Genomic DNA, 54348 nt, shown 5'->3' with positions numbered 1-54348 from the left:
GCGCCACGCTTGCGCATGCGCAAGTGATCCGCAACGTCGTCGACGAGGCGGTGCTGGCCGACGAGCTCGGCCTCGATTTCATCGGGCTCGGCGAGCACCACCGATCTGATTTCGCGATCTCCTCGCCCGAGACCGTGCTCGCGGCAATCGCGGCGCGCACAAAACGCATTCATCTCGGCTCGGCCGTGACGGTGCTCTCCTCGGACGACCCTATCCGCGTGTTCCAGCGCTTTGCGACGCTGGATGCACTCTCCAACGGCCGCGCCGAAGTGATCCTCGGCCGCGGCTCGTTCACGGAATCCTTTCCGCTGTTCGGATTCGATCTGCGCAAGTACGAAGAGCTGTTCGAGGAGAAGCTCGATCTGTTCGCCACCCTGCTGCCGCAGAAGCCGGTGAGCTGGGAAGGCAAGCTGCGTCCGCCGCTGAAGGATCAGCTGGTCTATCCCCTTGTCGAGAACGGCACGCTGAAGACCTGGATCGGCGTCGGCGGCAGCCCGAAATCGGTGGTGCGCGCGGCGCATTACGATCTGCCCCTGATGCTCGCTATCATCGGCGGCGATCCCGCGCGCTTTACGCCCTTCGTCGAGCTCTATCACCGCGCCTTCAAGGAGTTCGGCCGCGCCGCGCAGCCGATCGGCGTGCATTCGCCCGGCTATGTCGCCGAGACCGACGCGCAGGCACGCGAAGAGCTGTGGCCCCACTACAAGGCGATGCGCGACCGCATCGGCAAGGAGCGCGGCTGGCCGCCGATGGGCCGCGACGAGTTCGTCAGCGAGGCCGAGCACGGCTCGCTCTATGTCGGCTCGCCGGAAACGGTCGCGCGCAAGATCGCCAAGACTGCAAAGACGCTCGGCATTTCGCGCTTCCAGCTGAAATACTCGGCCGGGCCGTTGCCGCACGAGAAGCTGATGACGAGCATCGAGCTCTACGGGCGCAAGGTGGTGCCGATGGTGCGGGAGATGATGGGGTAGCTCGTTGAGCCGGTCCCGCCTACGGCCTGCAGGCTACGGCGTGACAGCCTTCGCTAGCTTCGCGTGACGATGATTTTGGCTGGCTTGCCGAGACGTAGCTCGCGAAGCGAGCGAAGGATGGTGGGGGAAGAAGGACTCGAACCTTCGAAGTCATAAGACGGCTGATTTACAGTCAGCTCCCTTTGCCACTCGGGACACTCCCCCGCTCGACGGCAGCACATCGGGCCGGACTTTCCGGCGACCGAAGACGGCCATGGAACTTGAAGCCGCAACAGCCCTGATGGGGACGCGACCGGGCGCGGTTATGGGCGAAACGGGTGGGCAAAGTCAACCAAGACGACCAGCTAAATCACCCCGGATAGGCCCAAATTGCCATATTCGGGGACCCATGACACAAGCAAGCCCATGAACGATCGAAAATTCGGCCCGAAAGGTCGCCGCGGCGGCGGTAAGCCCTTCAAAAAACCCGGGAAATCGGCCGGCCGGCCGACTTGGCGCGAGCGCGATTCGGACCCCGACGGGCCGGTCATCCTCTATGGCTGGCACACCGTCACGATGGCGCTCGCCAATCCTGCGCGGCAGATCCGCAAGCTGACGCTGACCGAGAACGCCGCGAGGCGGCTGGCGGACGAAAACATCGAAACCCGCGTCCCCCCCGAGATCGTCCGGCCCCAGGAGATCGACCGGCTGCTGTCGCCCGACGCGGTGCACCAGGGCCTGCTCGCCGAGGCCGATCCCCTGCCCTCGCCTGATATCGAGGACCTACAGCTCGATGGCATGGTGCTGGTGCTCGACCAGATCACCGATCCGCACAATGTCGGCGCCATCCTGCGCTCCGCCGCGGCATTCGCGGTGAAGGCGGTCGTGACCACCGCGCGCCACAGTCCGGAGGCCACCGGCGTGCTGGCCAAGGCCGCCTCGGGCGCGCTCGAGCTGGTGCCGATGGTCACCGTGCCGAACCTCGCGCGCGCGCTGACCGAACTGAACGAGCGCGGCTTCCTCACCGTCGGCCTCGACAGCGAAGGCGGCGAAGATCTCAGCGAGGTCACGCTGCGCGAACCGCTCGCGCTGGTGCTGGGGGCTGAAGGCAAAGGCCTGCGGCAATTGACCCGCGAGACCTGCAGCATCGTGGCGCGGCTCGACATGCCCGGCGAGATCAAGAGCCTCAACGTCTCGAATGCCGCCGTGCTCTCGCTCTATGTCGGCGCGAGCCGGCTCGGGCTGATGAAGCGGTAGAGCGTTTTCGAGCGAAGTGGATACCGATTCGCGTCAAGAAAACGCGAAAAAATAAGATCCAAAAAGCAAAACGCCCGCCCGCATGATGCGGACGGGCGCTTCGTTGGCTCAACCGATCAGGCGATCAGTAATAGCGGCGCAGCACGCGGTGACCGCCGTAGTACGGCGCGGGCGCGTGGCGATGGGCGTAGCCGTAGCGCGGGCCGTAGCCGTAATGCGTGCGCGGCAGATAGCCGGCGCGCGGGCCGTAGCCGTAGCGATACGGACGGTAGTACGGGCGGCGATAGGGATAGGCGGCAGCGCGATAGCCGTAACCGTGGCCATAGCCACGGCCGTAGCCATATTCGGCGGGCGCAACGACCGCGTCCTCACGGTAGGTCGGATACGGCGCGAAGGCGCCCGGGCCGGTATAGGTCGGGCCCTGGTTGACGTAATAATACTGCGTGGTCAGCTCGGCGAGACGCTCATAGGCGCCGTAACCGTAGCCACCGCAACCGGTGTTGCAGCCGGAATAGACCGGCGCGACCGGCTGGCACGGATTGAAGCCGCAGGCAGCAGCCGGCGCGGCCCCGACGAACATCACGGCAGCCGCCGCGACCAGTCCCGAAATCATCTGACGCATTACTCTCTCCTGTTGATTTCCGTTTGTTGGATTTTGACGTTTCTTGACCCGGCGACCGCCGGGCACTTCAGCGCGGCCGACGGTACCGCGGAGTGTCGTTGATCTCAGGCGCAAGGATCACCGCCGGCGGATTGACGGGGACGTCCATCTGCGCCGGCAGCGGCGCGGATCGCGCGCTCCAGCTCTCGCGATAAGTCTCGGCCGGCTTCGGCAATTTGCGGTTCGCGGGCGGCTCGACCTCGAGCCGGCCATAGCCCGGCCGCAAGCCCAGCGTCGGATAATAATGGCCGACGTCCTCGGGCTGACGCTCGGCGACATAGCGCCCGCCATAGATGGTGGGCTGCACCTGGACGTTCTTGCCGAGGCCCCAGACACCCTCGACGACGCTATAGGACGCGTCGATATTGTTGATGATGATCGGCACGCCGGGACGGCCGGGCACGACGATATCGAAGCCGCCGCCGGCAAACGCCGTCGCGGGCAGTCCGATCAGAAAGGCAGCGAGCGCAAATGCGCGCATGACGGGATCTCGTTTATCCGGCCCGCAACGTAACCGATCACGACGCACAGAGGGTTAAGGCCCCTTCACCAAATGCCGGTAAGCCTAACACAGCAGGATCGCATGCCGCTCAAATGCGGCAACGCGCGCTAGTGAAGCGTTAACGTGCCCCGCGCGCACTGGAACACGCGCTCACATCCGTTTGACCCGCGGCAGGAAAATAATCGAGCTGTGTCACCGGAACATCCGCCGCCGCCGGCATTTAGCCCCCATCAATCAAATGGGAGACAACAATGACGAAGATGAAGCTTCTCGGCGCCGTCGCGGTCGCATCGACCATGCTGGCAGGCTCGGCCATGGCGCAGGCCGTGATCACCAATCCGGCCCGCTGCTCGGCCCAATTCCCCAACGCCAATTGCCAGAATCTCGGCCCGGGCAATCCCTACACCGACAGCGGCACCCGCCAGCGCCGCGCGGCCTATCGCCAGAGCAATGGCGACTGGAATAACGACTGGAACAGGAGCCGCACCGGCTTCTGGCCGACCGACGTCGCGGCCGGCGTCGCCGGAGCGGCGGTCGGCACCGCGGCTGCGATCGCAACTGCGCCTGCCCGCGCCTGGGACAACAGCTACGCCTATGACGATAGCTGGGACAATCGCGGTTGGAACAACCGCGGCTGGGACAACCGCACCTACGGCCAGCGCAACGGCTTCGTCTGCACGCCCGGCACCTACTTCAAGGGCGAGGACGGCCGTCCGCATCTCTGCCAGTAAGCAGACATCATCTGAGCGAGACCGGACAGGCGGCCCTCGGGCCGCCTGTTTCATGCCCGTGATCCATCGCCGGGTTCTGGCACTTTCCAGCCAAGTCTGATATTGCGACGCGCACGGGCGGACAGCCCCGGCGGATGCCGGCTCCTGCCCGCATTCAAGCGTCGCCGGCTTAGCTCAGCGGTAGAGCAGCGGTTTTGTAAACCGAAGGTCGGGGGTTCAATCCCCTCAGCCGGCACCAGCGTTCGACGCGCAGCCTTCGCGCGCAACGGCGCCGCAACTGCATCTGGCCTCGATCAGCGCCGGCACGATGTCGATGCCGGTGTAGTCGCAGCCGAGCGCGACGCGGCCGATCCAGCCGGCATCGCCGCAGGGCGCATCCAGCAGCGAGCGCGCGCCGAGCCGTTGCAGCAGGGAAGGAAGCTCCTCCCGGATCGCTTCTGTCGCCGGGTCCTCCGAGCCGAGGCCTGAGACCGAACTGGCCGCGCCCCAGAGGTTCGTCTTCTCGATCCGCTCGAACCGCGCCGCAAGATCGAGGCCGGCAAAATTCTCGCGATCGGCGACGAAGCGGTCGTGGGCGAGCACGGGTGGACGTTTCGCGATCATCGGGCGGACCTCAAATCAGGATTCCGTCGTGACCACACTAACACGTCGTGCATCCGGAATCTCCATCCCGTCATGCTCACGCCGGCTTCTGCCACTCCATGATGTGGAAGTAGGGCACGCGGCGATGGCGCGCATTTCTGTCGGGATCGCCCCCTGTCGGCTCCGGCTCGACGAACAGACGCAACTGGAGGCCGTGATCGAGCAGCAGCGTCATGTAGGTGCTGAGCGGACGGTGCCAGTTCTGGACGCGGATGCCGCGCCAGCTCAGCCAGTTGCAGCGTTCCTCCATGTAGTGATCGATGGCAAATCGCAAGACGCCGTCGCCGTCACGCGTCCAACCCTCGGGCGGCCCCGCGGTATTGAAGCTGGTCAGGTTGGCGATCAGCAGCGTTCCGCCTGGCCGCAGCGCCGCCACCATCTTCGCGATCGCCGCGGCGAGATCCGGCATGTCGATCAGGCTGAGATAGCTGACGACGAGATCGAATTCCGCATCGAAATCCATCGCCTCGGCGCGGCCGAGCCGATAGTCGCCACTTGGGTCCAGCTCCCTGGCGCGCGCCAGCAGCGCTTCGGTCGGATCGATGCCGGTCGTGCGGATGCCGGCACGCTGCATGAGACGGCAGAAACGCCCTTCCCCGCAGCCGACATCGAGCGCAGTGCGGAAGCCTCGCCCTTCGACCCGCGCTCGCATCGGCGCATCCAGCACGAAGCGGCGACCGTAGTCGCCCTCCTCACCCTGCTCGACGATCCAGGCGGCCGCGGACGCGGCCCAGCCGTCGCTGACATCCTCGTTCATGGGCAACCTTCGGACATGGATGTTGGCCGCGCGCGTCGCGGGCGCGGCTACAGACCACAGATTGGATCAGAGTTCAACATCAGGTAGATTGCAACACCGATGCACTCCACCACTCCCAGAGAGAAGGCCAAGATCATTGCCGGCGCGGCAACGGCCGTCATCATGACGGCCGTGCTGTTGATGTTCGCTCCTGGTGTCCTGCTCGCGCGTTAGATCGCGGGTTCGCGGCGGACGGATACCCACCGCGAATGCTTACGCCGCGCGCACCGTCCGCAGGAATTTCCCGACTTCGTCCTTCAGCCGGTTGCTGTCGGATGCCAGCATCTTCGCGGTCGAGAGCACCTGCGAAGAGGCCGAGCCGGTCTCGGCCGCGCCGCGCTGTACGTCGGTGATGTTCGACGAGACCTGCTGGGTGCCGTGAGCAGCCTGCTGTACGTTGCGCGAAATCTCCTGGGTCGCGGCGCCCTGCTCCTCGACGGCCGCGGCAATGGTCGACGACACTTCGGACAGACGCTCGATCGTCGCGGAGATGTCGCGGATCGCGTTGACGGAGTCCTGCGTCGCGGACTGGATGCCGGAAATCTGCTGGCTGATCTCGCCGGTCGCCTTCGCGGTCTGCTCGGCCAGCGTCTTCACCTCGGCGGCGACGACGGCGAAGCCGCGGCCGGCCTCGCCGGCACGCGCCGCTTCGATCGTGGCGTTCAGCGCCAGCAAATTGGTCTGGCCGGCGATGGTGTTGATCAGTTCGACGACGTCGCCGATGCGCGTGGCCGCGATCGAGAGCTCGCTGACCCGTTCGGTCGTGGTGCGGGCCTGGGTGACGGCCTCGCCCGCCATCCGCGCGGATTCCTGTACCTGCCGGCTGATCTCGTTGACCGAGGAGGACAGCTCTTCCGTGGCGGTCGCAACCGACTGCACGTTACCGGTGGCTTCGCCCGACGCGGTCACGACGACCGAGGTCAGTTCCTGCGCGCGCTGTGCGGTGGTGGCGAGCGTCGAGGACGACGCCTCGAGCTCGGTAGAGGCCGAGCCCACCGTCTCGATGATCTCGCCGACCGCGCGTTCGAAGCCGTCGGCAAGGTTGACCATGTCGCGGCGGCGCTGCTCGGCAGCCTGCTTCTCCGCTTCGACCTGGGCTGCCTTGAGGCGTTCGACCTCGAGCGCGTTGGTCTTGAACACTTCGACGGTCTTGGCCATGTCGCCGATCTCGTCGCGGCGGTCCTTCTCGGGCACCTCGGTCTTGAGATCGTTGCGGGCAAGGCCCTCCATCGCGAGCTTGAGCCGGGCAATCGGCCGGGACATCGCGTTGAGGCCGATGAAGAGTGCGATCGCGATGCCGATCAGAAGGCCGCCGGCGCTGACGCCGAGCACGGCCCAGGTCGCGGATTTGGCGTCGCGGTTAATCGCTTCCTTGCGCTGTGCAACAACCTTCGAGACTTCAGCCGTGAATTTCGCCACGCGATCCAGCGACGCGTCGATCAACGGATCGCATTCCTTGTGCGCGCGTTCCGCAGCCCGCGAATTCTCCTCCGGGCTGGTCGCCTGCGAGCCGGCCTGAAGCACGGGATCGCACCCGCCGAAGACGGCCTTCAACTGGCTGCTGATGCTCTTGATCTCGGTCGCGCGGGAGGGATCATCCTTTTCCGCCGCATCGAGATATTGGGTGATCTCGTTACGGTTCTGGTTTGCGGTCTTGAGACGATTGGCGTTGCCTGCTTCGGTCGCTTCGGTGAACACCGCATAGAGCGCGGCATGATAGGTCTCGATGCGGCGCTGGGCCCGCGTGATGTTGAGCGCGGCCGACTGTGCGGCATCGAGCTCTCCAAATCCGTCGACGGTCGCGGAGAGCTCGCGGGTGCCGAAAGCGGCAACTCCGACCATCGCGCAGCCCATCACGGCCACGATCAGCGCTACCTTCCACACGATCTTCAGATTGTTCAAAAAGCTCATTCCAGCCGTCCAATGATTTTATCCGGTCCCCAGCGACCGAAGCAGTCCCAGCGACGCCATTGGAACCGGCGGGCGTTAAAATTTGATACCAAATGACAGGGGTACTCTTACGGAAAAACAACCATTTCAAGCTCGATCGTAAGCTTCGCGTAAGCTTCAGCCGTTCTTGGCAGCACTGGTTCTCTTTCGCCTGCCCGGAACCAACTGCGCGACCAAGTCGTTCTTGGCGCATGCGGATTAGAGAAGAGAATCGAAACATATTCCTGCTGGCGACGGTGACGCTGTTCTGTGGCGTCGTGGCCGGCACCGTGACGCTGCTCGAACCGGTGTTTGGGCAGGCGCCCGCGAAGGTCTCGGAGAAGCAGGTCGCCGACGGCAGGCGGTGGGATGTCGCGGCCCAGCCGCCGGTCCGGGTGGTCGGCGGTCCCGTGTTCGTACCCAACGTCGATCCGCGCCAACGCTAGCTCAGGTCGGGGATACCTCCGGCCGCTCGTCGCGGCGGCCATGGGACCGCGCCAGTTCTTCGACGAACGCGATCACCTCCGCCCGCTTCTCGGGCGGCAGCGACAGGAAGGCGCGGATGAGCCTCAAGCCCTGCGCCTCGTCCGATGGGTTGGTCTTGGCATCCATGCCCCACTTTCCGGCGATCGGGAAAAATATGCAATCCCCCGGGGGTATATTCTTGATTCGGCCGGCCAACTTTGCTGGAATGGGGCCAACAAAGGTGCCCCATGAAGTGGATCAGGGAACGCGACGCGCTGATCGCGCAGACAATGGCCTTCGTCCAATCGGTCACCGGCAAGAAGGATGGCTACCATCCGCCGGAGATCCCGACGGATGCGGCCGTGTGGGTGGAGACCGCCGCGGTCGAGACGGTGACCGTCGAGACCTTCACGGTCGAGGTCGAGCCTCCGAAAGCTGCCCCGCCGCCCCAACCGGTCGCGGTCTCGCCGCCACGGGCGAGCGGCGATTTCCGCTCCGAGATGCAGGCCCGTATCGCCAATTTCCGCAAGCATCAGGAACGGTTCGAGCGCGAGCGCGAGGAATATTGCGCAGCCACCCTGACCAAATTGCGTGCCGCCATCCGCGCCCCCTCTGTCCGCCCGGAGGCGGACAAGTGAGGCGAGCGACCGCCTCACAGCCGGGCGCTTAGAGGCAAGACCTCATAGCCGGGACCTTATAGCCAGGACCACACCAGCCAGAGGTTGGCCGCGCAGGCACTGAGCAGTGCCAGCGTGAGGGGCAGCAGCATGTGCCCGCAGGAGGTTTTGAGCTCGGTCGTCATGGCCGAAAACATCCGCTGATTCCGCCAAACGAGTCCCGGGGATTCTTTTTTCTGGGATTCAGGACTCGTTTACGACTCAGGCCCTGCCGCCCTGATCACGCCCCCGTGATCGCTTGCAAGGCCGGAACCCGTCCCGCTTCCGGTCGTTAACGGGCTTTCCGGGAGCGGAAAGAATGCCCTACGCCCTGTTCTGCAACGACGCCCAACTCAGCAAGGCCTATCCGGATGAGGCCGACGTCTGGAAACTCGCGCAGCGGAGTGGCCTCGTCGTCGATGTCATCGCAGACAACGACCGTCCCGGGCCGCGCCGGGTGCTCGACAATGATTACAAGATCAAACCGTGCCGGGCCGCCCAAGGCGAGGACCCCGCCAAGAACAAGGCCGAGGCCGAGCGCCTGTCCAGGATGGAGCTTGAGCTGAATTCCTGAGGTGCGGCGGAAAGCCGAAGAGATCGAAAGGGCAGATCTCAGGGGGTCGCGGTCGCCAGCGAGGCCTGCTCGCCCGCCAGCACCACGCAGGCCTTGCGGCGGTGCAGCCCGCGGATCGCGCCGGTGACCTTGAGCACCTTGCCTGACGGGCAGGAAGCATCCTTGACGAAGGCCACCTCATAGGGCGCCAGCATCAAAGGCTCGGACTTGAGGATTGTCTGTGCAGCACAAGGCAAGGAAATGAAGCACGAGAGCGCTACTGCCGACACCAAGATACGCATGTCCGTCGTCCTACCAGCCCGGTAATTCTCATATAACGCGTTCCGGAGCGCGAGTTCCCTAGTCCGCAAAAATTATTTTTGCTTTACCCGCGCCTCATGACGCCCGTGAGAAAGCGCGCGTCCGACCGTTTGCTTGCAAATGACGCGCCAGATGGTTCACGCAAAGCAAACAAGGGGCCAAACCCGAGCCTGGCAAACGAAAGGCCGGCGGGAGCCGGCCTTTGTCAGATCGTGAGCGTTGGCCGCGCTCAGTAGCGCGAGGCTGCCGGGCCGCCCCAGCCGAAGCGGTAGTTCACTCCGACCTTGACGGTATGCTCGTCGTCCCGGCCCCGGACGCCGACAACGTCGGCCGGACCGGAGGTAATAGTCGTGCTGCCGAAGTTGTAATACTGGTACTCGGCCTTGGCCGACCAGTTCGGTGCGAACATGTATTCGAGGCCGGCGCCGACGGTATAGCCGTCCTTGTTGTTGCCGGTGGCGGTGAAGGGCTGAGCGACGCCGGCGACGTTGACGCCAAGGCCGCCATTGCGCCAGGCGTAACCGCCCTTGGCGTAGAGCAGCGCCGGGCCCCAGGTGTAGCCGAGGCGGCCCGTCACCGACCCGAGCTGGTCGGTATTCGACGTCACCTGCGTGCCCAGCGGGAACGTGACACCGTTGTTGTTGGTCGGCAGCCAGGAATACTGGGCCTCGATACCCACGACCCAGTTGGGCGCGAACTGATAGTCGAAGCCACCCTGCACGCCGCCCAGGAAGCGGGCGTCGCTGGACTGGAAGCTGCTGTCACCGGCGAAGGCGCCGCCGACATGGCCGCCGATATAGAAACCGGTCCAATTGTAGATCACCTGCGGCGGCGTATAGGCCGGAGCCTTGGTGTAGGTGCGCGCCTGCATGTCGGCTGCTGCGGCCGGCGCGGCCAGTGCAAGCAGAGCGGCTGCTGCGCCAAGCAAAATCGTCTTCATGGTCATCCCCGTTCTTTCAAAATCGACACTCAGGAAACAACGTGGCGTGATTTAGGTTGCTTCGCGGCGATGCCGGAACGTTGATCGTTCGTGACTGTGACGGCGCGGCAACAGAGCGATTTTGTTCCGTCACGTCTGCTCGCGCCGACAGATTTTGTCGCCGGCGCAAAGTCTGCCGTAACGATTCGTCGCAAGGCCAAACCACCCGTTCAAAGCTCGCCGAAATGTGATCCAGCGGCTCCGGCGACCTGTGTCTTACCACCGGGCGATGAAGGTCGGCTTTGTGCTACCGCGTCATCTTTTCGAGTTCCGGAAAGGGTCCGTAAACCGCGCCGGCGCAGAGCTCGCTGGCCTTGTCGACAACGCGATCCGCCCTGCCGTTGACGAACACCACCGCGCGCTCGCGCATGCCCTTGTAGCTGCCGTCGGTCTCGCGCGGGGTGAAGCGCAGGCAGCTGACAAAGAACTGCCGGCCGCCGAGCTCACGCTGTATTGGATCGGCCATGCTGGCCTCGCGCACGGCGACCGGATTGTTCAGATAGGCGCGCATCAGGGCGACCGTATCGCTGCGGAAATTGTCCGGGAACGGCTGCGGACCGCCGGCCTGACTCCCGCCGATCAGGGACGGACGGTCACCGTCGCTGCCGAAACATCCCGCAAGCGCCAGCGGCAATGCCAGGATCATCGCACGTTTCGCCAATCGCCCCACAGGTCACGCTCGCCGCTCAATCAGACCCGGAGACGTCCAGCCCCAAGGTTGCGATGATGCATGTCTAGAGGTGTTTTGCCCGACGAGTCAACCGGATTCGTAAAATCCGCAAATCGACAGACGTCAAACCATTGATATGTCTATCACCGGCTACTGTGCATGGGGTTGTTTTCGAGGTTCTGGTTTGTGGTCGCGCATCGAAGGCAATTCGCCTGCCGCATCGGCGCACCGGCCCGCCGCCGGCGCCTGCGCTTTCGCGCAGGACGCCGAGACGACGGGCCGGGCCTGAATTCCGCACACGGCGACGGGGCAATGCTGGATGCCGCCGCGCGGGATCAGTCTTAGCTGCGCTTGTCCGACGTCGCCGGCTTGGTCACGTCCGGCTGCGCGTTCAGCGGCTTCTTGGCCAACACCTGCTTGTGATGATGGCGATGGGTACGCACGGTCTTGTGCTGGTCGGGCGTGACCGCGGCGTTGGCGTTCATCGCCTTGGTATCCACCTTGGCGTCCGCCTTGACGTCGGCAGCGGCCTTCGCGTCGGTCGACTTGACGTCGGTTGCCTTCGCATCGGTTGCCTTGGCATCGGCCTTGACGGCCACGTCGGGTTTCGCGGCGATGGTCGACGCCTTGGTCTGGCTCTGGTCCGCCTTGATCACCGGCGCAGTCGTGGTGGTCTTGCCGACCTCGGCCGCGAAGGCCGGGGCTGCGATCACAGAAGCGGCGAGCAAGGCTGCGGAAATGGTCTTCAACATGGTTGGTCTCCTCTTGGAAGGATCTTGAGGCGGCGCCCTCTCGTCTCCTCTTCGATCGTAGGCGAGAGCCTAGGAGCACCGCGCTGAACCCAGTCTGAAGCCCCTTGCAGGCTCCCGTTCATCTCGATGACAAGTTCGTCATTCACGCACGGGACGGGAATGTTTTTGGCGGATGGGTGTTCCGGTCCTAGGGCAATCGTGTAGGATCGCCACGTTCCATTCGGGAGAACTTAGATGCGCAAACTCTCTACGCTTCTTGTGCCGGGACTCGTCGCCATGACGCTGGCGGCCGGGCCGGTTCTGACCAGCGCCTATGCCGCGGGCAGCGACGAGCCCTCCTCTCCGCCGAAGTCGGACGACTCGTCCAAGAAGGGCAAGAAGAAGAGCTCCTCCGTCAGCGATCCCAAATTCCTGGCTGCCTATCGCACCGCCTACACCACGATCTACGACAACCACGACTACACCGGCGCGATCGGCCAGTTGAAGTCGCTCAACCGCGACGACGTCGCCGATGTTGCCAACTTGATCGGCTACTCCTACCGCAAGCTCGGCAACTACCAGTCGTCGAAGGTCTACTACGAGCTGGCGTTGAAGGATGATCCGAACCACGTCCGCACCTGGCAGTATTACGGCCTCTGGCAGCTCGAGCAGGGCAACCGCGAACAGGCGCAGTATCATCTGAACAAGATCGCCTCGCTCGCCGGCACCGACAGCTCCGAATATCGCTCGCTCGCCGCCGCGCTCGACAAGCCGACCGGCGCGACGCTCGTCTACTGAAGACATCGCGTCTTCGGACCAAATGAGCGGGCACAACCTCGAGGTTGTGCCCGTTCCGCGTTCTCGGCTAGCCTTGGCGCACGAATACTCCCTGAAATTGGTGCGCAATGGATACGTGGCTGCGATCCGCGATCGACTACATCTCTTCCTGGATCGAATTCCAGCAGACGACAATCCAGCAGCCCGGCGTCATCGTCGCGTTTGCCCATCGTGGCCAGGTTGTTGCCGAGCATGCGTTCGGCCTCGCCAATCTCGACACCGGCGAGAAGCTCACGCCGCGCCACCGCTTCCGCATTGCCTCGCACTCGAAGAGCTTCACCTCGGCCGGCATCATGAAGCTGCGCGAGCAGCGCAAGCTCCGGCTCGATGATCCCGTCGGCCAATATGTCGACGGCTTGCATCCGCGCGTTGCCGAGACGACCATCACGCAGCTGCTCTCGCACACCGCGGGGCTGACGCGCGACGGCGCCGATTCCGGCCAGTTCATCGATCGTCGTCCGTATCTGAGCGCGAAGGAGTTGCTCGCGGAGCTGCAGCTGCCGACCGCGATCGAGCCCGGCACGCGCTTCAAATATTCCAACCATGGCTTTGGCCTGCTCGGTCTCGTCATCGAAGCCGTGACGAAGGAGCCCTACTCCGTCTGGATCAAACGGGAGATCGTCGAGGCCGCAGGCCTGCGCGAAACCGAGCCGGACGCGCCACTTCCCAAGGGCGCATCGTTCGCGCGCGGCCACACGCGAAGGGTTCCACTTGGCGAGCGTTGCGTGATCCCGGGCGACAATCCCACGCATGCGATGGCGTCCGCGACAGGCTTTGCCGCCACCGCCGGCGATACGGCGCGCTTCTTCGCGCAGCTTGCACCCAACGCCAGGAAGAGCGTGCTGTCAGTGGCGAGCCGCCGCGAGATGACACGGCACCATTGGCGCGTCCCGCAAAGCTTCGAGAGCTACTACGGCCTGGGCGTCAACGCCGGCAAGATGGATGGCTGGGACTGGTTCGGTCACAGCGGCGGTTTCCAGGGTTACATCTCCCGGACCTGCTCCATCCCGGCTTGCGAGCTCGCGATCAGCATCCTCAGCAACTCCATCGACGGCGCGGCGCCGTTCTGGATGGATGGCGCCATGCAGATCCTGCGCGTCTTCAAGACCCGCGGCGCGCCCGACCGGCGCCTGCGCGACTGGAACGGCCGCTGGTGGACGCTCTGGGGCGCGAACGATCTGGTCCCGGTAGGCAACCGCGTGCTGATCGCCAACCCGCAGTTCAACAATCCGTTCATGGATGCCGCCGAAATCGAAGTCACCGGCCGTGACACCGGCAAGCTCGTCTCCGCCGCCGGCTATTCAAGTCATGGCGAGCCGGTGCGCCGCGTCCGCGACGCGCGCGGCAAGGTCAGCGACGTCTGGATCGCAGGAGCCAACGTCAAGCCTGCGAGCGTCGTGGCTCGCGAAATCGAGCGGAGATACAAGCCGCGCAAGCGCCGGCCTATTCCCTGATCAGCGCCTCGACCTCGCTCCGAAGCGCCTGCCGCGCCCCGTCGCGCGAATAGAACATGTGGCCGCCGGGATAGACGACGAACTTCACGCGCTGCGTCGCGAACGCCGGCAACTGGTCGAGCACCCGCTTCGACCCGAAATAGGGCGTGGCAAGATCGAACAGGCCGTGCGCAACCAGCACGTTCAGCTTCGCGTCGGTGGCGAGGATCTGGCGCAGATCCGACACGGACTGCGGCGGGTTGATGCCGCGGCCGAAATCCCATTGGCCTTCCACGGCCCCGTTCAGGACTTCATAGGAGCCATCCGGCCGCCAGTTGAGCTTGCGCGTCAGCACGTCGACCGCAGCACTCGTCAACGGCGCCTGGAGCACATCGCCCGAAGGGTCGCCGAAACGGGAGTTACCCGAATCCGGATAGGGATCGAAGCCGCGCACCGAGGCATCGTAGCGCCCCGTCACCTTGCCGTTCCTGCGATCGAACTCGCGGCGGAATTCGCCGACGTCGAAGCGGCCGGCGAGCCTGCGGCTCACCGTCTGGTCGATGCCGGTGAGCTCGGCGACCTTGTCGGCAAGGCGATTGGTGGCCTCCTTGTCCGCCTCGCCCTTGACGAGATCAGCCAGGAATTCGCCACGCGCGTAAGCTTCGACATCGGCGAGATCGGCGCGCTTCACCGGTCCCTTGACCTCACGCGCGACCGCCACATAGCTCGGCAGCGTCGCGACATATTGCAGGAGGCTCGTGCCCGTGAACTCGCGGAAGTCCAGCAACGGCGACACCAGGATCAATCCCTTGACGCCGACGCCATGCTGGAGCTGCAGCTGGCGCACGACCTTCGGTCCGCGAATGCCGCCATAGCTCTCGCCCGCGACGTATTTCGGCGAGGTCAGCCGGTCGTGCTTCTCCAGCCAGCGGCGGATCACCAGCGCAATCGCATTGACGTCGCCATCGACGGAATAGAAGGACTTGCGCGCATCCTCGCCGCTCGCGACGAAGCGGCTGTAGCCGGTGCTGACGGGATCGATGAAGACGAGATCGGTGAAGTCGAGCCAGGTTTCCGCATTCGGCTTCACCTCGGGCGAAGCCGAGGGCGACAGCGCTTCGCCGTCTAGCGGCAGCCGCCACGGCCCGGCCGCGCCGAACTGAAGCCATGCGGAGGATGCGCCGGGCCCGCCGTTGAACAGGAACGTCACGGGGCGCGTCGCGCGGTCGGCGCCGGTAAGCTCATAGGACGTCGCGGCGATATCGGCCAGCGGCTCGCCCTTGCCGTCGAACACGCGGATCGAGCCGGCGGTCGCGGTGAAATCGAGCGTGCGGCCGGGCAGATCGAGCGTCTGCTTCGTGGTCGAATCCGGCGGCAGACGGTGCAGCTCGGCTGCCGGCGAATTCTGCGACGCGCTTTGCGCGCCACCGCCGCGCCCGCCTTTCTGTCCGGCCGGCGCAGACGCCTCGGAGCGCGGCTGCGGCGGATCGTCCGCGCGCGCCAAGCCTGCGAATGCGAAAGTCGACACCGCCAGCACCAGGGCCGCATGGCGGAGCGCCGGCAAACTCGTGATCATGATCGTCTCCTTGCCCGGCTCTCTGAAGACCGCTGCGTGCCGAAAGGCTAGCGAGGAATTGCGACGGTTTGGGGGATCACCGGCCCGGCGGTGCCCGAACAGCCCGATCGGACGGAAATCGACCTGGTTTGCTCCTGAATCGGGATGAACAACCGCCCGTTTGCCTTGAGCAGCGGTCCTCCTCGACAATGCAGGCCCAGGTCGTATAGACGAGCCCGGCGGACCTTTCTCCAGCCAGCGGCCCTGCCCGGAAGCCATGACCAAGCCAGCGCGATACGACCGGATCGCCTTCGTCGCCAGCCCGAGCAACGAGGCGCAAGTGGCCTTCGGCCAGCTCAGCAGGGAGTATGGCAATTGCGACCCGAACGAGGCTGACATCGTAGTCGCGCTCGGCGGCGACGGCCTGATGCTCCAGACGCTGCACCAACACATGCACACGGGAAAGCCGATCTACGGCATGCACCGCGGCACTGTCGGCTTCCTGATGAACGAATATTCGACGGTCGATCTGCGTGGGCGTCTGGAAGCCGCGCATGAATCCGAGATCAATCCGCTGCTGATGCGTGCGACCGACGTCAACGACCGCGTCCACCTGCATCACGCCATCAACGAAGTCGCTCTGTTTCGGCAGACCTACCAGGCGGCGCGCCTGCGGATCCTGATCGACGAGCGCGAGCGCATGCCGGAGCTGATCGCCGACGGCATCATGGTGGCAACGCCGGCTGGCTCCACGGCGTACAATCTGTCGGCGCAGGGACCGATCCTGCCGATCAACGCGGCCCTGCTCGCACTGACCCCGATCAGTGCCTTCCGCCCGCGCCGCTGGCGCGGCGCGCTGCTGCCGAACACGGCCTATGTCGTGATCGAGGTACTGGAGGGCGACAAGCGCCCCGTGGCGGCGGTCGCCGACCACGACGAGGTGCGCGATGTCCGCCGCGTCGAGGTCCTGTCCGACAAGACCATCTCGATGCGCATGCTGTTCGACCCCGGCCACAGCCTGGAAGAGCGTATCCTGCGCGAGCAGTTCGGCTACTGAGCTCCAGCGCGCGGCTCACTAGCCGCATGGCTGAATTTGTTCGAGGCCGCCCGCCATTGCGGGATCGCCGAGCAGATCAAAATCCCTGACCACGGAAACGAAGCTCTTGGTCTCCGATGTCATAAGATAGATCGCTACTGGCAGCGATGCCTGCGGCGCTGCATTCCTACGGCAGAATTCCTTCGCTGCGACGCCAAGCCCCATCGAACCGCGTTTGCCTTGCTTCCCCTGCTCGACCATCGAGGCGCGCAGCGCCTCGAAGCGTGCAGCATCGGCCGACGACAAGCGATAGGCGTAGGTTGACGAGCCCCGCGGCGGCGCCGGCAGGCCCGCGCGATCTCGCGCGTCGCTCATCTCCACCATGGCAAAACTCGTCTTTCTCTCGGCGTCGCCGGCCACTTTGGTGACGACGTCGAGCTTGACGCCATCCGAACGTGGCCGCAACGCCTCGGGCAATTGCACGGCGACGCGCAGCATCGACAAATCCGTCGTCCTGGCATCGATGCGGGCCAATCGCGGGATCGACGTCAGCGGCACCGAGCTGCAACCGCCGAGCACAAGCGCAGCCGCGCTCGCAAGAACGCGCGCCAGGCGGTTCATCGCAGGTATCTCCAGTCTGGACTTGAGGAAGTGGCTAGGCCGATTTCCGGCCGATCGCGCGGGGTTCTAGAGAGCCGTTCGCGTTGTCAGGGACATATTCCAGGATATCGCCGGGCTGGCAGTCGAGCACGGCGCAGATCCGCTCCAGCGTGTCGAAGCGAATGCCGCGCACCTTGCCCGACTTCAACAGGGAGACGTTTGCCTCCGTGAGCTCGATGCGCGCCGCGAGCTCACGCGACCTGATCTTGCGTTTGGCCAGCATGACGTCGAGGTTGACGATGATCGGCATGGTCAGATGATCTCGCTGTTCTCGTGCCACACCCGAACGGCATCTGCCATCACGGTTGCGAACGCGACGAGCGCCAGGCCGCTCAGCAACGACAGCACCTGCGACTGTTCGATGCCGAACATGACCACGAGCTGGCCGGATTGATTGGCCCGTGTCAGGTTGAGCGTGGTGAGCATCTGCACCAGCGGAGAGATCAATGCATTGACGATCAGCGCGAGGCCCATCCGGCGGATGCGCCAGGCATTCTCGGTCACAAACACCTCGCCGCGTGCGAAACGGGAGAACAGCATCGAGAGCTGCAGCAGGGCGTAGATCACAGGCGCAAGGCCGATCATGCTGATCAGCGCGCCCACGAAGCGCGTACCGGGATTGAGCGTGAACTGCCGTGCTCCCAGCGGGGATTGCGTCGCGATCCAACGCCATAGCACCTCGTCGCTCGACCATAGCAGGGGCACCGCAAGCACCCCGCCGGCGACGCAGACGAGCGCGCCGACGCTGACGATCCGCCCGATGCGCCGCAAGCGCGGCTCCGCCGGCACAGGAAAAGGAAACACGATCACGCTCATCGGAGTATCTCCGCTCCATTCAATGTTTTTATTGTTTTACAATAAAAAATGGCGGAATTACGATATCACTACCTCCTGATCGTCGCTACGCATTCTAAAAATGCACCGGCAACCCTTCGTTAACCCCCTGCGCGATATGGTTAACGAAGGTTGACCGCTCTGGCCCAGGCGTCATGTTCCGCATCGATTTCAACAAACTGCGCTTCCTCATCTGCGACGACAATCCGCACATGCGCCGCATCCTGCGGACGCTGCTGCATTCGTTCGGCGCGCGCGAAGTCTACGAGGCCGAGGACGGCGCCACCGCGCTGGAAATGTACAGCCACTACGTGCCCGACATTGTCATCGCCGACTGGGCGATGCCGATCTTCGACGGGCTCGAGCTCGCGCAGATGATCCGGCAGCCGGAATCCAAGGGCAATCCTTACGCGCCGATCATCATGCTGACCGGCCATTCCGAGAAACGCCGTGTCACGGTCGCGCGCGATGCCGGCGTCACCGAATTCCTGGCCAAGCCGATCTCGGCCAAGGGCCTCTATCAGCGCATCCTCAACGTTGTCGCCAGTCCCCGGCCCTTCATCAAGACCAAGACCTATTTCGGTCCGGACCGGCGCCGCAACACCAGCTCCGCCTATATGGGTCCCGAACGCCGTGTCGGCGAAAAGCACGAGGTGCTGCAGCAGCCCTCGCTGCTCGACAAGGCGCGCTCGTCCATCTAGCGCAACGTCTCACTCGATCGGGCAGACATCATGGCGAAGAACAGCGCAAGGGACATCGAGGTCACGGCCTTCGCCACGCATCAGGTCATCACGCAGCCCAATCCACTGCGGAAAGTCCTGCGTCGGGTCGATGAAAAGGACATGGACGATCCGGTCGCCCGCGCCGAGCAGGCGCTGGCGGATCTCTCCGGCGAGTTCAAGGGCTGGATGGCGACCGAGGTCGACCGGCTGTTTGCCGCCTACGCCACCATCCGCAATGACGGCTTCACCAAGGCAAGTCGCGACGAGCTGTTCCACGCCGCCCACGATATCAAGGGCGACGCCGCGACGTTCGGCTATCCGGAAGCGGCGGGGATCGCCGAGAGCCTGTGCCGCGTCATCGAGCACGCGCCCGACCTCGCACGGGTGCCGGCCGAGCTGTTCACGCATCACATCAACGCCATCCTCGCCATCGTGCACGAGAACACCAAGCTCGACAGAATCAGCGTCTCTGCCGAACTCAGCCGCCGCCTCCGCAAGGTCGCCGATGACTATCTTGCCGACGTCAACCGCGATCGCCCCGAGCATCTCGAGGTGATCCTGGCGCCGAGCATCGTGCCGGCGGAGTAGCTCTGTACTCGTTATTGCGAGCGCGAGTGTCGTAGAGCATGAGAGACAATTCGATTTATGCCGTTTTCGAGCAAGCTAAGTCGTTGATTTGACTCACATCGAAATCGCAGAAAGTCGAAAGATTCACATCCTCGTAGGGTGGGCAAAGCGAAGCGTGCCCACCAACTAATATAAGCTGTGCGGACAAATGGTGTGCACGCGCTTTGCGCCTTTGCCCACCCTACGGCATCTCGATCGCTACGCCGCAATCAGATCATCAAAAGCCGGATCAATCGCATCGTCCGCGACCAGCTCGTCGCAGAACAACCTTGCCTCTTCGCGCGCCGACTCCGTGGCGAAGCGGCGGAGCAGGACCATCAGCGGCTCAGTGGCGCCGCGATCGGTCTCGCAATGGGTGAGCACACGCTCGACCATGCGCCGGCGCAGCCGCACCGCGCCGTCGTCGCTGTCGACGAAGCCCTGCTCGTGACATGCGTCGAGCGCGACCTGGAATGCCGCGAAGGTCGCTTCGGGCAGGCCCGCGCGGCGGAGCAGCGCATGCAGGCTGTTGCCGCCGCGATCGTGCAGCAGCGCAGACACGCGCGCCCGGGGCAGATCGGCGAGCTCGGCAAGCGCCGCGTCGAACAGGTCGAGATTGCTCGACAGCAGCGCGCGCAGGATCAGGCCAGCGGTGAGCTGGCCGGTGATGCGCAGGTGCCGCACCAAGCCCTGCATGTCCTCGCCGCGCGAGCGCGCCGCAATGTTCATGGTGGAACGGTCGCGCGCCTCGGCCGCGATGCGATCGGCACGATCGGCGCTCAGCCAGTTCCGTGCCACGACGAATTGCGCAAGGGTCTCGGTGAGCTTGGCCACCAGCGCTGCGCGCGTGGCAGCCGGCAGATCCTCCAGCACCAGCATCGCCTCGCGGATCGCAGCGAGATGACCGTGACGCTCGACGATGCGATCCCAGGAGAACGGCGCGAGCTCGGCATGGGAATTTTCGATCAGCTCGAGCGCCGCCGCCGCGCAGCCGACTTCGGCAATGGCGGCGCAGACCGACACCGGCAGCGCGATGCGGCGGGCGACCGCGCACTGCACCTCGTCATTGCCGGTGGCGACGATGTCGACGAGATCAGCGTCGATCAGGAGCGGAGAATGTTCGAGCACGGGCAGCGCCACGGTCGGCTGGTCCGCCGACAGTGCCCGCACGATTGTCGCGGGCGCCTCAATGCTGCGCGCAAACGCCTCGGCCATCGCCTGCCGCACCAGCGGCGAGGGATCGTCAAGCAGCATCAGCAGCGCGCCTTCGGCCGCGACGCGGTCGTCGTGGGAAAGGTCCGAGATCAGCCAGGCCCGGGCCAATGCCCGTGTCGCCTCGGCCCGCTCGCCTGCGGGCGCCGTCCTGATCCAATTGATGAACTGCCGAACGATCATGGTGCTTCCGGCTTACGCAACGACGACGAAGCGGTGACGGCTTGTCACCTGCAACACAAAATAAACCACGACGCTTAACAAAGCGTTCACCATAACCGGCTGGTTTTATTGACGTTTTGTTAAGGGAACCGGGACGGTCGTTGCTCTCGCCCAGGACGCAGGACAGCACGCAGTGATGGGCTGCCCAGCCGGGGCCATAATTCAGAGAGCGCGGCGCCTGCTGCTTTGGTCCCGGTTCTGCGCAGCAGCGCTTTCGCGCCGCAACGCGTCCGAGACACGCGACCTGATTAACTCGAGAACGTGCCGCTGCGATCGCTGAAGAGATCGAGCGGTTGCGGCGGTCGTACGTCGGGCGTCGCCGACGCGACTGACGTGAGCGAGGCGTTGTTGCCCCACAATTTCTGCACTGTGGTCGAGACCGGCTGGGTGGCGTCGCCAGGCTGGTAGATCGAGCGAAACACCGGCGTGACCGGCGTATTGTCCGCGACCGTCGCTGGCGACGGCGCGCCCACCGGCGTTACGGCACGCGTAGTGGGGAAGCTCTGGAGATAGGCGGCATTGTCGATCACCGGCGCAGTCGGCTGCACGCCGTTGGCGCTCGCAACCTGTGTCGTTGGCGGCGCGCCGCCATACATCGCCATCGCGCTGCGGGTCGTCCTGGAATTCGCGGCGCTGGCGTAGCGCGCGTCCAGCACCGAATAGACTTCGGAGACGCTGCGGGCACGGCCGTCCTTGGCATAGAAGATCGAGCGGTTGGCGGATGCCGCATTGGGAAACAGCCGCGCGCCGACCGCTTGCGGATTGTCTTCGGCATTGGCGATCAGTTTCGCGGCGCCGCCGACGCCCATGAAATGCGCCATGTAGAGTTCGCTGTCGGACGGCCTGCGGCCGAGCAGGCCCGTGAGTTTGAAGCTGTTCGACTGCGTCAGCGCCGCGGCCATGCTGGACGCGGCCTCCGGATCGTCGCGCAGCTTCATGATCGACCGCTTCATGGCGGGATCGTCGACCGTGTAGGTGCCCGACGACGTCCTGGTGATCGCATCGGAATAATTGCCATAGCCAAGCTGTGTGCCCGCCTCCTTGACCGTGCCGAGCCAGGTCTGGTCGATGAACTGGTAGAGCCCGTGCGCGGAGGATGTGGTGGCGCCCGCAGTCGGATCGAAATCCGATTCCATCTTGGCCGTGGTCAGCATGTATTGGAAGCTGACGCCGGAAATGTTCGAGGCCTGCTTGATCGCACCGGCGACACGCGCCCCCGACGGATCGAGAACCGCCGTCTGCGACGCACTGGAATTGTCGACCGACATGATGGAGTACCCGCCCCGTGCGGCGTTGAGCGGCGCCGGCAATTCGGACGCCCTGTCGTCTCACCGTGGGACAGGTATGGTTAATGCGAGGTTAATTCGGGGGGCGGCCCGTCCCCGAGTCATTCCGGGGCATCGCGTCAGCGATGAGCCCGGAATCCATTTGGCCGCACGTGACGCCTCGCAATGGATTCCCGGCTCGCGCTACGCGCCCCGGAATGACGGAGAGCTACTTCTTATAGACGTCGCCGGGATCGAACAGCCTGTCCGCATCGACGAAGACGAGCTTCTTCCCTCCGCCCTCGGCCTCGACCTTGCGGTAGAAGCAGGACCTCCGGCCGGTGTGGCAGGCCGCGCCGATCTGCTCGACACGGATCCAGACCGCGTCCTGGTCGCAATCGGTACGGATCTCGACCACGCGCTGGGTCTGACCCGAGGTCTCACCTTTTCGCCACAAGGCATTGCGCGAGCGGCTGAAGTACCAAGCCTCGCCGGTCGCAATCGTCTTGCGCAGGGCCTCGTCGTTCATGTGGGCGACCATCAGCACGTCGCCGGTGGCGACGTCGGTTGCCACGCAGGTCACAAGGCCGCCTGCGTCGAAGCGCGGCTGGAAGGACAGACCTTCCTCGATGTCATGAGAGTGAGCGGACACGGGCGTCCTCGCCAAAAAGCTTTCGCGAGGTCAGCGCTGCAGGCCTCGCACCAGGGACAGGAAACGAGCCTGCTCCGCCGGATTGTCGCGGAACATGCCGGTGAAGCGGCTGGTGAAGGTGGAGGCGCCATGCTTGGCGACGCCACGCACCGACATGCAGGTATGCTCGGCCTCGATCAGCACCGCAACGCCGCGGGGCTTGAGGATTTCGTCGATGGCCGCGGCGATCTGCGCCGTCAGATGCTCCTGGGTCTGGAGCCGGCGGGCGAAGATATCGGTCAGGCGGGCGAGCTTGGACAGGCCGACGACGCGTTCCACCGGCGTATAGGCGATATGAGCCTTGCCGTAGAACGGCATCATGTGATGCTCGCACTGCGAGGTGAACTCGATGTCGCGCACCAGCACGAAATCGTCATAGCCCGCGGTCTCGCCAAAGGTGCGGTCGAGCACCTCGGCCGGGCACTGGTGGTAACCTTGGTAAAGCTCGTCGAAGGCCTCGACCACGCGGCGCGGCGTGTCGAGCAGGCCCTCGCGCTCGGTGTTCTCTCCGATATAGGCGAGCAGCGTCTTCACCGCCGCTTCCGCCTCTGCGCGCGCCGGGCGCGGCTGGTCGGCGCGGACGGCGGCCGCGAGGAATTCGGCGGGATCGAGCTCTGCCGGGCGGGTCTCGGGCTGCTTGTCAGCGGGCTTGCCCGGGCGGATGGATTTGATTGCAGCGTCCATGTCTACTCCGTTCGACGGCCTTGTGGCCGGAGTGTCACCGGCAGACGGGGCGGCATGCCGCCGGACGCCTGAAGAGAACAGTATTAGCGAAAAGGTCCTTGGCTCATTACACCAGCCGCGCAGATCTGGATCACCGCTGCCGCACCGCTGGACTGTTTTTCCGCCAGTTCCGACCTTATATAGGACCTGGACGGCGCCCGCCAAGGCCGATCCGGTACGGAAGTGTTGGACTCCATCGCATGCTGAACGACATCTATAACAAGCGGATCATCGAGCTTGCCGGGAATATTCCGCGCCTCGGACGACTCTCGGCCCCCGACGCGAGTGCCACCGCCCACTCCAAATTGTGCGGCTCGACCGTGAAGATCGACCTCAAGATGAGCGGCGACACCGTCACTGACTTCGCCCATGACGTGAAGGCCTGCGCGCTGGGACAGGCCTCTTCATCCATCATGGCAAGTCACGTTGTCGGCTCGACTGCGAGCGAACTCCGTGAGTTACGCGAAACCGTTCGCAAGATGCTGAAAGAGAATGGCTCGCCTCCTGTAGGCAAATGGGAGGAAATCAAATTCCTCGAGCCGGTCCGCGACTACAAGGCACGACATGCCTCGACCCTGCTGACCTTCGATGCCGTGGTCGACGCCATCGGCCAGATCGAGGCGAAGGCCAAGCAGCCCGCCGCCGCTCAAGGCTGAGTCAGGACTGAGGCAATCTTGGGCGCGCGCCGGCGCACGAATCCCGAACGACGACCTGCTGGACGTCCTACTTCTGGGAGCCCGCGCTCTGCACCGCGCCGGTCGGTACCACCGCCTCCGCCGTCTTGGTCGATTTGAGGGGCTGTTGCTCCTGTTCCGCACCAAACCTCGCCTGCGTCTTCGGCGCGAGCTCCGCCACCGCGGGCGCGGCGACGTCCACATGCGGCAGCACGTCGGCCACCAGATTGGTCGTCACGAGATTGGTGAGCTTCAGCTCGGCAGCGTCCAGCTCGTGCAGATCTTCCCACGGCGGCACGCTGAGCGCGAGCGACAACAGGTCGCCGCCGCCGCCCATGTCAAAGGTGTATTTGGCGAGCCGGCCGATGTCGCGCTCCACGATCATCAGGTCCTGCGCGCTGTAGCTGGCTGCCTTGGCATCGTCGGCGCGGTCGCCCATCCAGATCTGGTGGACCCGCACACGCGCCGCCGCAGGCACGTAGCGCGTCTTGCCGGCGAGCAGCAGGAACACGCACATGGATTCGCAATAGGCTTCGGGCGCGACCGCCGGACGGGCCGACTGCCCGCCGCGGTTCTGAAGACTGATGCCGACGGTGGTCGAAAGGCCGAGGTTGCGGAAGCGCCGGCCGAGGGTGATGGCGTCATTAACGGAGCCGCCGCTGGAGTCGAGCACAACGGTGGCGCCGCCGAGCTGGCGCTCGCGGGCAAATTCTTCAAAGTCTTTAGGCGTATCCGCGGTGATGATGCCCACCGCGCTGACCCAGCCGCGGCAGTTCGGCTCGCAGGCAACCCAGTTGAACTTCATCGGCAGCTTGCGCTCTTCGAGTGTAGCACCGGCCCGAGCCGACGATCCCAAGGTCGTGACGGCGCCCGCCAACACGACCCCACAAGCGGCGGCTCCCACCAGCAGCCGGCCGCGAAGATGAAGCGACTTCAGAAGTTTCAAACTGGTCCCTTCCCCAAGCCCCAAGCGCTAAGCCCAAGCCGATTCAGGCAATCCCCGTTCAGACGCCCAACAAGTGTACACATGGACGTCACAAAAATGGTATCCGGGGGAATACAGATCGTCCATAGGTACTTGCTGCGCTGCTCCCTGAAATCAGACAAAGTATGGCGCGCGCACAACAGCTCGCTGTTCCCTGCGCTGGAACCAAGCAATATCACGCACAGGATCGCAGCACCGCGCCCATGAAGCATTCAGCCTGCGAGCATTGTTCCGCTCCCATCGCGGGCGCGCTGAGACTGCCGCGCAGATTCGGCCGCGCACTGATCTGGCTTTACCGCCACACGCTCTCGCCGCTGGTCGGTTACAATTGCCGCCACCTGCCGACCTGCTCCGTCTACGGCGACGAGGCGATCGAGCAGTTCGGGCTCTGGGCCGGTGGCTGGATGACGCTGGCTCGCCTGCTCCGCTGCAATCCGTTCGGAACGTCGGGCATCGACAACGTGCCTCTCACCGCACCGCAAAGCGCGCGCTGGTATCTGCCCTGGCGCTACGGCCGCTGGCGCGGAGTCAACGCCTCGTAAGCATGCTGCAGTGCTTTGCGCATCGCTGTCTTGACGGGAACCGGAACTTTTGCCTCGCGTTGTTCTGTTGCTCCCCAGGGAGGAAACAACAATGCGCTGGAAAATCAGCCCTCATCTTCACGTCAGGTTTCGTCCGCATCCCAAGTTCAGTTCGAGGGATCACGACCCCAGAACCATCGACATGCTCGCCATCATCGCGCTGCTGGCGCTCGTCCTCGGCTCCGGCTGGTATCTGGCGACGAGCCTTGCCACGCCGCCGAGCACGACGGCATTCATCGTGCCCAGCCAGAGCGTGCACTGGTAGCTAGCGGAACCAGAAGACACGTCCGGGCGACGGCGGGACCGTTTCGGGCGGCCGTGGCCGCTTCGGGCGCGGCGGCTTTGGCGGCGGCTCGGCGGAGGATGTTGTCTCCGCAACCGGTGCGATCTCGCTTCCCGGCACCCTCACCGACAGCAGCAAGTTCGACTCGTGCATGCGCCAGCGATAGCCGACGCCGAAATCGATCGGCTGGGCTCGGGTGAACAGTTCGGCGTAGCGCTCCTGGTAGCGGCCGGGGAATTCCCCGATCGGCCCGAGATAGCGGCCAAACGGGAAGAACCGCCATTGCCGCGTATTGTAGCTCGCAAGCGGAATGCCGGAATCGTCCTGGACGATGGTCGCGCTGTTGGCGAGCAGCCAGTCGCGAACGACGGTGAAGTTGCCGGAGTGAAGCAGATAGGACGCGCTCTTGATCAGGCTGTTGCCCGGTCCAAGCATCTCGCAGAACTTGAGGAAACCTGCCGCACGCGCGCCGGGATTGGAGAGGTCGGTGGAGAAATAGTACAGCGTGCGCGCTTCGCCATCGCTGCCGGCGAAGGTGATGCGGACGCCGCGCGTAGCATTCGGTCCCGCATTGTCATGGCCGGTGTGCATCCCGCCCTTGTCGTCGAGCGCGACCATCTCGACGTTGCGGATGGTCTTGCCGGAGCGGACGAGGAAGACATAGAGGATCGGCAAGGTCCCGTTGACCTGGTTGGCATGCAGGTCGACCTTCATCTGCTTGGTGATGAAAAAGGAGAAGCTCAGGATCGAACCGAGCGAGCGCTCGACATTGTAGAGCGCAGCGCCGACCGAGCCGCGCGGCAACTTCATCAGGTCGGGCACGGCGCCGACCGGCTCCAGCGCGCCGAGCACATAAGTGCTCGCCTTGGAATAGAAGGCGTTGGCGTAGAGGAAATCCGGGCCGCTGAACATGTAGAACATGGTCGGTCGCGGCGCGGCCAGGTTGACGTCGGCCCAGTTGCGGACCTTGGAAATTTGCCGCTGCTCGAGCTGGGTGAAGGCGCCGTCAAAGAATTCTGCGTGGCGCTGCCAGCCCGGATCCTGGGTGAGCGGCACCAGCGGCGAGTCCGCCGAAGGCTGCATGCCCGCGAGGAATCGCGCGGTGTCATCGAAGGTCACGTCGGCGGCGCGTGTGGAAGAAACGGCCGCAGCCAGCATTGCAACAGCGACGGCCGCAATTCTCAGGGGTCGAACCATGTCTATTCGCGATTGTGTGACGTGCCAGCGGCGACCGGCCGCCTGCGGAAAACAGCATAAATCAACAGGCCAGCGAGCATGACGAGCATCCCCGACAGCGACTGCACCAGCCGCTCGGTCAAGAGGTAGTACATCATGAACCCGGTCACGAGCAGGAAAACCAGCGGCGTGAACGGGTATCCCCAGGCGCGATAGGGCCGCGGCAGATCCGGATCGGTGATGCGCAGCTTGATGACGCCGGCGACGGTGAAGAACGAGCAGAACAGCAGCGCGAACTGGATGAAGTCGAGTACCGCCTCGAAGCTGCGCGTGAACAGCAGCAGATTGGCGACAGCCAGCTGGAACAGGATGGCATAGGCCGGCGCGCCGCTCACCGACCGCTTCGAGAACACGCGCAGGGCCGGAATGTCCTCCCCCATCGTCATCATCACGCGTGGGCCGATCCACATCATCGCGCTGATCGAGGAGATCAGGCCGAAGCAGATCATCGCGCCGACGATCCGGCCGCCGAGGCTGCCGAAGATGGCGGTGCCGGCGACGCTGGCGACGTCGAGCTGGCCGGCGAGCGCATTGACCGGCGTGGAGTAGAGGAACACCGCGTTCAGCGCGACGTAGAGCACCAGCACGATCAGCGTGCCCGCGAGCAATGCGCGCGGCAGGTCTCGCTGCGGCATGTTCATCTCGCCGATGATGTAGGTCGCAGCATTCCAGCCCGAGAACGAGTACATCACGAAGACGAGGCCGATGGCGAACGGCGCGCTGACGATGTGCGCGAGATCGCCCGCCTGCGGCGTGAAGGCGACCGGCTGCGGCACGCCGATGATGAAGCCGGCGACCAGGAAGGCGACGATCAACAAGACTTTCAGGATGGTCGCGATCAGCTGGAAGGTCGAAGAGTGCCTGACGCCGGTCAGTTGCACGAGCGAGACCAGCCACACCACCCCAATGGCGAGCGGGATCGGCGGCAGACCGGGGACGACCGATTTGGCGTATTCGCCGAACGCCATCGCCGCAAGCGCGACCGGCGCCGCAAAGCCAACCGTCGCCGAGACCCAGCCGGCGAGAAAGCCGAAGGCGGGATGATAGGCACGACCGAGAAAATTGTACTCGCCGCTCGAGCGCGGAAACATCGCGCCTAACTCGCTGTAGGAGAACACCCCACACAACGCGACGATGCCGCCGACAGTCCACAACAACAGGATCGAGAAACCGGACGGGATGTCCTTCGCCTGGAAGCCGAGGCTGGTGAAGACGCCGACCCCGATCATGTCGGCGACGACGATGGCGGTGGCAACCAGAACGGAAACCCCGGACCCGCTCCCGGTCAGCCGCCCAGTCCAGGGCGCGGGTCCCGCATCTGATGCCGTCATCGGGGTCCTCAACCTTAGGCGTTACGCCTCGTGGGAGCATCGTGCAGTTTGGTCCAGTCAATTCAAGCAGGGTTAACAAGGGTTAAATGAGGCGAGCAAAATAGGTATTTGGGAACCTTTTATGCACTGCCTTGGGCAATAAGCCGGCGTAAACACCGGAAAATCCCGTCTCCCTCCCCCACAATCAGGACACGATTACATGGTCCTTTTGAGCGTTCCGGATGTGGGGAAGTTTCTCCGGACACTTAACGTCGCCTAAACGCCGGTCGGCTCAATTGTCTTGATAATGCCGATGGACGTGACTTGGATCGTGACTTGGGGTCATGGGTGGATGGTCGGGGCCGTTCCGAAATTGAGAGCTGACATTCGTGCCGATCGGACGTTGTCCGATGCGCGCGGTCGTGCGCTCCGGATCGGCCTGATCTCAGCCTTGGTGCCGCTGTCGCTGACACTGGTTCAATGCGGCAAGGCGCCCGATCCGGCGGCGCTCGCGGCGAACTCGCAGGCCAATGTCCAGGTCGTCAATCAGGTCGTCGCCAAGACCAACCCGCAAGCCGCCAAACAGCAAGTCGCAAGCGGCGACACGTTCGAGGATCGCTTCCCCGCCCCGCAGTTCAGGGAACGCTTCCCGTCGGCGAGCGAGGGTTTCCTGCAACGGCAGATGTCGGACTTTTCGCCGAAGCGCGCCGTGCAGCAACAGCCGGAGCAGGCGCCCTACAAGGTCGCTTCGCTCGCGCCGCAGGTGCCCTATCAGCGTCCGCCCCGCGAGGACCTGACAACTCTCGTCAGCATGAAGTCGTCGGCCTTCCCCTATTTCGGCAACAACCCCGCCTCCGAGGCGCCCTTCCTCAACATCGCCAAGGGCGACCGCCGCGGCCACCGCAGCTACTCTGGCCGCGTCTACTGGCAGGACGAGACCTACAGCGACAGCCGCGTGCTGATGCACGTGCCCGAGCATTTCGACGTGCGCAAGCCGGGCGTGATCGTGGTGTTCTTCCACGGCAATGGTGCAACGCTCGAGCGTGATGTGCGCGACCGGCAGTTGGTGCCGCAGCAGATCACCGATTCCGGCGCCAACGCCGTCCTGCTTGCGCCGCAAATGGCGGTCGATGCCGCCGATTCCAGCGCCGGAAAATTCTGGCAACCCGGCGGCTTCAAGCGCTTCCTGGAGGAATCGGCAAACCACCTCGCCCGCGTCACCGGCGACCCCAACAGTGTACGGGCCTTCGCCAACATGCCGATCGTGATCGTCGGTTATAGCGGCGGCTTTCTCCCGACCGCCTGGAGCCTCGAAGTCGGCGGCATCAGCGACCGCGTCCGCGGCGTCGTGCTGCTCGACGCCGTCTATGGCGAAATGGACAAGTTCGCCTCCTGGATCGAGAGCCACCGCTCCAGCTTCTTCGTCAGCTCCTACACCCGTTACACCGCGCGGCGCGACCGCGAGCTGATGAGCACGCTCAGGCAAAAGGGCATCAGCGTCTCCGAAGACATGGACGGGCCCTTGCGTCCCGGCAGCGTGGTGTTCGTCGAAACCGGCGACGGCATCACCCATCGTGACTACGTCAACCGCGCGTGGACCCAGTATCCGCTCAAGGATGTGCTGGTGAAGATGTCGGCAACGCCAGCGCTGGCGCTGACGCGCGTGGCCGCTGCATCGAGCCGCTAGGCCCGATATTGCGCCAGCCGGCATTTGACCGCGCTGCCTGCAATTGTCTCACGCTTTGATCAAAATGTGATGTTGATGGCCGACATCCCCGGGAGCCACCGGATTGTTTCCGCTGGCAACTCTCATAGTTTGCCGCCGAGTTGCAGCTGGCATTCTGCGGGGACAGGTCGTGCGTCAAGGACTGTACAAGGTCGACTTCCACACCGTTCATGGAACCGGTTGCGGCGTCGTCTATGTGACCGACGGCAAGATGCGCGGCGGCAATTCCGCTTTCGCGTTCATCGGCATCTACACGGGCAAAGGCGACAGCATCAAGGTCAAGATCTCGACCGAGCGCTACAACGACGATCCGTCCTTCAAGGCGCTGTTCGGGCACGACAGGGTCACGCTGACGCTCGCCGGCCGCGAGGATGGCGACACGGCGGAATTCGAAGGCACCGCACTGCAAGTGCCGGGCGTTGCCTTCAGGGCCGTGCTGAGCCGGATCAGCGACTAACGTCCGGCTTCAAACTTCAGGTCTTGGGCAGCTTCGGAATGCTCTCGGCAAAGCCATTGAAACAGGCGAGCCGCTCATCCTCTTCCTTGAAGAAGCGGCAATCGGCGTAGCCCTTGGCCTTCGCCGGCTTCGGCTTCGGCGTCGGCGCGATCACAGCATCGTAGCAGTTGAGCCGGTCCTTGGTGCCATCGTCGAGGTCGAGGCAGGCCTGGAGCCGCGCCGCAATCGATTGCGGCTTGCCCTTCGGCGCCGGAGCTGACGTGGCCGCCGCCTTGGTCCCGGCCTGAGCCCCCTTGGGCTTGACCTGCACCAGCGGCTTGTCCCCCACCATCGGTGGTTTGTCGGTTTGCGCGAACGCGGAGGCTGAATAGAGCACCGCGGCAACCGCCAGAATCATCCTCATCTCAGTCAACTCTCTTTGGTCCCCATGCCTCGCCTTCTAGCGCTCTGACGCGCTATTTGCCAAGCGCCTTGCGCACGGGAATACGCGGGATTCATGCCGTCGCGGCACCCGGCTGCGGCCGGGTGAGGATCACAAGGACCAGCGCCAGTACGACGAAGCCGGCCGCGACGAAGCCGAGCGGATGCAGGAGATCGCGGGCGAACAACAGCCCACCGATGGCGGAGCCGACGGCCTGGCCGATATAGAGCACGGAGGTGTTGAGCGCGACGGTCGCCGATGCAAGCGGCGGCGCGGCCGCGACCAGCCGCACCTGCTGCATCGAATTGGTCGAGGCAAAGGCGAGGCCCCAGATTGCGACCGCGATCGCCATCAAGGGGAGCGTACCGGCGCCGAGCGCCCAGCCCGTGATGCCCGCAAGCAGCAGGCAGGTGAACAGCAGCGAGGTGCGATACGGCCCCCAGGTGTCGACGATGCGGGTCGCAATGACGACGCCGAGGAAGCCGCAGACGCCGTAGATGCCGAATACCATGCCGATCGCATCAGGGCCGGCATCGGTGAGCTTCTTGAGCAGCGGGCCCATGAAGGTGAACACCACGAACTGCCCGGACATCTGAAGCATCGTGATCGCAAGCAGCAGCAGAATCGTCCTGCTGCGGCCGACCGCGCTCCATGTCTTCAGATCCACCGGCGTGCCCTTCAAGCCGGCCGGCAGGCGCAGCAGCAACAGCAGGAAACTGACGCAGCCGAGCGCGCCGATCCCACCATAGGCCGCGCTCCAGCCATAGCGGCTGGCGATGAAGGTGATCAGCGGCAGGCCGACGGCGGCGGCGAGCGACCAGCCGAGAAAGATGTAGGCGATCGTGCTGCCCCGCCGCTCCACCGGCACGATCAGCGCCGCGGTGCCGGCGGCCTGCGGCGTATAAAGCGCGCCGACCGCGAGCATCACCAGGCGGATGACGAGGAGGCTGGCGTAGTCGGGCGCAAATGCCGAGGCGAGATTACCAATGGCGAGCACCGCGAGCGTCGTGGCGAGCAGCGTCCGCCGTTCGATGCGGCTGGTGAGCCAGGCCGTGAGCGGCGAGCCGACGCACAGCGTGATCGCGCCAAAGGTGATCAGGAGCCCTGCCGCATGGATGCTGATGCCGAGCCCGGCCGACAATTCCGGCAGCATCCCCGCCGGCGCAAGCACCGAGCAGCCGGTGACGAGATTGCCAAGCATCATGGCGGTCGGCGTGAAACGGGCCGCGGCAGGCGAATTTTCCATGCAACTGCATGTAGAGCAGGCCCGAGACCTGTTAAAGGGCACCGCGCGAAATAGTTGGGGCACCGTCTCGGCTTTACGCTCCACTTTCTTGGAAATGCCCGATTGCACAGGCCGAATCGCCTGATATATCGCTCGTTCCCGCTTACCTGCGCTCGTTCGCAGGAGTGAGCCTCAGGAGAAAAGCAATGACCGACCAGCCCAAATCCGAGTCCGGCTTCCAGTACAGCCTCAGCAATCTCAGGCCCGTGACCCCGCCAGAAAAGATCACCCTCACCTTCCCCGACGGCGCCCGGCGCGAATACGCCAAGAGCATCACCGGCCTCGAGCTCGCCAAGGGCATCTCACCGTCGCTGGCCAAGCGCACGGTCGCAATGGCGCTCGACGGCGTGGTCTGCGACCTCGACGATCCCATCGAAGCCGATGCCAACATCGAACTGATCAACCGCGACGATCCGCGCGCGCTCGAGCTGATCCGCCACGACTGCGCCCACGTGCTGGCGGAGGCCGTGCAGGCGCTGTGGCCGGGCACGCAGGTCACCATCGGTCCGGTGATCGAGAACGGATTCTACTACGACTTCTTCCGCAACGAGCCGTTCACGCCGGAAGACTTTGCCGCGATCGAGAAGAAGATGCGCGAGATCGTCGCGCGCGACAAACCGTTCACCAAGGAAGTCTGGGACCGCGAGAAGACCAAGCAGGTGTTCCGCGACAAGGGCGAAGCCTTCAAGGTCGAGCTGGTCGACGCCATTCCCGGCAGCGAGCCGATCAAGATCTACTACCAGGGCGACTGGTTCGACCTGTGCCGCGGCCCGCACATGACCTCGACCGGAAAGGTCGGAAACGCCTTCAAGCTGATGAAGGTGGCCGGCGCCTATTGGCGCGGCGACAGCAACAACCCGATGCTGACCCGCATCTACGGCACGGCGTTCGCCAAGCAGGAGGACCTCGACGCTTACCTGAAGCAGATCGAGGAAGCCGAGAAGCGCGATCATCGCAAGCTCGGACGCGAGCTCGACCTCTTCCACTTCCAGGAGGAAGGGCCGGGCGTCGTGTTCTGGCACGCCAAGGGCTGGACGATCTTCCAGCAACTGATCGCCTATATGCGACGCCGCCTGACCGGCGACTACAGCGAGGTCAACGCACCGCAGATCCTCGACAAGTCCCTGTGGGAGACCTCCGGCCATTGGGGCTGGTATCGCGAGAACATGTTCGCGGCCCAGTCGGCCGGCGACGAGGCCGAGGACAAGCGCTGGTTCGCGCTGAAACCGATGAATTGCCCGGGCCACGTCCAGATCTTCAAGCACGGCCTGAAGAGCTATCGCGACCTGCCGCTGCGGCTCGCCGAATTCGGCGTGGTGCACCGCTACGAGCCGTCCGGCGCCATGCACGGATTGATGCGCGTGCGCGGCTTCACCCAGGACGACGCGCACGTCTTCTGCACCGAGGACCAGCTCGCGGACGAGTGCCTGAAGATCAACGATCTGATCCTGTCGACCTATGCCGATTTCGGCTTCACCGGCGACCTCACGGTGAAGCTCTCGACCCGGCCCGACAAGCGCGTCGGCACGGATGCGATGTGGGATCACGCCGAGCGCGTGATGGCGACGGTGCTGCGCGAGATCCAGTCGCAGAACAACCACATCAAGACCGAGATCAACCCGGGCGAAGGCGCCTTCTACGGACCCAAGTTCGAATATGTGCTGCGCGATGCCATCGGCCGCGACTGGCAGTGCGGCACCACGCAGGTCGACTTCAACCTGCCGGAGCGGTTCGGCGCGTTCTACATCGACCATGACGGCGGCAAGAAACCGCCGGTGATGGTGCACCGCGCGATCTGCGGCTCGATGGAGCGCTACATCGGCATCCTGATCGAGCACTATGCCGGCAACTTCCCGCTCTGGCTCTCGCCGGTGCAGGCGGTGGTCACCACCATCACCTCGGAAGGCGACGAGTACGCCAAGCAGGTGCTGGAGCAGGCGCGGCGCGCAGGCCTGCGGGTCGAGATCGACCTGCGCAACGAGAAGATCAACTACAAGGTCCGCGAGCACTCGCTGGCCAAAATTCCGGCGCTGCTTGTGGTCGGCAAGAAGGAGGCCGAGACGCACTCGGTCTCGGTCCGCCGGCTCGGCAGCGACGGCCAGAAGGTGATGACGACGCAGGAGGCGATCGCCGCGCTGGTCGATGAGGCCATCCCGCCGGACGTCAGGCGGGCGCGCGACACGGCCTGATCGTTCAATCGGTCTACAAGCGCTTCCGGTCGCGGGCCTGCACGCTCATTAGGGCTGTGCATGCCCGACGACCGCACCAGCCGCGGATATCGAGGTTGAGAAGCGACCGCTGATCGACGCCTCGCTTGGGATCGGCGCCGAGCAACAACGCTCCGCTCGACGTGCATGGATTTGCACCACCACTCCAAGTTTTCATTGTGTCTGTTTTCCTGTTAAGGATATCGCCCGCGGGGAATGATCGCAAAGACGTTGCCCACGCAGGCAGAGGACGTTTTGAGCCTTGTTGCGCCTTGTGAAAAAGCTGCTTTTTTGGGGGTGTTATTATGATTGCAAACAGAATTTCTTTCATCTTCCGCGGGCTGGCAATTCTTGCTGGGGTAGGGGCCGGAATGATAATCCAGCCTGCGTCCGCACAATCGACATGCAACATATCAAGCGGCGCATCGCAGGCGCTCGGCGTCAACTCCTTCGCCTGCGGTCCGAACGCGATCGTGACTGGCGCTCTCGGGAATCCCGCAAATCCGGCCCGCGGCGCTGCGATTGGCGATAGCGCGCAGGTCATCGGCAACGATGGCACCGCGGTCGGGCAATACAGCTACGCGAACACGTCGTCGACGTCGCTGGGCTCGGGTTCGGAATCGATAGGCACTCAGTCAGTCGCCATCGGGACGGGCGACAACAACAACATCAACGATTTCACCAACATTTACGGAGCCCGGAACAATAACGGCACCGCCGTCGGCTTCTCGGCAATCGCCGAATTGAACTCGACTGCGATCGGCCACGGCGCGCAAGGTACGGGATTTGCTTCCACCGCCCTCGGTATCAGCGCTACGGCCGCCAACACCGATACGGTGGCGATAGGCGACGCTGCGAGCGCAACTGGATATAGTTCCGTGGCACTGGGCGCAAATTCGGTTGCCAGCGCCGCCTATACCGTTTCAGTCGGCTCCATTGGCAGCGAGCGCCGCATCGTCAACATCGCGGCAGGCACGATCGGCTCCGGCTCTACCGACGCCGTCAACGGCGGTCAGTTGTACACGGCGAACCAGCGGGTGGCGAACGCGTTCGGCGCTGGCGCGGGGCTCGACGTCAACGGTCAGTTGACCGCGCCAAGCTACAGCATTCTCGGTGCGACCTATAACAACGTAGGCTCAGCTTTCGCGGCACTCAACTCGCAGGCCGTCTATTTCCGCGCCAACAGCGCCGGCCCTGTTGCCTCCGCCACCGGCGTCAATGCCAGCGCGGTCGGATCGGGGGCAACGGCAAGCGGCGCCAACGCTCTAGCCTTCGGCACCAATTCGCAGGCGACGCAATCGGGATCGATCGCCGTAGGCTTCAACTCGGCCTCGACAGGCACCAACGCCATTGCGATCGGCTCCGGCGCCGTTGCCACCGGCTCGGTCGCCGTCGGCGCAGGCGCAACCGCATCGAACGGCGGCGCCGCCTTCGGCGATGGCGCGGTCGCAACCGGCGCCAACTCGGCGGCGCTAGGCACCGGCGCTTCGGCGACAGCCGCGAATTCGGTCGCGATCGGCTCCGGTTCAACCAACTCCGTTGCCAATACAGTCTCGTTTGGCTCAGCCGGCAACGAGCGGCGACTCACCAATGTCGCCGCCGGCGTCAACCAGACCGACGCGGTGAATGTTGGTCAGCTGCAGTCCACCGTGGCCGGTATTCAGTCGCAATATGCCGGCCTGCAGAGCCAGATCAACGACAACCAGCGGGAAGCCCGGCGCGGTATCGTCGCCGCGGTCGCGGTCGCACCGGTGCTGATGCCCTCGGCGGCCGGCAAGACCACCATCGCCGTCAACACCGGCTATTATCGCGGCGAGAGCGGCGTTGGCATTGGTGTTTCGCACCGTCTGAATTTCGCCGTTCCCACGGTGGTTTATGGCAGCTATTCCAATGGCGGAGGCAACGAGCATATCGGACGCGCTGGTATGGCGGTCGAATTCTGATACATCCGTAGACATGCCGATGTCCTGTCCGAATTGCGCTGCCGTGCTCCGCCTGTCCGTTGCCGCGCTTGTGGTGATGACGGCCGTGGCCGTCCCGCGCATCGCGCTCGGGCAACAGCAGCCAAATCAACCGGCCCCGCAACAGGTCCAGCCATCGGCCGAATGGAGCAAGCTTCCCAGAATGCAATTGGAGCGGCAGTTCGCCGGCCCACTGCAGGATACCGTGATCCAGCGGCTGCGCGATCCCGTCGACGGCACCGTCTGCTATCTCTATCTGCCGATCTCGGCGCCGCATTCGCCTGTAACGGCGACGGGCTTCGTCCAATATGGTCCCAATGTCATCGGCAGCATCAATTGTATGCCGAGCACGCCGGCAGCGACGCCGGGGCGGAAGCCATAGGGGCATCACAATCGGTCTAAACTGGCTTTCGGCGGTCTCCTTACCTACCTATCTCCGTGCTAGGTAATTCCGCAGTCGTTCCCGACGAAGGAAATGATAGTGCCCGACGCCATCGAACTCCTGAAGACCCGCCGCTCGGTCAAGCCGCGCGAGATGACCGGACCCGGCCCCTCCCCGGCCGAGCTCGAGACCATTCTCACCATCGGCGCGCGCGTGCCTGACCACGGCAAGCTCGCGCCCTGGCGCTTCATCATTTTCGAGGGCGACGCCCGCCAGCGCGCCGGCGAGGTGATCGCCAAGGTCTTTGCGCGGAAGAATCCCGGCGCGCCCGCTGCCGACGTCGAAATTGAGCGCAAGCGTCTCATGGATGCGCCGCTGGTGATCGGAATCGTCAGCTTCACCAAGCCGCATCCGAAGGTGCCGGCCTTCGAGCAGGAACTGTCGGCGGGCGCCAGCGCCATGAACATCGTCACGGCCGCGACCGCGCTCGGCTACGGCGCCTGCTGGCTCACCGGCTGGTTCTCGTTCGATCGCGACGTGCTCGACGGCCTCGGCCTCAAGCCGGACGAAAAGCTCGCCGGCTTCATCCACGTGGGCACGCCGACCAAGCCGAGCGAGGATCGCCCGCGACCGTTCCTTTCGGAAATCGTGACGCGATTTTGATAGATGACGTGTTGACGCTCTGAATATCCTGCGGCTTTGATCCCGTCGAGGGAAGGAGCCCTGATGAAGCGGCGTGAATTTCTGGTCGGAGCTGCGCTGCTCGCCGGCACGATGGCGCGGAGCCGCGCCAGCGGCATCCCTGCCCCGTCGGCCGACGGCCTCGACCGCATCACCGCATATTTTGACAACGAGGTGACGAACGGCCGGTTGCCGGGCGCGGTGATCCTCGTGCAGCAGCACGGCAAGCCGGTCTACCTCAAGACCTTCGGCGTACGCGACACCAGGACCGGCCTCGCCATGACGCCGGACACGATCTTCGCGATCCACTCGATGACCAAGCCGATCACCTGCCTTGGCGCGATGATGCTGATCGACGAGGGCAAGCTTGCTCTCACCGACCCCGTGTCGAAATACGTCCCGCTCTTTGCCGACACCAAGGTGGGCGTGGAGCCGGACGGCACCTCGAAGCTCCAGCTCGAGCCGCCAATCCGCCCCGTCAACATCGAGGATCTGCTACGGCAGACCTCCGGCATCAGCTACGACTATATCGGTGCCCCATGGGTGATGCAGGTTTACGAGGCCGCCAATATCTTCGAAGGTCGTTTCAACAACAGACAATTCGCCGACCGTATCGCCAAGCTGCCGCTCACGCGTCAACCGGGGACGCTATGGCGCTACGGCCATTCCACCGACGTGCTCGGCGCCATCATCGAGATCATCTCGGGGCAGACGCTGTATGCATTCCTCAAGCCGCGCATTCTCGATCCGCTCGGAATGAGCAGCACCAAATTCGTGCTGAAGACTCCGGAGGAGCGCGCGCGGATGGCGCGGCCGCTGCCGAACGATCCTGTCCTGCTCGCTGGCGAGCGGGATCGCTTGGCCCATCCCGAATGGGAGTCGGGCGGCGGCGGGCTGCTCTCGACCATCACCGACTATCAACGCTTCTCGCAGATGCTGCTCAATGGCGGCGAGTTCGAGGGCAGGCGTTACCTCAGCCCGGCCGCCTTCAAGGCCATGACGACCGATCACGTCGGGCCCGGGTCCGGTGTCGGACGCGACTATTTCTATTTCCCCGGCGACGGCTTCGGCTATGGCTACGGCATTGGTGTGCGCACCGATCCCGGCAATGCGAAGCCGCCGCCGGCGGGCTCGCTCGGCGAATTGAAATGGGACAGTGGCAGCGGCACCTATTTCGGCGTCGATCCCAAGCTCGGCATGGTTTACCTCATGATGCAGCAGACCCAGAACGAGCGCAGCCGCATCACGCCGGCCTTCAAGGCGCTGGTCTACGACTGCTTCCCTCCCGAGTTACGCCGCCCGTGAGGCCCGCTGGCCGAAATCGGCCAGCAGCTTTGCAATCTCGGCGGCGGGCCGCGCCGCGCTGAACAGGAAGCCCTGCACCTCGTTGCAGCCTTCGGCGCGCAGCCAGTCGAGCTGATCCTCGGTCTCGACGCCTTCCGCGGTCGTGGTGATGTTGAGGCTGCGGCCGAGCCCCGAGATCGCGCGCACGATCGCGCCGCAATCGGGCCGCAGCGCCAGATCCTTGACGAAGGAGCGGTCGATCTTGATTTTGTCGAACGGGAAGCTGCGGAGATAGCTGAGGCTGGAATAGCCGGTGCCGAAATCATCCATGGAGATGCCGACGCCGAGTTCGCGCAACTGGTGCAATATTGCGAGATTGGCATCGGTCTCGGCCAGGAAGATCGACTCGGTGATCTCGAGCTCGAGCCGCTTCGGCGACAAGCCGGATTGCGCCAGCGCCGAGATCACGACTTGCACCAGATTGCGGCTGCGGAATTGCGCCGGCGACAGATTGACCGCGACCTTGACGTCGGCGGGCCATTTCACCGCCTCGGCGCAGGCTTCGCGCAGCACCCATTCACCGAGCTGGGTGATCAGGCCGATGTCTTCGGCCACCGGAATGAACTCCGCCGGCGAGATCATGCCCTTGTCGGGATGGCACCAGCGCAGCAGCGATTCGAAGCCGGAGATGCGGTCGGAGGCGATCGACACCAGCGGCTGGTAGTGCAGCTCGAACTCGCCATTGGTAAACGCGCGGCGCAGATCGAGCTCCATGTCGCGGCGCTTCTGCGCCTGAAGGTCCATCTCGCGCTCGAAGAAATGATGCACGCCGCCGCCGTCGGACTTGGCCCGGTACAACGCCATGTCGGCGTTGCGCATCAACTCCTCCGACGTCGTGCCATCGCCCGGCGACAGCGCGATGCCGATGCTGGCGCCGATCACCATCTCCTGGCCGTCGAGGTCGTAGGGCGCCTTCAGCATGTCGATCAGCAGCGTGGCACAGGCGCTGGCTTCGTTTGGCGAGACGTCGGCCGCGAGGATCACTGCGAATTCATCGCCGCCAAGCCGTGCCGCAAGATTGGCACCGCGGACCGCGGTGGTCAGGCGTTCGGCAACTTCCTTCAACAGGCGGTCGCCCACCGGATGGCCGAAGGAATCGTTGATGTTCTTGAACAGGTCGAGGTCGATATAGAGCACGCCGACCCTCTTTCCGCCGGCCTGGTCGAGCGCCTGCTTCAGGCGTTCCTGGAAATACTCGCGGTTCGGCAGGTCGGTGAGCCCGTCATGGTGCGCCATGTGGGCGATGCGCGCCTCGGCCTTGCGCCGCTCGGTGATGTCGACCACCGCGACCAGATAGCCGTCGCGGCCGTCGAAGGCGACACGGCGGCCGAAGGTGAGCACCTCGATCTCGCTGCCGTCGGCGCGCAGATGCCGCCAATTGCGCGAGGAATGATAGGTGTCGCCGATGCGTTCGAGCGCTTCGGCATGGCTGTCCCATTCGTCCTGCGGCCAGATCGCGTGCAGCGTCATCTGCAGGAATGCCTCGCGGCTGTAGCCGTAATGCTGGACCGCGGCGTCATTGACGCTTAGGAATTCCCTGGTCTGCGCGTCGAACACCCACATCGGCATCGGATTGTTGTCGAACAGCAGCCGGAACGAGGCGTCGCGCCGCTTCAGCGCAGTGACGTCGGAGATCGTCAGCGAAACCACATCGGCGAATGCGGTGGCGCTCAATCGAAGATTCCGTCCTTCGCTCTCGATCTCGAGCTGCTCGCCGCGGCCGCCGGAGACGACCTTGAGCAGGAACTTGATAATGTCGGGCGAGGCAAGCCAATTGCCGCCCTCGCCGATCCGGCGCCACAACAGGCCGGCGCCTGCGGCTTTCAGCAGCATCGCGGCGCTCTGGTTGTGATGCACGATCTGGAGATCGAACGGCTTGCCGCCGGCGTCACGCAGCGTCGTCAGCGAGATGACCGCGTCGTCGGTCGAGGAGAAGATCGCGTCCAGCAGATTGTATTGCCTGCCGCGCTCGTTGACATAGGCGCCGACCAGCGTGGCGCCCCAGCGCGAGGAGGTCGGCAGCGCCAGCAGATCGTAGGTCCTGACCATGCCGTCGCGCACGCAATGCGCGCTGGCCTGGTGCGGCCGTCCGCTCTTCAGCGCGTTGGCCGCCGCTTCCGACAGCGCCGTGGCGCAATCGGGCGACAGCTCGGCGACCGGGATGTCCCAGCGCTCCTCGCCGAGCCATTTCTGCACGTAGCGTCCGCTGCGCGACAATTCGAGCGCGCCGTCGTTCTTCAGCAGCGCGATATGGTCGGCGAGCCGCCCGAGGCTGCCGAGCATCACGTCCTCATAGCGCGGCAGCCGATCGCCCGGCTTCAACGCGGCACGCCATTTGCGCTGAAGCACCGGGATGTCGTCGAACATTTCGGTGGCCGGTTTTCCCGGCATCTTCTTCGCGGCACTCATTGCAGTCCCCAACGCACTTTCTCGTCGCATCCAATGCAGCGACGCTTAATGCCGTGTAAAAAGGACGCAGGCGCGGGTTCCATTTGGCGATTATGACAGTTTTAAATCGGGCGTTGGTTAGTGGGCGTTAGAAACTATGACAGTTATGCAAAGGCACCCTCACACCGACGAAGCGTGCAATAGCGGCATGCTCCGCTCTCGTGTCCCGTCGCCGCGGCGACAGTGTCCATTCCGTCATCCTGAGGTGCGAGATTTGCGATGCGAAAGCAGCGCAAGTCGAGCCTCGAAGGACGAACGGCCGAGATGCAGCCGGGCCGTCGCCCTTCGAGGCTCGCCGAAGAGGCGAGCACCTCAGGGTGACGGTGAGAGGCAAATGCTCGTCGCAGCATTCGACTTCTGAAGCGTTAGACACACCTTCGCATCCTCGCGGCGTGTTTCGCCCGAGCTTTGCCTGGTCGTCTCACCCTCAAATGAAAGAGGGCGCAGGGAAGACCGGGTGCCGGCCGGGCACCCACGGTCCACTGTGCGAAAGGTGGCAACAAGAATTTGCACAGCGGCATACAGGTGAAGCCAAACATCCGGCCTTCCCTGCGCAGTGGTCTTACGGCTTATGTCGCGCTCTCCCCGGGGAGCGATGCACTATTGCCCCCGTCGCCTTGCGGATGGCTGATGCGCGGGTCCGGTCGGACCACACCCATCACCACAAGACTTGGCGCCAGCCTGCGGGCGCCAGGACCACACAATTTCGCCGTACGCAAATCACACCGGTCGTGCGTGCGATGTGCGTCGCTCACGGTTTCCCGCCCTGCGATCACCGTCGCACCAGTGTGGCCCACGTCCACCGCCGTCCGGCTCGCGTTCGTGACGATCGCGATACGCCCCTCTTCCTTGGGCCGGAGTGCGCGCAATATCCGTCTATTCCGAAATTCTGTAAAGGCGAATATTTTCGCCAATCGGTATCGACCCATGGATGGGGTGTTTTGCCCGTCGGGCAACGCAAGGGATTGTAGCCGCGCAGGGTGGGCAAAGCGAAGCGTGCCCATCATTGCCAAATGCGATCGCCGAGAGATGGTGGGCACGGCGCGCGAAATGCGCGCGCCTTTGCCCACCCTACAGACTACGGCGTGCCCGCCAACCGCTCGATCACCAGATCGAGCAGCGCGCGCAGGCGGGCGAGGCGCCTGAGATCGCGGTGATAGCCGATGAAGGTGTCGCGGCCGGGCGGCGGCGTACCGATGTCGAGTGCGACGAGGCGGCGATCGCGATCGCCGAGCGGACGCGGCAACACGGCCAATCCGCCTCCGCTCGCGCACAACTCGGCCTGGGCCTGCCGGTTGTTGCTGCGCGAGGCGATGTCCGCATTCGGCAGCGCGCGCTTCAGCCAGACCGCATCGGGCATGTCGGCGAATTCGGCGTTCATGGTGACGACGCGGACGCCGCTGCCGTCGCCGGCGCGCGGCGGCTTGGTGCCTTTCCTGCCATAGAGAGCGTAGGGAATGTGCAGCAGCTTGCGGGAGATCACCTCGGGCTCGTCGAACCGCTTGATGCGGAAGACGAGATCGGCCTCGCGACGCGGCAGGCTGTAGAGCCGCGCATCGGTCAGGAGTTCGACCGTCACCTTGGGATGAAGCTTGCCGAACGCGGCGATCACCGGCGACAGCATCACCGTCCCGAACCAGTCCGACGACGACAGCCGCAACAGGCCGTCGAGCTGCGTCTCTGCGCCGGAAGCGTGCCGCGCAAGTGCGATCGCCTCCTGCTCGATCCGCTCGGCATGGCGCAGCACGGCAGTGCCTTCGTCGGTCAGCACGAAGCCATCGGCGGTGCGCTGGAACAGCGTCTGTCCGAGCGCGGCCTCGAGCGCGCGAAGCCGTCGTCCCATGGTCGGCTGGGTCTGGCCGATCTTTCGCGCGGCAGCGCCGAGCGTGCCTTCGCGCGCAATCGCCAGGAAGATGCGCAGATCGCTCCAGTCCATCGAAATCTCCGCCATACAAAATTGTATGACTATCGTACATCCTTGTTCCTTCCCATGCAAAATATCATGATCATATTGGAGGCCGACAACGGAGCAGGACGATCATGACGAGACCATCGACGATGCGTGCGGCCATCCTGGAAACACACAACGCGCCGCTGCGCATCTCAACCATTTCCACGCCCGGGATCGGCCCGGGAGAGGTGCTGGTGCGGGTCCATGCGAGCGGGGTCAATCCGCTCGACACCAAGATCCACGCTGGTGCCGCGGCGCATGCGCGCCATCCGCTGCCCGCCATTCCCGGAATCGATCTTGCTGGCGTGGTCGAGCGCACCGGGGGCGACGTGACGCGGTTCAAGCCGGGCGACGAAGTCTATGGCATGACCGGCGGCGTCGGCGGCGTGCCGGGATCGCTGGCCGAATTCGCCGCTGTCGATGCCGAGCTGCTGGCGCTCAAGCCCGTCAATCTCAGCATGCGGGAAGCAGCCGCCCTGCCCCTCATTGTCATCACGGCCTGGGAAGGCCTGATCGACCGCGCGATGTTGAAGGCCGGCCAGAAGGTCCTGATACATGGCGGCGCGGGTGGCGTCGGCCATGTCGCGATCCAGATCGCGCGCGCCTTCGGAGCGAAGGTGTTCGCGACCGGCTCGCCATCGCAACGTGCGACGATCGAAGGTTACGGCGCCGTCTTCATCGACCGCGACGTTGCCCTTGAGGCCTACGTTGCAGAGCATACCGGAGGCTACGGCTTCGACATTGTCTACGATACCGTCGGCGGCAAGGTGCTCGATGCCTCCTTTGCGGCGGTGCGCCGCTTCGGCCATGTCGTCAGCGCCCTCGGCTGGGGCACGCATGCGCTGGCGCCGCTCTCGTTCCGCGCCGCCACCTATTCCGGCGTGTTCACGCTGCTGCCGCTGCTGTCAGGCGAAGGCCGCGCGCATCACGGGGAGATCATGGCGGAGGCGACGCGGCTGGTTGAAGCCGGCAAGCTGATGCCGCAGCTCGACGCCAGGCACTTCACGCTGGGGAACGTAGGCGATGCCTACGCGCTGATCCGGGATCACGCGACGAAGGGCAAGCTGGTCGTTGATGTCTGAAGTGAAGGACGGAGCTGCACTTCTGCGCAGCCATCGCGCAGCTAGTCCTCGCTGGACGCCGCGAAACGCTTGCGCAGATAGGCTTGTGACAACAGGAAGAATAATGCGCGCTCGCCATGATATTTGGCGGACGGCCGCGTGCGCTCGAAGCCATCGGCAAATATCTTGCCGGACTGGTCGCACACCTGCCATCGCCAGCCAAACCGCTTACGCCTGGTGAGGATCACTTCATACATGCCGACGGGCTTGGTCCCCTGTTTCGTGCCGGTCTCGCAGGTGCACAAGCCTGTTCCGACCTCCCTCATATGAAGGATAGCTGACATATAACGCAGCAGGACGGAAAGAGAATGAAATTGATTATCGGAAATACGTATCTTGCACCGGCTTTGACGAAATCGCGGCGCCCACGGAATAAGCCGACGCTGCCGGTGTTATCTGCCGCCAATGCGGCCTGACGGCGCTGCCCCTGGTATTCAAATCAGAACACAGGACGACGTCCGGTAAGCGAATGCTCACCGGACGTTCACTGCAGCGCCTAGCGTCCGACCCGCGCCTGCAGATGCGCTGGATAGCGGTCGCCTTGCACCGCCACCTTGGTCAGCACGCCTGCAATGGCAGCGAGATCCGCATCCGACAGCATCACCGCGGCCGCGCCGAGGTTTTCCTCGAGCCGGTGAAGCTTGGTGGTGCCGGGGATCGGCACGATCCACGGCTTTTGCGCGAGCAGCCAGGCCAGCGCGATCTGCGCCGGCGCCACCTTTTTGGCGGCGGCGATTTCGCCGAGCAGGACAACGAGGGTCTGGTTGGATTTACGTGCGCTGGATGAGAACCGAGGTACTATGTTGCGGAAATCGGTCGCGTCGAACGTCGTGCTCTCGCTGATCGCGCCAGTGAGAAAGCCCTTGCCGAGCGGGCTGAAGGGAACGAAGCCGATGCCGAGCTCTTCCAGCGTCGGCAGGATCTCCTGCTCCGGCTCGCGCCACCACAGCGAATATTCGCTTTGCAGTGCGGTCACGGGCTGCACCGCATGCGCGCGGCGGATGGTCTGCGCGCCCGCCTCCGACAGGCCGAAATGCAGGACCTTGCCGTCGCGGATCAAATCCCTGACCGCGCCCGCAGTGTCCTCGACCGGCACGTCGGGATCGACGCGGTGCTGGTAGAACAGATCGATGCGATCGGTCCTGAGCCGCTTCAGCGCGGCCTCGGCCACCGCCTTGACGTTGGCGGGCCGGCTGTCGAGCCCGGCCTCGACCTTGCCGCCCTTAAAGCCGAACTTGGTGGCGATCACGACCTTGTCGCGGACCGGCGCGAGCGCCTCGCCGAGCAACTCCTCATTGACGAAGGGACCGTAGGCCTCGGCGGTGTCGAACAAGGTCACGCCGCGCTCGAACGCGGTCCTGATCAGTGTGATCGCCTGTGACCTCTCGGTGGCGGGGCCATAGCCATAGCTCAGGCCCATGCAGCCGAGGCCGAGGGCCGAAACCTCCAGACCACTCTTGCCCAATTTGCGCGTCTGCATCGAAGCTCTCCTTTGCGAAAATCACGTTCGACGGCGAATTTAGGCGACGCGCGGGCCTGCGATTAGGTGATAAAATCGGCATGTACTCATGATCCGGACTCATGAATGGCCCGCACCAACATCAACGACCTCCTCGCCTTCCTCGCGGTCGCGCGCGAGCGCAGCTTTACCCGCGCCGCCGCCCAGCTCGGCGTCTCGCAATCGGCGCTCAGCCACACCGTGCGCGGCCTGGAGGAACGGCTCGGCCTGCGGCTGCTCACCCGCACCACCCGCAGCGTCGCGCCGACCGAGGCCGGCGAGCGCCTGCTACGCAATATCGGGCCGCGCTTCGAGGAGATCGACGCGGAGCTATCGGCGCTGACCGCGCTGCGCGAGACGCCGGGCGGCACCGTCCGCATCACCGCCGGCGAGCACTCCGCGCAGACGGTGCTGTGGCCGGCGCTCGCGAAGCTGTTGCCGCGCTACCCCGACATCAAGGTCGAGCTCGTCGTCGACTACGGCCTGACCGATATCGTCGCCGAGCGCTACGACGCCGGCGTGCGTCTCGGCGAACAGGTCGCCAAGGACATGATCGCGGTGCGGATCGGACCGGAAATGCGGATGGCCGTGGTCGGTGCGCCCGCCTATTTCGTCACGCGCGGCAAGCCGAAGCAGCCGCAGGATCTCACCGAGCACAATTGCATCAACCTGCGCCTGCCGACCTATGGCGGCATCTATGCCTGGGAGTTCGAGAAGCGCGGCCGCGCCATGAAGGTGCGGGTCGACGGCCAGCTCGTGTTCAACACCGGCCTACTCAGGATGAATGCCGTACGGGCGGGCCTTGGCCTCGCCTACATGCCCGAAGATCTCGTGAAGCGCGAGATCGCCGATGGACGTCTGGTCCGCGTGCTCGCCGACTGGTGCGCGCCGTTCGCGGGCTATCATTTGTACTACCCGAGCCGGCGGCAGCCGACCCCGGCGTTCGCGGTGCTGGTGGAGGCGTTGCGGTATCGGAAGTGAGGGATCAGCGCGCCACGACTTCCACTTCGCCGTCGACGCCGTTCACGACGTTGAAGCCGCGCTCGTAGACCTTGCCCTCGTTCTTGGCGATGGCGCGGTATTCGCCTTCGGAGAGCACGACGCGCGGGAAGGCGCCGATCGATTCCTTGATGACGTCGCCGCCCGGCGTCAGCACCGACCAGGCGGTGTTGGCAAGCGCCTCGCCGCCCCTGTCGCTGACGAGCTTGAGCGTGATCACGGCGGCGCGGTGGGTGATGGTGACGTCGGTCAGCTTGCCGGCCTGGACGCGGATGTCCGAGCGCACCACCGAATTGGCGTCGCCGTAGTTGGAGATGATGTAGTAGGTGCCCTCCGGGATCAGCACGACGTCGCCGGCGGCGACGTTCGGCACCAGCGAGGCGCGCTCGCCGGATTCGAACTGGCTGCCCTCGTAGATCGCGAACGAGATCTGGTTCTGCGGAATGCGGCTGGTGCCGACGCGGCCCTCGATGCGCAGGCCGCCGGCCGGCAGCACGAAGGATTCGCGGTCGGTCTCGGCCTTCAGGCTGACGGTGCGCACCGCGCTGACGAGGCCGAAGGCGACGTGCACGACGTAATTGCCGGGCGGCAGCACGATGTTCGGCGTGGCGCTGCGGTCCTCGCGGATCAGCTTGAAGGTGCCGTTCTCGTCGGGACGATCGGCAAACACCCGCCAGACCAGGCCGCTGGTGATCGCGGGAGAGTCCTTGCCATATTTCGCGGTCAGCGACAGCACGCCCTGTCCGGGCACGGCGGCGTTGAGCGGCGGAGCCGACGGCACGGTGGTGACCGCGGGCGGCGGCATGCTGGGCGTATTCGGCTGCATCAGGGTCGGCGGCAGGCTCGGGGGTCCGGCGCCGGGACCGGAGGGTGGCGCCAGGCTGACGGCTCCGCCGGGGTCGGGCACCGAGGCGGGGGGCACCGGCGGCGGACGATCGGAGAAAAGCTGCGCCTGCGCGGCGCTTTGGCCGAGAAGCGGCAGCAGGCACACAGCAAGCAGCAGCGCCGGCAGCAGCCTGCCGCTGCGCCGCCATCCGATGATGCCGTCACCCCCGCGTGTCATGCCATCTGCTTTTCACCGAAAACGCGGCAAATTCAAGCCTCTGATATCCCAGGAAATACGGCCCGGTCCGGTTCTATGGAACCCGGTTGACGCCTGCGTGATTGGAGATGAGGTAACCCGCCTCGCCACACTGCTGCCCCCTGCGTCCCGAACGGTATAAACCATGCTTCGCCATCGTTCTGGCGAAGCGGGAGTATGGTGCCTACTCTGATGTGAGGGCTGGCCCGGGTAGGAGAGTTTCGGTGCTGGATATCTTGAAGGGTCGGGGCGCGAACGGCTCCAATGGCGAAAAGATCGGACTTGGCAGCATTCGCAAGCCGGTCATTGGCCTTGCACTCGGAGGCGGTGCCGCGCGCGGCTTTGCCCATATCGGCATCCTCCGAACCCTTTCTGCCAACGGCATCGTGCCCGATGTCGTGGTCGGCACCTCGATCGGCGCCGTGGTCGGCGGCCTCTATGCGGCCGGCCGGCTCGACACGCTGGAAGAATGGGGACGCGGCCTGCAAGGGATGCGCAACATCCTCGGCTATCTCGACATCCGCCTGACCGGCTCCGGCCTGATCGGCGGCGAGAAGCTCGCAACCCGGCTCGAGGAGGCGGTCGGCCAGACCCGGATCGAGGACCTGCCCATCAAGTTCGCGACCGTCGCAACCGAGGTCCGCACCGGCCACGAGATCTGGCTGACGCGCGGCCGCGTGGTCGATGCAATGCGCGCCTCCTACGCCCTGCCCGGCATCTTCTCGCCCGTGCTGGTCGGCGACCGCTGGCTGGTCGATGGCGCGCTGGTGAATCCGGTGCCGGTTTCGGCCGCCCGGGCGCTCGGCGCCGAAATCGTCATCGCTGCAAATCTTTCCAGCGACATCTTCACCCATTCCACGACGATCTATTCGCACGGCGCGGTGCCCGCGCCGGCCGCGCCGGAAGCCGAGGAGACGACGGCCAAACGGCGCTTTCCGCGCCTGTTCTCGGCGGAGAAGACCATGAAGCGCGAGTTCTTCGGCGGCGGCGGCCGGCCCGGCATCTCCTCGGTGATGGTGGATGCCTTCAACATCATGCAGGACCGCATCACCCGCGCGCGCCTCGCCGGCGATCCGCCGGACCTGCTGATCTCGCCGCGGGTCGGCCAGTTCGGCTGGTTCGACTTCCACCGCGCCGAGGATCTGATCGCACACGGCGCCCGCGCGGCCGAGCGCGCGCTGGAGTCGATCCAGGAGGCGATCGAGGTGCTGGCTCCGGCGCCCGCTGGTCATGCGCCCAAAGCCGGCGGTCAAGGCGGCGCGTAAAGTCCGGTCAGGCCGTCTTGATGTAGTCGCGCAGGGCTTCCTGCTCGGACTCGTATTCCTGGACGCGGCGCTTGACGATGTCGCCGATCGAGATCAGGCCGACCACCTTGCCGTTGTCGATCACGGGCAGATGGCGGAACTTGCCTTCGGTCATCATCTCCATCAGCTCGGCGACCGTGTCGGTCTCCTTGCAGGTGACGACCTTGCGGGTCATGACCTCCGAGACCGGCTCGTCCAGCGCGCCGGCGCCGCGCTCGCCGATTACGCGCACGATGTCGCGCTCGGACAGGATGCCTTCGAGCCGGCTCTGGTTCATCACCAGCACCGCACCGATCTTCTTCTCGCCGAGCAGCTTGACCGCGGCGGCGAGCTTGGCGCCGGGCTCGACGCTCATGATCTGGTGGCCCTTGGTATTGAGAATGGAACGTACCGTCATTGTCGCCTCCCTGAATCGGACCCGTCCGCTTTCGCGGTCCGGACTTGTTCGTCGAGTCTTCAACTAACAGTTTAGGCGCCGGGTTCACGCTCGGGCGCTTTGCGAAGCCAAGCCGTGAACGGCTTTGTCGCTTCGAAACATTCTTCTTGAGAATGATGGATGAATTCGGGCCGCGCCGCAAGCGCCGCTTCAAATACGGTCTGAAACGTCCTGTGATGACGCATCCGCAGCATCGCTTCGCACGCGCGGCACGGGATCGAACAGCGCGAACAGCAGAAGGCCTGCAAAGAAGCCGCCGATATGCGCCTGCCAGGCGACGCTCGTGGTCTCGGCATCGACGCCGATCGCACCGACGCCGAAGATGATGTTGACGCCGAACCAGACCGCGAGGAAGCCGACCACCCGCCCGTCGCGCAGCGCCCGCGACAACGGCAGCGCCGGAACCTTCGCGGCGGTATCGGCGTCCGATCGGCTGAACGACAGGAAGCTGCCGCGCACAAAGGCGAACCGGATCGCTGCCGCCATCGCGCCCGACACCGAGGCCGAGGCGCCGATCATCGGCGCCACCGCATGCTCATGGGTGACGAGATGGGCGAGCGCGCCCGCCGCCGCTGTCACCGCGAGAAACAGGAAGAACCTGACGGCGCCAAACCGCCGCGCCAGCGCGCTGCCGAACGGCAACAGCCACAGCACGTTGAAGGCCAGATGCGTCAGATTGGCATGCAGCAGCGAATAGGTGACGAAGCTCCAGACCTTTGCGCCGGCCCCGCCGGGGATCTGCAGATTGAGCAGCGAGGAATCGTAGCGCTTCGGGATGAAGCCGAAGACGTCGATGGTCCAGTTCTCCAGTTCCGGCGGCAGCAGCATCCGCAGATGGATCACGGCCAGCAGCACGATATAGGCGGTCAACGCAAACGGCAGCGTCAGGATCGGCTCGCGCGGAGCCCCCTCATGGACGGCCGGCACGTCCTGCGGCGGACCTTGCTGCGACGAATCGTGCGGCGGAGAATTGTGCGGAGAATCCAAGGCAGCTTCGCTTTCAGGCGCGATCGGAGCGGTCCACTTGGAGATAGTCGCCTTTGCCGGCCCTGCGCAAGTGCACAAAAGGAAAAGGCAGGGCTCTGGGAAAGCCCTGCCTGTCCGTGTCGGTCTTCCGGCTGCTTTGGGAATAAGGTGTATCCCCACCCCTCCCCGCGCCCGTGACCAAACTGTTTGACGCCTGTGTACAGGCCCCGCCGAGAACCTGGATCAAAGCGGCGAGGCTTGCGACCGCGGTCACCATAGCAGCGGCGGCGCCGGCGCAAAGCGCATAGTTAACTTAACGTTAACGATGCAAAGACCCGCCCGACGGGGCCGAAAACGCCTCTGCGGCATGGACGCTGCAAATCCCCTCCTGCACAACAACAAAGGGATCGCGGGTGCACTGAAGCGAGACAGTTTTGTCCCGCCAGATGTCCCCCGGGGTAAAGCGTTCAGTCATGAAACATCCGTCGAGCCGCGCATTCTTTGCGTATTGGAACGAGAAGCGCGGCGCTGCGCGGGCCCCTGACCGGGCCGACATCGATCCGGCCGCCGTCCGCGAGCTGCTCGGTGACATCTTCGTGCTGGCCAGCGAGCAGACCCTGGGCTTCCCGTTCCGCGTCGCCGGCACGCGCGTCTGCGCGCTCGTAGGGTGTGACCTCAAGGACCAGAGCTTTGCAGCGCTGTTCACCGAAGCCAGCCGCCGCGAGATCGAGGAGATCACAACGATCGTCGCCGACGAGACGCTGGGTGCGATCGCCGGTATCACCGCCGCGCGCGAGGACGGCAGCAAGGCGCATCTCGAATTGCTGCTGCTGCCCTTCAACGCGCGCCCGCATACGCCGGTCAGCGTGACAGGCGTGCTCGCGCCGTTCGACGACGAATGCGGCGCGCTCGGCACCTTCACCCTCACCTCCTGGCGCTATCTGCACCAGCCGGAGAAACTGCTGCCGCGCGCGATCCGCAAACTGCAGATCGCCCGCGGGCTGATGGTGTATGAGGGGCTTCGCTAGGAAGCGATCGTTCGCGCCGTTACGGCGCGATCTCGTCGGTCCAGACCTTGAAGCTGACCAGCTTGTTCGGGCCGAATGTCTGCGTGATCGGAACGTCGCAGGCATCGCGCCCCTGGGCGATCAGGATGCGCCCCTGTCGAGGCTCGTTGTTGCGCGGATCGAACGTGTGCCAGCGCCCGCCGAGATAGGCCTCGAACCAGCCGGCGAAATCGCCCGCGGCCCACGGCTTCGGCGTGCCGACGTCGCTCAGATATCCGGTGCAATAGCGCGCGGGGATGTTCATGCAGCGGCAGAACGCAATGGCCAGATGCGCATAGTCGCGGCAGACGCCCTTGCCTTCCTGATACGCCTCCCACGCCGTCTTGGTGGCGCGCGCATGCTCGTAGCCGAAGGCGATGTGGCGGTGAACGAAATCGCAGATCGCCTGTACCCGCGCCCAACCCGGCGGCGTCTTCTCGAACAGCTTCCAGGCGATCTCCGAAAGCCGGTCGGTCTCGCAATAGCGGCTCCCGAGCAGATAAACCAGCGTATCGGACGGCAGCTCTTCGATCCTGTGCTGAACGGCCGTGGCAACCACCGGATCCGGCAGGCCGTTGTCGCGAACGACGCCGTCGGCTGCAAGGCGCATGCGGCCGGCCGGCGCCACCATGCGGCTGCACCAATTGCCGAACATGTCGCGATAAGGCGTGATCTCGACGGCAGGCGTTGAGGTGACGAAGTCCGGCACGATGACATCGGAGGCACGCGTGAAATGCGTGCCCAGCACCATGATCATCGGCGTCGGCTGGGGGAAATCGTACAGCATTTCGAATCCGACACGGAACTTCATCGAAATGCCCTTTCGGCTGGGTGACAGCTGAAAATGGCGATGAATCTGTCAATTACAAGGCGAGTTTACTAAGTCGTGCGACAGCGCCGTCGCGCGCTGCAAATGGCGCGGGCCGTGCTGGGTGAGACCTGAAGCCACTCTCGTGTCCCGGACAAGCGGCAACGCGCATAGCGCGTCGAAGACGCGCGTGAACGCGCTTATTGCGTTGCTGCGCAGAGCCGGGACCCAGCGAGCGGCACAATGCGGTGCGACCTGGGCCCCGGCTCTGCAGCGCACCGCAAAAGGGGCGCTGCGCTGCGTCCGGGGCACGAGCCCGTCTTTACGGCGTCGCCAGATGCCAGGCGCCGTTCAGAAAGCCGTCGCCAGTGACATCGCCGGGCTTGGTGTCCTTGGCGAAGGTGTAGAGCGGCTTGCCTTTGTAGGCCCATTGCTTGGAGCCGTCGTCGCGCGTGATGATGGTGTAGCCGTCGCCGGCGGCATCGCTCGCCCCGGCCTTCAGCACCGGCCAGTTGGTCGCACAGGGGCCGTTACAGGCCGACTTGCCGTCCGCGTCCTTGTCGAACGTATAGAGGGTCATTCCCTTGGCGTCGGTGAGCACATTGCCCTTGTCGGTCTTGCCGGTCTTGGTCGGCGGCGCGGCGAACGCGGCGGGAATGATCGCGAGCGCTGCGGCGAGTGTGAGCGCGAGGCGGATCGGGGATGTCGTCATGGTCTCTCCTGTCATGCAACTGGCTTGCATGGGGTAGGACGCCGCACGGCCCGCGGTATTCCTGAGAAAGCGCCAAAGATATTTTTCGCTGCGCGCGGCGCCGTGGCGGAATAAACTGGATTGAGAGAGACAGACCGACGAATCGACATGAGCAAGCCGCATTGGCGTCCCGCGCGCACCACCGACCTGCCCGCGATCTGCGCGATCGCGGCGCGGATCCATCCTGATCTTCCGGAACGTCCCGACGTCTTCGCGGAGAAGATGCAGCTCTATCCCGACGGCTGCTGCGTACTCGTCGCGGACGATGCGATCGCCGGCTACGGGCTCGCGCATCCCTGGAGGCAGCACCGGATTCCACCGCTCGACGGCTTCCTCGAACGATTGCCCGATGATGCGGACTGCCTCTACGTCCACGATGTCGCCGTGCTGCCCGACTTTCGCGGCGGCGCGGCGCGCGACTATGTTTCGACGATCGAGACACTGGCCCGCGCATCACGCATCACGGCGCTCGCGCTGGTCTCTGTCTACGCCACGCGGCCGCTGTGGGAACGCCTCGGCTTTCGCCCGGTCATGGCGGATGCGGAACTGCGTGCAAAGCTCGCGTCCTATGGCGACAGCGCGACCTACATGCTGCGCGACATCGCTGCGACGTAACGTCCCTCCCCGATCGGCGCGGCTCACGCGGGCGTGAAGCCATCCGCTCGAACCGGCTTCGATCAGCTCCCGTCGAAGGTGTGTGCGGGCCGTTTCCGGTCTCGCCGAAACGAGACTGGAGAATTTCCATGAAGCTCACATTGTCGAAAGTT

Annotated in this window: 58 protein-coding genes, 2 tRNA genes and 1 pseudogene (2 of these 61 cut by a window edge); 28 read left to right on the top strand and 33 right to left on the bottom strand. The window is 64.7% G+C overall.

Features of this window, described 5'->3' with window-relative positions; all coding sequences use genetic code 11:
• Positions 1-971, top strand: the 3' portion of a protein-coding gene (locus WHZ77_RS12935; protein ID WP_375314006.1) for an LLM class flavin-dependent oxidoreductase. 61 nt of this gene lie to the left of the window's left edge; the window shows 971 of its 1032 coding nt (coding positions 62-1032); its start codon lies off the left edge, out of view; the stop codon is at positions 969-971.
• A 118-nt stretch (positions 972-1089) separates the two neighbouring features.
• On the opposite strand, the gene WHZ77_RS12930 is transcribed toward WHZ77_RS12935, so the two are convergent.
• Positions 1090-1175, bottom strand: a tRNA-Tyr gene (locus WHZ77_RS12930).
• A gap of 201 nt (positions 1176-1376) precedes the next feature.
• Here WHZ77_RS12930 and rlmB point away from each other — a divergent pair.
• Positions 1377-2207 carry a 23S rRNA (guanosine(2251)-2'-O)-methyltransferase RlmB gene (gene rlmB / locus WHZ77_RS12925; protein ID WP_375314005.1) on the top strand — a complete coding sequence of 277 codons (831 nt, stop codon included), beginning with the start codon at positions 1377-1379 and terminating at the stop codon, positions 2205-2207.
• A gap of 124 nt (positions 2208-2331) precedes the next feature.
• Here rlmB and WHZ77_RS12920 read toward each other — a convergent pair whose 3' ends face one another.
• The gene (locus WHZ77_RS12920; protein ID WP_375314004.1) at positions 2332-2829 is read right to left on the bottom strand and encodes a hypothetical protein; all 498 of its coding nucleotides are present in this window, start codon (positions 2827-2829) and stop codon (positions 2332-2334) included.
• 67 nt (positions 2830-2896) lie between these two features.
• Positions 2897-3349: a hypothetical protein gene (locus WHZ77_RS12915; protein ID WP_375314003.1), complete on the bottom strand. Its 453-nt coding sequence runs from the start codon at positions 3347-3349 to the stop codon at positions 2897-2899.
• Between the two features lie 272 nt (positions 3350-3621).
• On the opposite strand from WHZ77_RS12915, the gene WHZ77_RS12910 reads away from it, so the two are divergent.
• A complete protein-coding gene (locus tag WHZ77_RS12910) occupies positions 3622-4101 on the top strand; it encodes a hypothetical protein (RefSeq protein ID WP_375314002.1) in 480 nt (159 codons plus the stop codon).
• Between the two features lie 163 nt (positions 4102-4264).
• Positions 4265-4339 (top strand) — tRNA-Thr (locus WHZ77_RS12905).
• 47 nt (positions 4340-4386) lie between these two features.
• Here the strand turns inward: WHZ77_RS12905 and WHZ77_RS12900 are convergent.
• The 3 genes and pseudogenes from WHZ77_RS12900 to WHZ77_RS12890 all read right to left on the bottom strand — a co-directional run.
• Positions 4387-4704 (bottom strand): annotated as a pseudogene (locus WHZ77_RS12900) (class I SAM-dependent methyltransferase); the annotation flags it as partial.
• Between the two features lie 76 nt (positions 4705-4780).
• Positions 4781-5500 carry a class I SAM-dependent methyltransferase gene (locus tag WHZ77_RS12895; RefSeq protein WP_375314001.1) on the bottom strand — a complete coding sequence of 240 codons (720 nt, stop codon included), beginning with the start codon at positions 5498-5500 and terminating at the stop codon, positions 4781-4783.
• A gap of 252 nt (positions 5501-5752) precedes the next feature.
• Positions 5753-7450: a methyl-accepting chemotaxis protein gene (locus tag WHZ77_RS12890; protein ID WP_375314000.1), complete on the bottom strand. Its 1698-nt coding sequence runs from the start codon at positions 7448-7450 to the stop codon at positions 5753-5755.
• 230 nt (positions 7451-7680) lie between these two features.
• On the opposite strand from WHZ77_RS12890, the gene WHZ77_RS12885 reads away from it, so the two are divergent.
• A complete protein-coding gene (locus WHZ77_RS12885; RefSeq protein WP_375313999.1) occupies positions 7681-7914 on the top strand; it encodes a hypothetical protein in 234 nt (77 codons plus the stop codon).
• Between the two features lies 1 nt (position 7915).
• Here the strand turns inward: WHZ77_RS12885 and WHZ77_RS12880 are convergent, their stop codons facing one another.
• Positions 7916-8080: a hypothetical protein gene (locus WHZ77_RS12880; protein ID WP_375313998.1), complete on the bottom strand. Its 165-nt coding sequence runs from the start codon at positions 8078-8080 to the stop codon at positions 7916-7918.
• A gap of 101 nt (positions 8081-8181) precedes the next feature.
• Here WHZ77_RS12880 and WHZ77_RS12875 point away from each other — a divergent pair, with 101 nt between their 5' ends.
• Together WHZ77_RS12875 and WHZ77_RS12870 are read left to right on the top strand one after the other, a co-directional pair.
• The gene (locus WHZ77_RS12875; RefSeq protein WP_375313997.1) at positions 8182-8571 is read left to right on the top strand and encodes a hypothetical protein; all 390 of its coding nucleotides are present in this window, start codon (positions 8182-8184) and stop codon (positions 8569-8571) included.
• A 337-nt stretch (positions 8572-8908) separates the two neighbouring features.
• Positions 8909-9163, top strand: coding sequence for a hypothetical protein (locus WHZ77_RS12870; RefSeq protein WP_375313996.1), 255 nt, complete (start codon positions 8909-8911; stop codon positions 9161-9163).
• 38 nt (positions 9164-9201) lie between these two features.
• On the opposite strand, the gene WHZ77_RS12865 is transcribed toward WHZ77_RS12870, so the two are convergent.
• The 4 genes from WHZ77_RS12865 to WHZ77_RS12850 form a co-directional block, all read right to left on the bottom strand.
• The gene (locus tag WHZ77_RS12865; RefSeq protein ID WP_375313995.1) at positions 9202-9444 is read right to left on the bottom strand and encodes a hypothetical protein; all 243 of its coding nucleotides are present in this window, start codon (positions 9442-9444) and stop codon (positions 9202-9204) included.
• Between the two features lie 248 nt (positions 9445-9692).
• On the bottom strand, positions 9693-10403 hold the full coding sequence (locus WHZ77_RS12860) for an outer membrane protein (protein WP_168213723.1): 711 nt from the start codon (positions 10401-10403) through the stop codon (positions 9693-9695).
• 286 nt (positions 10404-10689) lie between these two features.
• Positions 10690-11088: a hypothetical protein gene (locus WHZ77_RS12855; protein ID WP_375313994.1), complete on the bottom strand. Its 399-nt coding sequence runs from the start codon at positions 11086-11088 to the stop codon at positions 10690-10692.
• A 365-nt stretch (positions 11089-11453) separates the two neighbouring features.
• Positions 11454-11864 (bottom strand): His-rich protein BRANT, encoded by a 411-nt coding sequence (locus tag WHZ77_RS12850; protein WP_375313993.1) that lies wholly within the window; start codon positions 11862-11864, stop codon positions 11454-11456.
• 234 nt (positions 11865-12098) lie between these two features.
• Between WHZ77_RS12850 and WHZ77_RS12845 the strand changes: the two genes are divergently transcribed.
• Positions 12099-12641, top strand: a complete 543-nt coding sequence (locus tag WHZ77_RS12845; RefSeq protein WP_375313992.1) for a tetratricopeptide repeat protein — start codon at positions 12099-12101, stop codon at positions 12639-12641.
• A gap of 107 nt (positions 12642-12748) precedes the next feature.
• Positions 12749-14134, top strand: coding sequence for a serine hydrolase domain-containing protein (locus tag WHZ77_RS12840; RefSeq protein ID WP_375313991.1), 1386 nt, complete (start codon positions 12749-12751; stop codon positions 14132-14134).
• Here WHZ77_RS12840 and WHZ77_RS12835 read toward each other — a convergent pair.
• Complete coding sequence (locus WHZ77_RS12835; protein WP_375313990.1) at positions 14124-15689, bottom strand: S10 family peptidase; 1566 nt, start codon at positions 15687-15689, stop codon at positions 14124-14126. The genes WHZ77_RS12840 and WHZ77_RS12835 overlap by 11 nt on opposite strands.
• A 256-nt stretch (positions 15690-15945) precedes the next feature.
• Here WHZ77_RS12835 and WHZ77_RS12830 point away from each other — a divergent pair, with 256 nt between their 5' ends.
• Positions 15946-16725 carry an NAD kinase gene (locus WHZ77_RS12830; protein WP_375313989.1) on the top strand — a complete coding sequence of 260 codons (780 nt, stop codon included), beginning with the start codon at positions 15946-15948 and terminating at the stop codon, positions 16723-16725.
• Positions 16726-16743: 18 nt separating this feature from the next.
• Here WHZ77_RS12830 and WHZ77_RS12825 read toward each other — a convergent pair whose 3' ends face one another.
• The 3 genes from WHZ77_RS12825 to WHZ77_RS12815 form a co-directional block, all read right to left on the bottom strand.
• Positions 16744-17202, bottom strand: a complete 459-nt coding sequence (locus tag WHZ77_RS12825; protein WP_375313988.1) for a hypothetical protein — start codon at positions 17200-17202, stop codon at positions 16744-16746.
• 157 nt (positions 17203-17359) lie between these two features.
• The gene (locus tag WHZ77_RS12820) at positions 17360-17614 is read right to left on the bottom strand and encodes a helix-turn-helix domain-containing protein (RefSeq protein WP_375313987.1); all 255 of its coding nucleotides are present in this window, start codon (positions 17612-17614) and stop codon (positions 17360-17362) included.
• A gap of 2 nt (positions 17615-17616) precedes the next feature.
• The gene (locus tag WHZ77_RS12815; protein WP_375313986.1) at positions 17617-18180 is read right to left on the bottom strand and encodes a DUF2975 domain-containing protein; all 564 of its coding nucleotides are present in this window, start codon (positions 18178-18180) and stop codon (positions 17617-17619) included.
• Positions 18181-18353: 173 nt separating this feature from the next.
• On the opposite strand from WHZ77_RS12815, the gene WHZ77_RS12810 reads away from it, so the two are divergent.
• Both WHZ77_RS12810 and WHZ77_RS12805 read left to right on the top strand, forming a co-directional pair.
• A complete protein-coding gene (locus tag WHZ77_RS12810) occupies positions 18354-18899 on the top strand; it encodes a response regulator (RefSeq protein ID WP_015685263.1) in 546 nt (181 codons plus the stop codon).
• A 30-nt stretch (positions 18900-18929) separates the two neighbouring features.
• Positions 18930-19508, top strand: coding sequence for an Hpt domain-containing protein (locus WHZ77_RS12805; protein ID WP_375313985.1), 579 nt, complete (start codon positions 18930-18932; stop codon positions 19506-19508).
• A gap of 237 nt (positions 19509-19745) precedes the next feature.
• Here the strand turns inward: WHZ77_RS12805 and WHZ77_RS12800 are convergent, their stop codons facing one another.
• The 4 genes from WHZ77_RS12800 to folE all read right to left on the bottom strand — a co-directional run bounded on the left by WHZ77_RS12800 (position 19746) and on the right by folE (position 23600).
• Positions 19746-20921, bottom strand: a complete 1176-nt coding sequence (locus WHZ77_RS12800; RefSeq protein WP_375313984.1) for a DUF2336 domain-containing protein — start codon at positions 20919-20921, stop codon at positions 19746-19748.
• 287 nt (positions 20922-21208) lie between these two features.
• Entirely contained in the window at positions 21209-22270 is a 1062-nt protein-coding gene (locus tag WHZ77_RS12795; protein ID WP_375313983.1) for a lytic transglycosylase domain-containing protein, read from the bottom strand.
• Between the two features lie 184 nt (positions 22271-22454).
• Positions 22455-22877: a phosphoribosyl-AMP cyclohydrolase gene (gene hisI / locus WHZ77_RS12790; RefSeq protein WP_375313982.1), complete on the bottom strand. Its 423-nt coding sequence runs from the start codon at positions 22875-22877 to the stop codon at positions 22455-22457.
• 30 nt (positions 22878-22907) lie between these two features.
• Entirely contained in the window at positions 22908-23600 is a 693-nt protein-coding gene (gene folE / locus WHZ77_RS12785; protein ID WP_375313981.1) for a GTP cyclohydrolase I FolE, read from the bottom strand.
• Positions 23601-23839: 239 nt separating this feature from the next.
• Here folE and WHZ77_RS12780 point away from each other — a divergent pair, with 239 nt between their 5' ends.
• Positions 23840-24295: an iron-sulfur cluster assembly scaffold protein gene (locus WHZ77_RS12780; RefSeq protein ID WP_375313980.1), complete on the top strand. Its 456-nt coding sequence runs from the start codon at positions 23840-23842 to the stop codon at positions 24293-24295.
• 67 nt (positions 24296-24362) lie between these two features.
• On the opposite strand, the gene WHZ77_RS12775 is transcribed toward WHZ77_RS12780, so the two are convergent.
• Positions 24363-25259 carry a hypothetical protein gene (locus tag WHZ77_RS12775; protein ID WP_375313979.1) on the bottom strand — a complete coding sequence of 299 codons (897 nt, stop codon included), beginning with the start codon at positions 25257-25259 and terminating at the stop codon, positions 24363-24365.
• A 242-nt stretch (positions 25260-25501) separates the two neighbouring features.
• Here WHZ77_RS12775 and yidD point away from each other — a divergent pair, with 242 nt between their 5' ends.
• On the top strand, positions 25502-25840 hold the full coding sequence (gene yidD, locus WHZ77_RS12770) for a membrane protein insertion efficiency factor YidD (protein ID WP_375313978.1): 339 nt from the start codon (positions 25502-25504) through the stop codon (positions 25838-25840).
• Positions 25841-25931: 91 nt separating this feature from the next.
• The gene (locus tag WHZ77_RS12765) at positions 25932-26144 is read left to right on the top strand and encodes a hypothetical protein (RefSeq protein WP_375313977.1); all 213 of its coding nucleotides are present in this window, start codon (positions 25932-25934) and stop codon (positions 26142-26144) included.
• Here WHZ77_RS12765 and WHZ77_RS12760 read toward each other — a convergent pair whose 3' ends face one another.
• A complete protein-coding gene (locus WHZ77_RS12760; RefSeq protein ID WP_375313976.1) occupies positions 26145-27359 on the bottom strand; it encodes a hypothetical protein in 1215 nt (404 codons plus the stop codon).
• 2 nt (positions 27360-27361) lie between these two features.
• Entirely contained in the window at positions 27362-28729 is a 1368-nt protein-coding gene (locus WHZ77_RS12755) for an APC family permease (protein ID WP_375313975.1), read from the bottom strand.
• Between the two features lie 331 nt (positions 28730-29060).
• Here WHZ77_RS12755 and WHZ77_RS12750 point away from each other — a divergent pair, with 331 nt between their 5' ends.
• Positions 29061-30395: an alpha/beta hydrolase gene (locus WHZ77_RS12750; protein WP_375313974.1), complete on the top strand. Its 1335-nt coding sequence runs from the start codon at positions 29061-29063 to the stop codon at positions 30393-30395.
• Between the two features lie 169 nt (positions 30396-30564).
• Positions 30565-30891, top strand: a complete 327-nt coding sequence (locus tag WHZ77_RS12745) for a hypothetical protein (protein WP_375313973.1) — start codon at positions 30565-30567, stop codon at positions 30889-30891.
• 16 nt (positions 30892-30907) lie between these two features.
• On the opposite strand, the gene WHZ77_RS12740 is transcribed toward WHZ77_RS12745, so the two are convergent.
• The gene (locus WHZ77_RS12740) at positions 30908-31294 is read right to left on the bottom strand and encodes a hypothetical protein (protein WP_375313972.1); all 387 of its coding nucleotides are present in this window, start codon (positions 31292-31294) and stop codon (positions 30908-30910) included.
• A gap of 91 nt (positions 31295-31385) precedes the next feature.
• Positions 31386-32558, bottom strand: coding sequence for an MFS transporter (locus WHZ77_RS12735; RefSeq protein ID WP_375313971.1), 1173 nt, complete (start codon positions 32556-32558; stop codon positions 31386-31388).
• A gap of 185 nt (positions 32559-32743) precedes the next feature.
• On the opposite strand from WHZ77_RS12735, the gene thrS reads away from it, so the two are divergent.
• From thrS to WHZ77_RS12710, 5 genes are all read left to right on the top strand, one after another.
• Complete coding sequence (gene thrS / locus WHZ77_RS12730) at positions 32744-34786, top strand: threonine--tRNA ligase (RefSeq protein ID WP_375313970.1); 2043 nt, start codon at positions 32744-32746, stop codon at positions 34784-34786.
• A gap of 491 nt (positions 34787-35277) precedes the next feature.
• The gene (locus tag WHZ77_RS12725) at positions 35278-36747 is read left to right on the top strand and encodes a YadA family autotransporter adhesin (protein ID WP_375313969.1); all 1470 of its coding nucleotides are present in this window, start codon (positions 35278-35280) and stop codon (positions 36745-36747) included.
• Positions 36748-36766: 19 nt separating this feature from the next.
• Positions 36767-37147 (top strand): hypothetical protein, encoded by a 381-nt coding sequence (locus tag WHZ77_RS12720; RefSeq protein WP_375313968.1) that lies wholly within the window; start codon positions 36767-36769, stop codon positions 37145-37147.
• A gap of 99 nt (positions 37148-37246) precedes the next feature.
• Positions 37247-37810 carry a nitroreductase gene (locus WHZ77_RS12715; RefSeq protein WP_375313967.1) on the top strand — a complete coding sequence of 188 codons (564 nt, stop codon included), beginning with the start codon at positions 37247-37249 and terminating at the stop codon, positions 37808-37810.
• A gap of 63 nt (positions 37811-37873) precedes the next feature.
• On the top strand, positions 37874-39133 hold the full coding sequence (locus WHZ77_RS12710) for a serine hydrolase domain-containing protein (RefSeq protein WP_375313966.1): 1260 nt from the start codon (positions 37874-37876) through the stop codon (positions 39131-39133).
• Here WHZ77_RS12710 and WHZ77_RS12705 read toward each other — a convergent pair.
• Positions 39119-41581: a putative bifunctional diguanylate cyclase/phosphodiesterase gene (locus WHZ77_RS12705; RefSeq protein WP_375313965.1), complete on the bottom strand. Its 2463-nt coding sequence runs from the start codon at positions 41579-41581 to the stop codon at positions 39119-39121. The two genes, WHZ77_RS12710 and WHZ77_RS12705, sit on opposite strands and share 15 nt — an antisense overlap.
• A 1117-nt stretch (positions 41582-42698) precedes the next feature.
• Entirely contained in the window at positions 42699-43556 is an 858-nt protein-coding gene (locus WHZ77_RS12700; RefSeq protein ID WP_375313964.1) for a LysR family transcriptional regulator, read from the bottom strand.
• Between the two features lie 104 nt (positions 43557-43660).
• Between WHZ77_RS12700 and WHZ77_RS12695 the strand changes: the two genes are divergently transcribed.
• Positions 43661-44653 carry a zinc-dependent alcohol dehydrogenase family protein gene (locus WHZ77_RS12695; RefSeq protein ID WP_375313963.1) on the top strand — a complete coding sequence of 331 codons (993 nt, stop codon included), beginning with the start codon at positions 43661-43663 and terminating at the stop codon, positions 44651-44653.
• 41 nt (positions 44654-44694) lie between these two features.
• Here WHZ77_RS12695 and WHZ77_RS12690 read toward each other — a convergent pair whose 3' ends face one another.
• Positions 44695-44937: a hypothetical protein gene (locus WHZ77_RS12690; protein WP_375313962.1), complete on the bottom strand. Its 243-nt coding sequence runs from the start codon at positions 44935-44937 to the stop codon at positions 44695-44697.
• Between the two features lie 251 nt (positions 44938-45188).
• Complete coding sequence (locus WHZ77_RS12685) at positions 45189-46172, bottom strand: aldo/keto reductase (protein ID WP_375313961.1); 984 nt, start codon at positions 46170-46172, stop codon at positions 45189-45191.
• Between the two features lie 105 nt (positions 46173-46277).
• Between WHZ77_RS12685 and WHZ77_RS12680 the strand changes: the two genes are divergently transcribed.
• Complete coding sequence (locus tag WHZ77_RS12680; protein WP_375313960.1) at positions 46278-47171, top strand: LysR family transcriptional regulator; 894 nt, start codon at positions 46278-46280, stop codon at positions 47169-47171.
• A 4-nt stretch (positions 47172-47175) separates the two neighbouring features.
• Here WHZ77_RS12680 and WHZ77_RS12675 read toward each other — a convergent pair whose 3' ends face one another.
• Positions 47176-48252, bottom strand: a complete 1077-nt coding sequence (locus WHZ77_RS12675; protein WP_375313959.1) for a hypothetical protein — start codon at positions 48250-48252, stop codon at positions 47176-47178.
• Between the two features lie 242 nt (positions 48253-48494).
• On the opposite strand from WHZ77_RS12675, the gene WHZ77_RS12670 reads away from it, so the two are divergent.
• Positions 48495-49535 (top strand): patatin-like phospholipase family protein, encoded by a 1041-nt coding sequence (locus WHZ77_RS12670; RefSeq protein ID WP_375313958.1) that lies wholly within the window; start codon positions 48495-48497, stop codon positions 49533-49535.
• Between the two features lie 7 nt (positions 49536-49542).
• Here WHZ77_RS12670 and WHZ77_RS12665 read toward each other — a convergent pair whose 3' ends face one another.
• Together WHZ77_RS12665 and WHZ77_RS12660 are read right to left on the bottom strand one after the other, a co-directional pair.
• Complete coding sequence (locus tag WHZ77_RS12665) at positions 49543-49971, bottom strand: CBS domain-containing protein (protein ID WP_375313957.1); 429 nt, start codon at positions 49969-49971, stop codon at positions 49543-49545.
• A gap of 189 nt (positions 49972-50160) precedes the next feature.
• Positions 50161-50997: a rhomboid family intramembrane serine protease gene (locus WHZ77_RS12660; RefSeq protein ID WP_375313956.1), complete on the bottom strand. Its 837-nt coding sequence runs from the start codon at positions 50995-50997 to the stop codon at positions 50161-50163.
• A gap of 452 nt (positions 50998-51449) precedes the next feature.
• Here WHZ77_RS12660 and WHZ77_RS12655 point away from each other — a divergent pair, with 452 nt between their 5' ends.
• Positions 51450-52004 carry a PAS domain-containing protein gene (locus tag WHZ77_RS12655; protein WP_375313955.1) on the top strand — a complete coding sequence of 185 codons (555 nt, stop codon included), beginning with the start codon at positions 51450-51452 and terminating at the stop codon, positions 52002-52004.
• A 19-nt stretch (positions 52005-52023) separates the two neighbouring features.
• Here the strand turns inward: WHZ77_RS12655 and WHZ77_RS12650 are convergent, their stop codons facing one another.
• Both WHZ77_RS12650 and WHZ77_RS12645 read right to left on the bottom strand, forming a co-directional pair.
• Positions 52024-52833, bottom strand: a complete 810-nt coding sequence (locus WHZ77_RS12650) for a transglutaminase family protein (protein ID WP_375313954.1) — start codon at positions 52831-52833, stop codon at positions 52024-52026.
• A gap of 319 nt (positions 52834-53152) precedes the next feature.
• Positions 53153-53542 carry a hypothetical protein gene (locus WHZ77_RS12645; RefSeq protein ID WP_375313953.1) on the bottom strand — a complete coding sequence of 130 codons (390 nt, stop codon included), beginning with the start codon at positions 53540-53542 and terminating at the stop codon, positions 53153-53155.
• 147 nt (positions 53543-53689) lie between these two features.
• Here WHZ77_RS12645 and WHZ77_RS12640 point away from each other — a divergent pair, with 147 nt between their 5' ends.
• Positions 53690-54196 (top strand): GNAT family N-acetyltransferase, encoded by a 507-nt coding sequence (locus WHZ77_RS12640; protein WP_375313952.1) that lies wholly within the window; start codon positions 53690-53692, stop codon positions 54194-54196.
• Between the two features lie 128 nt (positions 54197-54324).
• Positions 54325-54348, top strand: the beginning of a protein-coding gene (locus WHZ77_RS12635) for a hypothetical protein (protein ID WP_375313951.1). It continues 282 nt past the right edge of the window; 24 of the gene's 306 nt are visible here — the first part of the coding sequence; its start codon is at positions 54325-54327; its stop codon lies beyond the right edge, outside the window.

This window comes from Bradyrhizobium sp. A5 (assembly GCF_042076515.1).
Lineage (GTDB): Bacteria > Pseudomonadota > Alphaproteobacteria > Rhizobiales > Xanthobacteraceae > Bradyrhizobium > Bradyrhizobium cosmicum.
Note: the sequence above shows the minus strand (reverse complement) of the source record. Positions and strands in the feature narration are given on the sequence as shown.

Excerpts from the sequence above, each read along its gene's own strand:
- WHZ77_RS12800 (WP_375313984.1), bottom strand. The coding sequence starts at position 20,921 with ATGATCGTTCGGCAGTTCATCAATTGGATCAGGACGGCGCCCGCAGGC.
- WHZ77_RS12655 (WP_375313955.1), top strand. The coding sequence starts at position 51,450 with ATGAAACATCCGTCGAGCCGCGCATTCTTTGCGTATTGGAACGAGAAG.
- WHZ77_RS12810 (WP_015685263.1), top strand. The coding sequence starts at position 18,354 with ATGTTCCGCATCGATTTCAACAAACTGCGCTTCCTCATCTGCGACGAC.
- WHZ77_RS12680 (WP_375313960.1), top strand. The coding sequence starts at position 46,278 with ATGGCCCGCACCAACATCAACGACCTCCTCGCCTTCCTCGCGGTCGCG.
- thrS (WP_375313970.1), top strand. The coding sequence starts at position 32,744 with ATGACCGACCAGCCCAAATCCGAGTCCGGCTTCCAGTACAGCCTCAGC.
- WHZ77_RS12650 (WP_375313954.1), bottom strand. The coding sequence starts at position 52,833 with ATGAAGTTCCGTGTCGGATTCGAAATGCTGTACGATTTCCCCCAGCCG.
- WHZ77_RS12665 (WP_375313957.1), bottom strand. The coding sequence starts at position 49,971 with ATGACGGTACGTTCCATTCTCAATACCAAGGGCCACCAGATCATGAGC.
- WHZ77_RS12920 (WP_375314004.1), bottom strand. The coding sequence starts at position 2,829 with ATGCGTCAGATGATTTCGGGACTGGTCGCGGCGGCTGCCGTGATGTTC.
- WHZ77_RS12695 (WP_375313963.1), top strand. The coding sequence starts at position 43,661 with ATGACGAGACCATCGACGATGCGTGCGGCCATCCTGGAAACACACAAC.
- WHZ77_RS12755 (WP_375313975.1), bottom strand. The coding sequence starts at position 28,729 with ATGACGGCATCAGATGCGGGACCCGCGCCCTGGACTGGGCGGCTGACC.
- WHZ77_RS12705 (WP_375313965.1), bottom strand. The coding sequence starts at position 41,581 with ATGAGTGCCGCGAAGAAGATGCCGGGAAAACCGGCCACCGAAATGTTC.
- WHZ77_RS12710 (WP_375313966.1), top strand. The coding sequence starts at position 37,874 with ATGAAGCGGCGTGAATTTCTGGTCGGAGCTGCGCTGCTCGCCGGCACG.
- WHZ77_RS12700 (WP_375313964.1), bottom strand. The coding sequence starts at position 43,556 with ATGGACTGGAGCGATCTGCGCATCTTCCTGGCGATTGCGCGCGAAGGC.
- WHZ77_RS12825 (WP_375313988.1), bottom strand. The coding sequence starts at position 17,202 with ATGCTGCGCGTCGCCGTGCAATTGCCCGAGGCGTTGCGGCCACGTTCG.
- WHZ77_RS12860 (WP_168213723.1), bottom strand. The coding sequence starts at position 10,403 with ATGAAGACGATTTTGCTTGGCGCAGCAGCCGCTCTGCTTGCACTGGCC.
- WHZ77_RS12720 (WP_375313968.1), top strand. The coding sequence starts at position 36,767 with ATGTCCTGTCCGAATTGCGCTGCCGTGCTCCGCCTGTCCGTTGCCGCG.
- WHZ77_RS12915 (WP_375314003.1), bottom strand. The coding sequence starts at position 3,349 with ATGCGCGCATTTGCGCTCGCTGCCTTTCTGATCGGACTGCCCGCGACG.
- WHZ77_RS12910 (WP_375314002.1), top strand. The coding sequence starts at position 3,622 with ATGACGAAGATGAAGCTTCTCGGCGCCGTCGCGGTCGCATCGACCATG.
- WHZ77_RS12880 (WP_375313998.1), bottom strand. The coding sequence starts at position 8,080 with ATGGATGCCAAGACCAACCCATCGGACGAGGCGCAGGGCTTGAGGCTC.
- WHZ77_RS12855 (WP_375313994.1), bottom strand. The coding sequence starts at position 11,088 with ATGATCCTGGCATTGCCGCTGGCGCTTGCGGGATGTTTCGGCAGCGAC.
- WHZ77_RS12735 (WP_375313971.1), bottom strand. The coding sequence starts at position 32,558 with ATGGAAAATTCGCCTGCCGCGGCCCGTTTCACGCCGACCGCCATGATG.
- yidD (WP_375313978.1), top strand. The coding sequence starts at position 25,502 with ATGAAGCATTCAGCCTGCGAGCATTGTTCCGCTCCCATCGCGGGCGCG.
- WHZ77_RS12780 (WP_375313980.1), top strand. The coding sequence starts at position 23,840 with ATGCTGAACGACATCTATAACAAGCGGATCATCGAGCTTGCCGGGAAT.
- WHZ77_RS12820 (WP_375313987.1), bottom strand. The coding sequence starts at position 17,614 with ATGCCGATCATCGTCAACCTCGACGTCATGCTGGCCAAACGCAAGATC.
- WHZ77_RS12840 (WP_375313991.1), top strand. The coding sequence starts at position 12,749 with ATGGATACGTGGCTGCGATCCGCGATCGACTACATCTCTTCCTGGATC.
- WHZ77_RS12760 (WP_375313976.1), bottom strand. The coding sequence starts at position 27,359 with ATGGTTCGACCCCTGAGAATTGCGGCCGTCGCTGTTGCAATGCTGGCT.
- WHZ77_RS12845 (WP_375313992.1), top strand. The coding sequence starts at position 12,099 with ATGCGCAAACTCTCTACGCTTCTTGTGCCGGGACTCGTCGCCATGACG.
- WHZ77_RS12835 (WP_375313990.1), bottom strand. The coding sequence starts at position 15,689 with ATGATCACGAGTTTGCCGGCGCTCCGCCATGCGGCCCTGGTGCTGGCG.
- WHZ77_RS12865 (WP_375313995.1), bottom strand. The coding sequence starts at position 9,444 with ATGCGTATCTTGGTGTCGGCAGTAGCGCTCTCGTGCTTCATTTCCTTG.
- WHZ77_RS12885 (WP_375313999.1), top strand. The coding sequence starts at position 7,681 with ATGCGGATTAGAGAAGAGAATCGAAACATATTCCTGCTGGCGACGGTG.
- WHZ77_RS12645 (WP_375313953.1), bottom strand. The coding sequence starts at position 53,542 with ATGACGACATCCCCGATCCGCCTCGCGCTCACACTCGCCGCAGCGCTC.
- WHZ77_RS12890 (WP_375314000.1), bottom strand. The coding sequence starts at position 7,450 with ATGAGCTTTTTGAACAATCTGAAGATCGTGTGGAAGGTAGCGCTGATC.
- WHZ77_RS12750 (WP_375313974.1), top strand. The coding sequence starts at position 29,061 with ATGGTCGGGGCCGTTCCGAAATTGAGAGCTGACATTCGTGCCGATCGG.
- WHZ77_RS12895 (WP_375314001.1), bottom strand. The coding sequence starts at position 5,500 with ATGAACGAGGATGTCAGCGACGGCTGGGCCGCGTCCGCGGCCGCCTGG.
- WHZ77_RS12815 (WP_375313986.1), bottom strand. The coding sequence starts at position 18,180 with ATGAGCGTGATCGTGTTTCCTTTTCCTGTGCCGGCGGAGCCGCGCTTG.
- WHZ77_RS12870 (WP_375313996.1), top strand. The coding sequence starts at position 8,909 with ATGCCCTACGCCCTGTTCTGCAACGACGCCCAACTCAGCAAGGCCTAT.
- WHZ77_RS12685 (WP_375313961.1), bottom strand. The coding sequence starts at position 46,172 with ATGCAGACGCGCAAATTGGGCAAGAGTGGTCTGGAGGTTTCGGCCCTC.
- folE (WP_375313981.1), bottom strand. The coding sequence starts at position 23,600 with ATGGACGCTGCAATCAAATCCATCCGCCCGGGCAAGCCCGCTGACAAG.
- WHZ77_RS12850 (WP_375313993.1), bottom strand. The coding sequence starts at position 11,864 with ATGTTGAAGACCATTTCCGCAGCCTTGCTCGCCGCTTCTGTGATCGCA.
- WHZ77_RS12875 (WP_375313997.1), top strand. The coding sequence starts at position 8,182 with ATGAAGTGGATCAGGGAACGCGACGCGCTGATCGCGCAGACAATGGCC.
- rlmB (WP_375314005.1), top strand. The coding sequence starts at position 1,377 with ATGAACGATCGAAAATTCGGCCCGAAAGGTCGCCGCGGCGGCGGTAAG.
- WHZ77_RS12675 (WP_375313959.1), bottom strand. The coding sequence starts at position 48,252 with ATGACACGCGGGGGTGACGGCATCATCGGATGGCGGCGCAGCGGCAGG.
- WHZ77_RS12805 (WP_375313985.1), top strand. The coding sequence starts at position 18,930 with ATGGCGAAGAACAGCGCAAGGGACATCGAGGTCACGGCCTTCGCCACG.
- WHZ77_RS12740 (WP_375313972.1), bottom strand. The coding sequence starts at position 31,294 with ATGAGGATGATTCTGGCGGTTGCCGCGGTGCTCTATTCAGCCTCCGCG.
- WHZ77_RS12640 (WP_375313952.1), top strand. The coding sequence starts at position 53,690 with ATGAGCAAGCCGCATTGGCGTCCCGCGCGCACCACCGACCTGCCCGCG.
- WHZ77_RS12830 (WP_375313989.1), top strand. The coding sequence starts at position 15,946 with ATGACCAAGCCAGCGCGATACGACCGGATCGCCTTCGTCGCCAGCCCG.
- WHZ77_RS12765 (WP_375313977.1), top strand. The coding sequence starts at position 25,932 with ATGCGCTGGAAAATCAGCCCTCATCTTCACGTCAGGTTTCGTCCGCAT.